The organism is Nocardioides sp. SR21, from assembly GCF_022761125.1.
Taxonomy (GTDB): Bacteria; Actinomycetota; Actinomycetes; order Propionibacteriales; family Nocardioidaceae; genus Nocardioides.
In genome coordinates, this window is sequence record NZ_JAKWJR010000017.1 from 1 (window position 1) to 49,856 (window position 49,856).

Below are 49,856 nucleotides of genomic sequence, written 5' to 3' on the forward strand. Positions count from 1 at the left end.
GCTCCTCGACCTCCGCGATCGTGACCCGGCCGCACATCGCGGCCAGCGGGTTGAAGTTCCGCGATGAACCCCGAAACACGAGGTTGCCGTGCCGGTCACCCTTCCAGGCCCGCACCAGCCCGAAGTCGCAGACCAGGGCCGATTCCAGCAGATACTCACGACCGTCGAACTCGCGCACCTCCTTCGGAGGCGAGGCGAGAGCGACGCCGCCGTGGGCGTCGAACTTCCACGGCAGCCCACCCTCGGCCACCTGGGTGCCGACACCGGTCGCGGTGAAGAACGCCGGGATGCCCGAGCCACCCGCGCGCATCCGCTCAGCGAGCGTGCCCTGCGGCGTCAGCTCCACCTCCAGCTCACCGGAGAGGTACTGCCGGGCGAACTCCTTGTTCTCACCCACGTAGCTGGCGACCATCCGCCGAATCCGGCCGGCGCTCAACAGTCGGCCGAGGCCCCAGTCGTCGACGCCGCAGTTGTTCGACACGACCTCGAGATCGGCCGCGCCGAGCTCGAGGAGCGCCTCGATCAGCACCGACGGGATGCCGCCGAGGCCGAAGCCTCCGGCTGCGATCGACGATCCGTGGGCGATGTCGGCGACGGCTTCGTGGGCACTGCCAAGCACCTTGTCCATCAGCTATTTCTCCTTGTCTGCCAGGGGCACCGCGCCCGGGGAAGCACAGGTTGCCGCGCTAGAATCGAATCCCTCGCCACCGGTTCGATCTCATCCCCGAGAGAGCAATGCAGGTCTCCAACTCCACGATCCAGCTGCGCCACCTCGCGTCGTTCGTGGTGACGGCGGAGGAGCTTCACTTCACCCGCGCAGCGGCGAGGCTGCACGTCGCGCAGCAGACCCTGAGCCAGCAGATCCGCCAGCTCGAGGACGCCCTGGGCGTGATCCTGTTCGACCGCAGCACCCGCAAGGTCGAGCTCACTGCTGCCGGCTCGGCGTTCTACAAGCGCTGCACCGAGATCCTCGACACCGTCGAGGCCGCGTACGTCGAAGCACACCGCGCGGCCACCGGAGATGCCGGCAGCATCCGTCTGGCCTTCACCCCGTCGTTCGCCGACCAGGCCGCACAGCTGCGCCAGCAGGTCCTGGCCAACCGCCCCGGAATCCGCTTCTCGCTCGTCGAGTGCTGGGCCGAGCAGGCGCTCTCCGGCACCCTCAACGGCACCTACCAGGCGGCGATGATCCACAGCGAGCACGAGCACGACGGCCTCGACTCCCAGCCGATCGGCGCGACCGAGGTGGGCGTCGTGCTCGGCGCCACCGACCCGCTGGCCGCGGCCGAGGTGGTCGACCACGAGAAGCTCCTCGACCGGACTCTGACTCTGTGGCCCCGAGAGCTGTCTCCGCACATGTTCGCCAGCATGGAGGCGCTCTTCGCCGAGCACTTCGCCCGCGACGACTTCTACGAGTTCGAGACCTTCGCGCGCGGTCTCTTCCTCGACGACGATCGGGCGACCCAGCTGATCCTCTCGAACAAGGGGTTCACGCCCGCGGTGCGCCATCAGCTCCGGCTCACCGACCCGCAGTTCGTCTGGCGTCCGATGTCGCCGCGCGGGGAGATGCCCGCCCAGCTCGTCTATCGGCCCGACGCGGTCCGGGACGCCTCCGGGACCGGCATCCTGCTCGACTCCGCGGCCGAGGTCTGGAACCGCGCCGCCCGGTAGGCGGATACCGCGAGACCCCATCACCGCGCTGGTTCGGCGACCAGGTCAGTGATCGCCAGGGATGCCCGGAGCGCGCGCTTGTTGAGCTTGCCAACACCCGTGCGCGGGATGTCGCTCACGAACACGAACTGGTCCGGCACCCACCACTTCGCGACCCTGTCGAGCAGGTGCTCACGAAGGTCCTCGGGGGTGACAACGGCGCCATCTCGCAGCACGACGCACGCGACCGGACGCTCCTCCCACTTGGCGTCGGGCACCGCGATCACGGCGACGGCCTGGACGGCCGGGTGCGCCGTCAGCTGGTTCTCGAGCTCGACCGACGAGATCCACTCGCCCCCGGACTTGATGACGTCCTTGGCCCGGTCCACGATCCGCAGGAAGCCGTCGGGCGACAGCGTGGCGATGTCACCGGTGCGCAGCCAGCCGTCGTGGAACCGGTCGTCGCCGGACTCGTCGGCGTAGTAGGCCGCCGCGATCCATGGCCCCCGGGCCTCGAGCTCGCCGCTCGACCGGCCGTCGTGCGGGACCGGTTCGTCGTCGTCGCCGACCAGGCGGAGGTCCACCCATGGGACGGCGCGGCCCTGCGTGGTCCGGTACTGCCAGACGTCCTCGCCGGTGACACCGGCAGGGGCCCGCGAGACCGTGCAGACCGGGCTGGTCTCCGTCATCCCCCAGGCTTGGATGATCGACACGCCGTGGCGTTCCTCGTAGGCGCGCATGAGGGTCTCGGACACGGCGGATCCCCCGCAGAAGCACTCGCGCAGGCTGGAGAGGTCGGTACCGGCGCGGTCGACGTAGGCGAGCAGGTCCGAGTACACAGTCGGCACGCCACCCATCACGGTGGCGCGGTACCGCTCGATGATGCCGGCGATCGCCGGCGGGCGCAGGTCGCGACCGGGAAGCACGATGTCAGCGTCGATCAGCACCGAGGCGTACGGCAGGCCCCAGGCGTTGACGTGGAACATCGGAACGACGGCGAGCACGCGATCCCCACGCCGCAGCGCGAACGAGTCGACCCCGAGGAGCGACGACGCGTGCAGCGCGATGGACCGGTGCGAGTAGAGCACTCCCTTGGGGTTGCCGGTCGTCCCCGACGTGAAGCAGAGCGCGGCAGCCTGAGACTCGGCGAGCTCGGGGAACGCGAAGTCGTCGTCCGGCGCCGTCGACAGGAGCTCGTCGTAACCGATGACACCTGGGAGGGCTCCGGTGTCCACGCCGTCGAGTCCCCCGCACACCACGACGTGCCGGAGGTGGGGCAGCTGGTCCGCGATCGGCACCAGCGTCGCGACCAGGTCGGACGCCACGAAGATCACCCGGTCCTCAGCATGGTTGATCACGTAGACCAGCTGGTCCTCGAACAGGCGCACGTTCACGGTGTGCAGGACGGCGCCGTACGTCGGGACACCGATGAACAGCTCCAGGTGCTCGAGGGTGTTCCAGGTGAAGGTCCCGACCCGGTCACCCTCGTCGACGCCGAGCGCGCGCAGCCCGTGAGCGAGCCGGTGGAGACGCCGGTCGACCTCGGCGTAGCTGAAGCGGACCGGATCCCCGGACTCGTCGACGTGCTCGACCGAGACCACCCCGCCCGTGTTGGTCGCCAGGTGCTTGCGGATGTGGTCGACGGTGAGCCGGTAGTCGTCCTGCATCAACCCTCGGAGGGCGCTCACTTCGCTGTCCACCCGCCGTCGACGACGACCGCCGCGCCCGTCATGAAGCTGGAGGCGTCGCTGGCCAGGAACAGGCCGACGCTGACGACCTCTTCGGGCCGGCCGAAGCGGCCGGTGAGGTGGCCGCGTGCCAGCTCGTCCCAGACCGCCTTCCCCATCTCCTCGGGCATCGTCGCCACGAAGTTGCGCGGCATCTGCGTGTCGATCGCCCCTGGGCAGATCGCGTTGACACGGATGCCGGGCGCCAGGTCGATGGCCGCCGTCTTCGTCAGCAGCACGACCGAGGCCTTCGCGGAGCAGTACGCCGCCATCCCGTCCATGCCCGCCAGGCCACCGGCCGAGGCGACGTTGACGACGGAGCCGCCCTCGCCCATCAGTGGGACCAGCTCGCGCATCATCAGGAAGGTGCCCTTGGAGACGACATCGTGGACCCGGTCCCATTCCTCCTCGGTGGTGTCCAGCACGTGCTTGCCGAGGACGACCCCCGCGTTGTTGTAGAGCACGTCGAGGCGGCCGTGGTTGTCACGAACGTGGTCGGCGAGGGCCAGGATGTCGGCCCGTCGGGTGACGTCGACCCGCACGAAGGTGAACGCGTGCCCGTCACCCTGCAGCTCCGCCTCGAGCTTGGCGCCGAGCTCGGGATCGAGGTCGACGCCGATGACGGTGGCGCCGTTCTCGCAGAAGGTACGTGCGGCCAGGGCGCCCATGCCGCCGGTCGTGCCGCTGACGACGGCGATCTTGTCCTTGAGCTTCATCGGATTGCTCTCCTCGTGAGGTCGTTGCGGTGGGTGGCGACCGGGTTGGTGGGCCGCCCGGCGCGCAGGCTCAGACGCCGCGCGCCGGGCGACGGGTCGGGTCGACGGGGTCAGTCGGCTACTGGGCCGTCCAGCCCCCGTCGACAGTCATGGTCAGGCCGGTGACGAACGAGGCGGCGTCCGAGACCAGCCACGCCGCGGCCTCGCCGATCTCCTGCGGTCGGCCCATGCGTCCCATGGGCGCGGCAGCGCCCAGCGCGTCGAAGATCGGCTGTCGCGCGCCCGGCGAGATCTCGTCGGCCATCTCGTCCACCATCGGCGTCGCGATCGCGCCCGGGCAGACGGCGTTGACGCGGATGCCGGCCGCCGAGTTCTCGATCGCGGCCGCCCGGGTGAGCCCGGCGACCGCGTGCTTGGTGGCGACGTACGCCGCACAGCCGGGGTACCCGACGAGGCCGAACGTCGAGGAGGTGTTGAGGATCGCCCCCCTGCCGAGCGGCAACATGTGGGCGAGCTCCGCCTGCATGGCCAGGAAGACGCCACGCAGGTTGACGGCGACGACCTTGTCGAACTCGTCGAGCGGGTAGTCGGCGACACCCTTGGTCGGGCCTGCGATGCCCGCGTTGTTGTAGGCGAAGTCGAGCCGGCCGTACTGGCCGAGCGTGCCCTCGATGAGCCCGTGGATCTCGGACTCCCGGGAGACGTCGGCGGCGATGAAGAACGCCTCGCCACCCTCCCCGCGGATCATCTCGACGGTCTCCTTGCCGCCCTCCACGTTGATGTCGGAGACCACGACAGCGGCACCCTCGCGGGCCATCACGCGTGCCGACTCCCGGCCGATACCGGAGCCGGAGCCGGTCACGAAACCGACCTTGTTCGTCAGGAGGCTCATCGCGCGGTCCACCCTCCGTCGACGGCGATCGCCGTCCCGTTCACGAACGTCGAGTCGTCCCCGGCCAGGAAGAGTGCCACCGCGGCGATCTCCTCGGGCTGGCCGACACGTCCCAGGAGATGCTCGGCCTCGAGGCCCTTCCACACCGCGTCCCGATCCTCCGCCGGAAGTGCCGCGACCACGTTGCGGGGCATTGCGGTGTCGATGCCGCCCGGGCAGATCGCGTTGACCCGGATCGCCGGAGCGAGGTCGCACGCGACCGCCTTGGTGAAGTTCACGATGGCCCCCTTCGCCGCGCAGTACGCGGCCTCGTTCGCGCCGCCGACCAGGCCGAGCGACGACCCCATGTTGATGATCGAGCCGCCCTCCCCCATCAGCGGCGAGAGGGCGCGGATCATCAGGAACGTGCCGCGCACCGACACGTTCATGACCAGGTCCCACTCCTCCTCGGTGGTGTCCTGGACCCCCTTCGCGACCAGGACCCCCGCGTTGTTGTGCAGGACGTCGAGCCGCCCGTGGCGCTCGCGGACCAGGTCGGCCAGGGCCTGAGCGGTCTCGGCCCGGGTGACGTCGCCCGCCACGAACGTGAAGTCGTGTCCGTCCCCCGTGAGCTCGGCAGCCAGCTTCTCGCCGAGCTCCTCGTTGATGTCGCTGCCGATCACGACAGCGCCGTGCTCGAGGTAGGTGCGGGCGGTCACCTGCCCGATCCCCCCGGTGACTCCCGTGAGGACGATGATCTTGCCGGTCAGGTCGGCGGTCATGAGATGGTCTCCTTCGGTTCGTGGGCGACGCTGAACTGCGCCATCGCAGTCAGGCCGTCCATGGGGTCGGGGAAGGTCGGCTCGTCGCCGAGCTGCTGGTAGACGGAGGCGAAGTTGACGATCAGCCGCTCCGACTCGCCCCAGGTCGGCCACATCCCGCGCGACGTCACGTGCTCAGCCGCCTCCCAGGGGGTGAGACCCTTCTGCCGCAGCTCGCCGCCGAGCTCGATCAGCGTCAGGAAGTACTCCTTGAGGCGGCGTACGTCGTCGTTGGTCGCCATCGGGCCGTGCCCGGGCACGATCGTCTCGGCGTCCCAGCCGAGGATGAGGTCGCAGGCATCCACCCAGCGCGACGGCGGGCCGGCCCAGATGACCGGGTGCGATCCGTTGAAGAGGATGTCGCCGGCGAAGACCGTGTTGTCCTCGGGCACGTAGGCGATGACATCGCCCGGCGTGTGCGCAGGGCCCACCTGGATCAGCTCGACGCTCTTGGTGCCGACGGTGACCGTCAGCTTGTCGACGAAGGTCTCAGTCGGCAGCACCAGGTCGATGTCGTCGAACGTGAACGCGCCGAAGTTGCGGTGGAGGAAGGTGCCCAGGTCACCGAGCTCGGCCGCGTTGTCGAGCAGCTGGGTGAAGGTGCCGGGCTGGACGCCGGCCGCCATCGCCTCTGCCGCAGCCGACGACGCGATGATCCGCGCACCCGGCACGAGCTGGTTGCCATGCGTGTGGTCCCCGTCGTTATGGGTGTTGATCAACGTCTCGATCCGGGCCGCGGCCGGGGTGGCCGCGCCGAAAGCCCCGAGCATCTGCCGGGTGAGGTCGAGGTCGAAGAGCGTGTCGACCAGCAGGGAGACCCCTTCGGAGGTCACCAGGCCGGCGTTGCTCCAGCCCCAGGAGCCTCCCTCCTGCAGGTACGCGAAGTTGCCGGAGCCGAGGTCGACGAGCTTGCCGACCGTGTCGTTGCCAGTCATCAGGTCACCTTGTTCCTGAGCGTTCCAACACGCTCGATCTCGAGCTCGATGACGTCCCCGTCCTCGAGGAACCGTCCTTGTTCCAGTCCGCACCCGGTGCCGACCGTGCCGGAGCCGAGGACCTCGCCGGGGTGCAAGGTCTCGGACTGGGAGATGAAGGCGATGACCTCGGACCAGCTGAACTGCATCTCTCCGCTGGATCCGGAGCCCCACTCCTCACCGTTGACCCGTGCGGACATCCGGAGGTCATAGGGGTCTCCGACCTCGTCGCGGGTGACGATCCAGGGTCCGAGCACGTTGCTGGTGTCGAAGTCCTTCCCCTTGCAGGGCCCCATCCCGACCGGCGACATCCGCATCTGCATGTCGCGCGCGGAGACGTCGTTGAAGATCGTGAAGCCGAAGACATGGTCGAGCGCGTCGTCGGTCGAGATGTCCTTCCCGGTACGGCCGATGATGCAGCCCATCTCGAGCTCGAAGTCGAGCATCCCTGTGTACGCCGGCCGTTGGATGTCGGTCTCGTGCCCGATGACGGTCGACGGGTTGCCGCGGTAGTACGTCGGGAAGTCGTACCAGGCCGGCGGGACCGGTCGCTCGTTGCCGGTGAGGCGCGCCTCCTCCGCCAGGCAGTTGAGCACGTGCTTCTCGAAGAGCAGGAAGTCCCGGATCTGGCGCGGTCGCGGCAGCGGGGCGGCGAGCCTCGTCGTGGCCAGCGGCCGCCGGTCGGCGTCGCCGGCACCGCCAGCCACGTCGGCGAGCAGTGCGAGCGCATCCGGCCCGGCGTCGATCAACGCCTGCATGCTCGCCAGTGCGGGGAGCTCCCTCCCCTCGGCACGGTGGTACGCGGACCGGGCGTCGAGGACCTGGTCGTGGTCGGTGTCGACCACGCCGAGGCGCTCCTCCCCGTCGGCGATGAACGTGGCGAGTTTCATTGGTTGTGCTCCCTTGCTAGTGGCGAGTCATGACCGTGGCGGTCAGGCAGCTGCTTCGGAGACCTGCGGCCGGGTGTTCACCCACCGGCGCGCTCGGGCGCCGCGCAGGAGGTGTGGTGCGGCGAGAATCGCGATCGCGGTCAGCAGCGCACCGCTGATCAGGTCGGAGGCGTACGACGGGGCCGCGACCACAGCGAGCGTCTCGCGCAGCAGGGCCAGCGACAGCACCCCGGCTGCGGCGCCGAGCGCCGTGCCCTGTCCACCGGAGAGGGCGACCCCGCCGATGAGCACCGCGGTGATCGCGAAGACCAGGCTCGGGAAGCCGCCGTACGCGGGGCTGGCGCTGGAGAGGCTGTAGCCGAGCAGGGCGCCCGGAACGGCCGCCAGCACCGCCGCGACGACGAACGTCGCGATCAGCATCCGGCGGACCCGCACGCCGGCCACCCTGCTGGCCCGGCGGTCCCCGCCGATCGCACGCAGGTCGCGTCCCCATCGGGTGAAGCGGAGTACGGCACCGACGACGACGAAGAGCGCGATCGCGATCAGGCTGCGTCGCGACAGGACCGTCATCAGGACGGAGTCGAGGTTCAGGCCGACCTCGTAGTTGAGGTAGGGGACGCTCGCGTTGTCCGAGATGATCAGCAACAGGCCCGAGACCGCGATGTACGACCCGAGCGTCACCGAGACCGAGTTGAGTCCGCCGATCGTGACGAGCAGCCCGTTGACCAGCCCGACCGCCGCGGCGACCGCGACCGCGACGAGCACGCCCGTCAGGGGCGAGTCGGCGCCGGTCTTGACGGCCAGCATCGCCCCGAGGCCGTACAGCGCGGCCAGGGAGAGGTCGAACTCGCCGGCGATCATCAGCAGCGCGAGCCCGAGCGCGAGCGGGGCGTAGGTCGCGAAGCTCTGCCCCACGTTGAAGAGGTTGATGCTGGAGACCTCGTAGCCCATCACGGGAGGGACGACCGCGAAGCAGAGCGCGAAGACGACGAGGAGCACATACGGGAAGGCGGCCGTGAGCTGGACGCCGCGCAGACGATCGATCATCGGGCCTGCTCCTTGCTGCTGGTCGCGAAGACGAAGACGATGACGAGGAGGCCCGTGGCCAGCAGCCGTACGCCGGCCGAGTAGTCGCGGAGCAGGAGCAGGTCGCCGAGCGTCGCGATGACCAGCACGCCGAGGAGGGTGCGCGGGATGGAGCCGCGCCCACCGGCGATGGCGTTGCCACCGACGACGGCCGCCGCCACCGCGTCGAACGTGAGGGTTCCGAGGTCGTTGATGGTGGCCGACTGGGTCGAAGCAGCCTGGACGACGCCGGCGAATCCGGTGCAGGCCCCGGCGATCGCGAACGCGATCACGGTGGTCAGCACGACCGGGAGTCCCGCGGCGTACGCGGCCGGCGGGCTCTTGCCGAGGAAGTAGAGGTTGCGGCCCCACACGGTCCGCGTCAGCAGCAGGTGCAGCAACGCGGCGACGACGAGGAGCAGGTAGACGCCGACCGGGATCCCCAGGACGGTATCGGCGAGGAACTTGTAGCTGGTCACCTCCGGGGCGACCCGCACGCTGCTGCCGTCGGTGATCATGATCGCGACGGCAGCCTGCAAGGAGCCGGCTCCGATCGTGACGACGATCGGGTTGGCTCCCCAGGCACCGATGGCGAAGCCCTGGAGGGCGTAGGCGCCCGCTCCGGCCAGCAAGGCGGCGACCAGGGCCACCACGACGCCGTACTGGAGAGCGGCGAGGAAGACCATGGCGGCGCCGGCCGCGGTCACGCTGGCCGACATCGAGAAGAGGTTGCCACCCAGCATCACGAGAGTCGCACCGAGCGCGCCGAAGCCGGTGATCGCGATGGCGGCCAGGATGGCGCGGCCGTTGTCGACGGTCGCGAAGCCGTCGGTGGTGACCATCCCGTAGACGAGGAGCACGGCGAGGACGGTCGTCACCACCAGCATCCGCTTGTTGGCGACCACCCTCTGCACCCGGCTCGGGGGCGCGTCCGCCGGCGGGGCGGCGGGCGGACGTTCGAGCACGCTAGACATGGCTTGCCTCCTGGGCGCCTGCATTCGCCATCTCGGCCAGCACGTGGTCGGCGGTGACGCTGGACTTGTCGTGGATCCCGACCAGGCCGCCGGCCGCCATCGTGACGATGGTGTCGGCGAGGTCGAACAGCTCGTCGATCTCGGTCGAGGCGAAGACGACGACGCAGCCGGCGGCCGCCGCGTCCTTGAGCAACCGGTGGATCTCGGCACGCCCGGCGACGTCGACCCCGCGCGTCGGCTCGTCGAGGAGCAGGACTCGCGGAGTCGTCTCGTCGAGCGAGCGACCGAGGAGCACCTTCTGCTGGTTGCCCCCGGAGAGGTCGCCGACGGCGGCGGCGATCTTCGACGCCGCGACCCCGACCACCCGAGTGCGCTCCTCGGCCAGCCGGCGCTGCCCCCGACGACTGATCACGCCGAGGCGGGAGAACCGGGACATGCTCGTGGCCGTGATGTTGCTGCGCACGGTGTCGGCGAGGAAGAGTCCCTCGCCACGTCGGTCACCGGGAACGAAGCGCACGCCCGCGCTGCGGGCCCGGCTCGGCGAACCGAGCGGGCTGGCGTCGCCGACGGTGGCTGACCCGCGCGCCTCCGGCACGAGACCGCCCAGGGCCCGCACGAGGTCGTCCGCGCCGGACCCGACCTGCCCCGCGAGTCCGATGATCTCGCCGGACCGCACGGTGAGGCTGACCGGCTGGAGCCGACCGGGGATCTCCAGTCCGTCGAGGATCAGCTCCAGCGGGCCGGTCGCCGTACCGTCGCGCGGTACGCCGTGGCCGGAGTCGACGACGCCGGCCTCGCCGAGGATCAGCTGGACCAGGCGTCCGCGATCGAGCTGGTCGACCCGATGGGTGCCGCGCAGCAGCCCGTCGCCGAACACCAGGACCCGGTCGCACAGGTCGAGGACCTCGCCGAGGCGGTGGGAGACGTAGAGGACACTGCGGCCCTGGGCGCTGACCTCGCGCACCGCGGCGAAGACCCGCTCGATCTCCGCGTTCGAGAGCGTCGCGGTCGGCTCGTCGAGGATGAGCAGCTGCGCGTCACGGGCCAGAACCCGGCCGATCTCGACCAGCTGCCGCTCCCCGATCCGCAGGTAGCGCAGCGGCGTGGTCGGGTCGAGGTGGCCGAGGCCGAGCTGGTCCAGGATCTCCTGGCAGCGCGCCCGACGCGCCCTCTTCCCGCCGACGAGCGGCACCTCGCGGTGCCCGAGGTACATGTTCTCCTCGATCGACAGCTGCGGCACCAGCGCGAGCTCCTGGTCGACGATCGAGATCCCGGCCTTCTGGCCGTCCAAGGTGCTGCCGAAGCCGACGACCTCGCCGCGGACGCGGAGCTCACCGGTGTCGGGGCGCTCCAGCCCGGTGAGCAGCTTGACGAAGGTGCTCTTGCCGGCGCCGTTCTGGCCGCAGATGCCGACCACCTCGCCGGGTGCGATGCTCACCGACACCCCGCGCAGCGCCCGGACGGCGCCATAGGTCTTGGCCAGGTCGGTCGCCTGGACCAGAGGGACTCGCGTGGAGTCCCCCTGGCCGGCGGCACCGGTCCGGACCGGGCTGAGGTGAGACATGTCAGTACTCACACCGCGAGGCTTCGTCGATGTTCTCGGCCGTCACCGTGTACTGCTCGGTGTACTGGTCCTTCTCCTGGTCCTCGCCCTTGAGCAGCTTGAGGACCGCATCGGCGGCGGCATTGGCCTCGTCGACCGGGCCCTCGGTACCCGTGCCGTAGAGCTCGTCGGCCTTGATGGCGACGGGACCGGCCGGCGAGCAGTTCGCCGAGGTGATGATGATGCCCTTGTTCTTCACGCCCAGCTCGAGCCCGGCCTGCTTGACCGCCTGGATCGCGCCGGGGGCCATGTAGTCGGCCTGCGCGTAGATGCCGACGATGCCGCCCTTCGAGGCGTACTGGGCGAGCAGCTGCTGGGTCAGCGTCTGGGTCTTCGCCGCGTCCCAGCTGCCGTCCTCGACCGCGACCAGGTCGTACTCCGGGCTCTCGGCAAGGGTGTCCTCGAACGCCGCCAGCGTGTCGACGACGACACCGTTCGAGGCCGGGCCGGTGATCGCGATGACGTTGCCCGAGTCGTGTCCGGCCTTCTTCATACCCTCGACCAGCAGGCTGGCGGCGTTGGTGCCCATCTCGGTGAAGCCGGCGATGACGTTGACGTCGATGGCGGGCTGGGCCGCGTCGACCTGCTTCGAGACGACGTTGACGACCTTGATGCCGGCCTGGTCCGCGCGGAGGATCGCGGGCACGGCGCCGTTCGGGTCGGCGGGGCCGATCATCAGGACGTCAGGCTTCTGGGCGATGAGCTGGTCGATGTGCTGGTTGTCCTCGACCTGGTCGAAGTTCGAGGTGAGCACGGTGACCTCCACCCCCTCGGCGCCGAGCCGCTCCTTGATGGTGTCGATGTACTTCGCGCACCAGGCGTTCGACTCGGTGCAGAACTGGAAGCCGACCTTCTTGCCCTCCAGCGAGCCACTTCCACTGGCGGTCGACCCGCTGGAGTCGCTGCTGTTGCCGCAGGCGGCGGTGAACAGGAGCGCGGAGGCGGCGAGCGCCATCGCGAACTTGCTGCGTACATTCATGGACTTACTCCCATTTGTTTCGGATAGGCCGAGACCGCCGCAGGACGAGGGCGTGCTGCGGTAGAGCCGCACCCGGCGGGTGCGGCGTGGAGCGTCGGCGCTGGTGCGCGGGAGTCCGACGGGGTCCCCGCCGGCTACCCGATCAGCGCTGTACGTCGAAGTCGGAGACGACCCGCTTGCTCATGGATTCGCGGAAGGTCCGTGCCGACCACGGGTAGAGGGACGGCGTTCCGGACACGTCCTGGTACCAGCTGACGCAGTCCGCGCCCCAGGTCGTCTCCTTGATCTTCACCCGCTGTTGCGCGGTGAAGCGATCGACGGCGGCGGTACTGGGCGCCGCGTTCTCGTACTCGCCTCGCGCCCAGGCCTCGATCCATCGGACCGCGTACCGGCTCTGGTGCTCCCCGGAGAGGACGAAGCTGAAGTGTCCGAACGGGCTGTGCGGACCGCCCAGCATGAAGAAGTTCGGGAAGCCGTCGAGGGCGACCGACTCGTAGGTGCGGTAGCCGTCCTTCCAGAGCTCCTCGACCGTGGCGCCGTCGCGCCCGACCAGGCCGAGGCGGCGGATGAACGCATTGGCGTCGTACCCGGTCGCGACGATCAGGAGGTCGAGCTCGTGCAGGGTGCCGTCGGCGGTGACGACGCCTTCCGGTACCACCTCGACGATGCCGTCACGGACCAAGTGGGCGTTGGGCCGCTGGATCATCTGGTAGTACTCCGACGACACGATGAGTCGGCGGCAGCCCGGCGGGTAGTCGGGGGTGAGCTTCGCCCGTAGGTCCGGGTCCGGAACGGCTGCCTCGAGGAAGTCCCGCGGCATCTGCACGAACGCGTCCTGGCCGGGGCCGGGCTCGGTGAACCCTTCACCGAAGGCGTCCTGGGCCTCCTCGTAGAACTTGAAGGTCCGCTTGGACAGGCCGGGCACGAACCGCTGGGCGAGCTTCCACGACCTCCGGTAGGGCTTCTTGTCCATCGGGACCATCCACTGCGGCGTCCGCATGAAGTGGACGAGCTCCTCGACCTCCGGCGTGATGGCGGCGACCACCTGGGTGCCGGTCGAGCCGTTGCCGATCACACCCACGCGCTTGCCGACCCAGGTGGCGGTGGAGTCCCACTCGGCCGTGTGCACGACCTTGCCGGCGAACGTGTCCAGCCCCTTGATGTCGGGGTGGTTCGGGTAGTGGAGGAAGCCGACCGCGCTGATGACGAAGTCGAAGCGGCCGAGGCTTCGGTCGTTCGACCAGACCTCCCACTCCGTCTCGTCCCACCGCGCGGCGGTCACCGGGGTGTGGTACTCGACGAAGTCGCTCAGCCGCTCCTTGGCGGCGACCTTCTCGATGTAGCCCTGGATCTCGCTGCCGGGCGAGAACGTCATCGACCAGTCAGGGTTCGGCGCGAAGCTCCACGCGTAGTAGCGCGAGGGGATGTCGCAGGACAGCCCCGGGTAGCGGTTGTCGCGCCAGGTGCCGCCGACGTTGTCGGCCTTCTCGAAGATCGTGAAGTCGGTCAGGCCTGCGCGCTTGAGGCGGATGCCCAGGCCGAGTCCGGAGAAGCCCGCACCGATGATGGCGATGCGGGGCTGACGGGTGATCCCGGTGCCTCGCGCGGTGGCGCGGCGGGAGCCGGCGCTCTCTCGGACCTGTGAAATCGACATCGACATCTCCTCGGTGACTGGCGCCCGATCTGTTCATCGTGACGGTGCTCACATGACGTTAGGCGCGCCCGTACGACCGGGTCCAACAGGAGTTGTCGGTCGATTAACCGCATATCGTTGTAGATCCGGTTAGGTGGTCTGACCTGCGGAAACTCGGCTGCTCAGGCCTGGAATGCGACGCGGCCGACCGTGACGCCGTCAGCCAGTCGCTGCACCCCGTCGGCGACCTCGCCGAGGCCGAGCCGCTCGCTCACGAGCGGGTCGATGAGTCCCTGGCGCGCGAGGTCGCACAGCGCTTCGTGGCACTCCCGGACCAGCGCCGGGTCCTTCTGGGCGTAGAGACCCCAGTGCAGGCCGACGATCGAGTAGTTCTTGATCAACGCGTGGTTGAGGGCGGCCGACTGGATGGTTCCGCCGGCGAATCCGATCACGAGGATGTTGCCCTCGAAGGCGATGCACTTGGCCGAACGCGCAAAGGTCTCGCCGCCGACGGGGTCGTAGATCGTGTCGGCTCCGCGGCCGCCGGTCTCCTGCTTGACCACGTCGACGAAGTCCTGGGTGTGGCGGTCGACGACGACGTCAGCGCCCAGAGCCCGCGCGACCTCGGCCTTGGCTGCACCGCCGGTCACCGCGATCACGCGGGCGCCCGCCGCCTTCCCCAGCTGGATCGCGGCGCTCCCCACTCCCCCTGCTGCCGCGTGCACGAGCAGGGTCTGCCCGGCACGCAGGGACGTCCGCCGATGAAGGGCGAACCAGCCCGTCTGGTACCCGATGAACAGAGATCCGGCCTGGGCGTCGTCGAGCTCCGGAGGCGCAGGGAACGCCGCCTCCTCCTCGAGCACGGCCAGCTCGGCGAAGGCACCGTACGGAAGCGTCGTCATACCGATCACCCGATCGCCCACGGTGTGCCGGGCGACCTCGGCGCCGACCGCCACGACCTCACCGCAGAGCTCGACCCCCGGGGTGAACGGCGGGGTCGGCTTGACCTGGTACTCCCCGCGACACATCAAGACGTCCGGGAAGTTGGCCGGCGCGCCCAGGACCCGGACGACCACCTGCCCGGGGCCTGGCTCGAGGTCGGCGACCTCCTCGAGGCGCATCACCCGCGCCGGCTCTCCGAGTGAGTTCACACGCCAAGCCTTCATGCCTTGCTCCAGTCCGTTCGGGGATGTCGGTTCAGGCGCCGCATCGGCGAACGACGGCAAACGTGGGCACCAGCGAACCTCGAGTTGTGCGACGGGACGCTACTGCGCACTAAGCGATTGCTTACCGCGGTGAGAGAAACGTCATGCGATCGAGTCCGGGGTCGGTGCGGGCTGATCGTGCGTGGAGACCGCCATCAGCCGTTTGACGTTGCAAACGCCGAGAGGCCCCTCGCAGCCGGACTGCGAGGGGCCTTCCTTCTCAGCGACGCACGAGCTCTTCCATGTGGGCCGGCGTCAGCGCTTCGTCCGGGGCCACCTCCGGCGTCTCGACGGTCAGTTGCGGCAGGATCCGATCGAGCCACGACGGTAGCCACCAGTTCGCCTTGCCGAGCAGCGCCATCGCCGCGGGGACGAGCATCATCCGGACGACGGTGGCGTCGAGGAGGATGGCGACGGCGAGGCCGAGGCCGAGCATCTTGAGCGACGGAACCGGGCTGAAGACGAAGCTCGAGAAGACCGCGACCATGATGAGGGCGGCCGACGTCACCACACGGCCGGTGCCGGCGAGGCCACGGGCGACCGACTCGGTGTTGTCGCCCGTGCGGTCGTACTCCTCGCGGATGCGCGAGAGCAGGAACACCTCGTAGTCCATCGAGAGCCCGAACAGGATCGGGAACATGATGACGACGATGATGCACGTGATGGGCGTCGGCCCGTCGAGGCCGAGGAGCTCTGCGCCCCAGCCCCACTGGAACACCGCGACCATGACGCCGTAGGCGGCGCCGATGGACAGCAGGTTCATCACAGCTGCCTTGAGCGGGACCGCAATGGAGCGGAACACCAGCATCAGGAGCAGGAACGACACGGCGATGACGGCGCCGATGAACAGTGGCAGCTTCTGCGAGAGCTGGGCGTTGAGGTCGTCGGTGACTGCGGTGATGCCGGAGATGTAGACGTTGCCGGGGATAGTGGCGCGGACCTGGTCGATGGTGGTCGAAGTGTCCGGGTCGGCCGGCCCGGTGGTCGGGATCGCGGTGAGCACGACCGTGTCGCCGTCCTCGGAGGTCTGCGGGTCGCCGACCGAGATGATGCCGGGTACCGAGGCGATCTCGGCGGCCATGGCTTCCACGTCGGCCGCGTCGACGCCATCGGTCGTGAGGTCCACGACGACGAGCAGGGGTGCGTTGACGCCTTCCCCGAAGCCGTCGGTGAGGAGGTCGTAGGCCTGTCGGTGGGTGGTCTCTTTGGGGGCGTCGCCGGCGGCGGGGAAGGCGGTCTGCATGGACAGCGCCGGGGCTGCGATGACAAGAAGGACGGCGACGGAGCCGAGGAGGTAGGGCCAGGGGCGGGCGGACACGCGGTGCCCGAAGCGCCACCAGGCGGTGTCCTCGGCGGCTTTCGGGGTGTGGCGGCGGCCGATGCGGCCCTTGTCGATGCGATCGCCGAGCAGGCTCAGCAGGGCGGGGAGCAGGGTGGTGGCGGCGACGACGGAGGAGAAGACCATGAGGGCGGTCGCGAGGCCGATGGAGGTCAGGACGCCGACGCCGGTGATGGCGAGCGCGGAGGTGGCGATGACCACGGTGCCGCCGGCGAACACGACGGCCGCACCGGAGGTACCCATCGCGGCGGTGAGCGCGGTCTGGTTGTCGCGTCCGGTCGTGCGGTTCTCGCGGTAGCGGGCGACGACGAACAGGGCGTAGTCGACGCCGACGCCGAGGCCGACGAGGCCGGCGACGGGGATGGCGGAGACGGAGACGTTCATGACACTGGCCATGAGGGCGATGCCGCCGATGCCGGCACCGACTGCGACCAGGGACAGCCCGATGGGCAAGACGGCGGCGACGAACGTGCCGAACGCGACCAGGAGGACCAGGAGGGCGACGAGGAGACCGATGCCGACGTGGCCGGAGCTCGAGTCCTCGGAGTTGAGGAACACCGCGTCGCCTCCGAGCTCGACTCGCAGGTCGGGGCTGTCGAGCGAGCTGACTCCGTTGGACAGGCTGGTGAACGCGGGCTTGCCCATCTGCCGCTCGGGCACGTCGAGGGTGACTTGTGCGTAGCCGATGGTGCCGTCCTCCGCGACAGTGCCGGTCTGGAACGGGTCGGACACGGACGCGACGTGGTCGAGGTTGTTGACCTGGTCGAGGACGGTGGTGACGGCGGCCTTGTCGTCGGCGAGGGTGGTGCCTTCGGGGGCCTGGAACACGACGAGGGCGGTGCCCTTGGCGGCGTCGGGGAAGTTCTCGTTGAGCAGGGTCATCGCCCGGTCGCTCTGGCTGCCCTTGGCGGAGAAGTCGTCGACGAAGGTGCCGCCGCCGGCGGCAGCGAGCGCAAAGATGGCGACCACGGCGAGGACCCAGCCGGTGATGGTGCGCCAGGGGTGTCGCGCGCTGGCCATCGCCACGGCGCGGGTGAATCGGTTCATGGTCGTGCCTTTCAGTGCGGTGCGGACGGTGGTGCTCTGTTGGGCTGTGAACGTAGGAACCGATGTGGTGAGTCGTCCTCACCACCTGTGGTGACCCGGGTGGTGATCTGTCACTGGCCCGCGTCGGCCGTGGCTGGGTCGGGGTTGTTGCGGACACGGACGCCCCCGGTCCCGAGAATGAGAACCAGGGGCGTCGTGATGCCGTGACCGGTGGGTCGCGGCGACGTCGGGGCGGACGCGCACGGGGGACGGCGGCTCGCCCCGACGGGACTGGGAAGCGTTGGTCAGGCGCTGACGCGGCGTGAGAGGAGCCGGCCGCGAGCCTTGTGGAGGCGCGGCATGAGTCCATAGATGACGATGGGGACCGCAATGGTCGCCAGGACGAAGGTCCTCAGCACGGGGTTCGTGTCCTTCAGCGACGGGCCGACGGTCAGGTTGAGCACGGTCAGCGTCGGGAAGACAGCGATCCAGATCATCAGGGCGAGCTGGTGCTTCGAGGGCGGCCCGACGACCGCAATCGGTCGAGCCGGGCCAGCGGGGTTCGTGGCCTGGTTGGAGGCGTGGTTGGACATGGAGATGCTCCTTCGGAGTCGTGATTGGACGCCGGCCAGCAGGGATGCTGGTCGTGTGCGGCAGGTGGCCGCGGCCTTGGCGTAGTGCGGGTGGTTTCGGTTCGCGCTAGCTGACGGGGAGGCCGTGTCGGAAGTTGGTGACCGCGATGGGCAGGTCCTCGTCGACGAGGTCGCCGTTGATGGCGATCGCAGCGGCGGACCCTTCGCCGGCGGCGGTGATGACCTGAGCTCGCGGGTTCACGGCGTTGCCGGCTGCCCACACGCCCGGGACGCTGGTGCGCCCCGTGCCATCGACGGTGACCCAGCCGGTGGCGTTGGTGGCGCAGCCGAGCTCGGCGAGCAGCGTGTCGTTGGGGACGAAACTGGGGCGGACGAACACCGCGGAACGCGGCACGAAGCCTCCACCAGCAAGCTCGACCCCGACGACGCGGTCGTCGTCGACGACGAGACGAGTGACCTTCTCCGGCACGAACCCGATGGCCCGGGCGACGAGCTGTTCGCGGGCCGCGACGCTTACGGTCTGCCCGTTGGCGAAGAAGACGACGTCGTCGGACCACTGCCGCACCAGGTGCGCATGGGCGAGGGCCTGGCCGAGCGTCTGGCCGTCGCCGTCGGCGTCGGCGAGGACACCGAGGGGCTGGTCGCGGACCTCGTAGCCGTGGCAGTACGGGCAGTGGAGCAGGTCGCGGCCCCAACGCTCGCGCACTCCGGGTACGTCCGGGACCTCGTCGTGAAGCCCGGTGGTGACGAGGACACGACGGGCGCGCAGGTGGTGGCCGTCCTCGAGGGTGACGATGAACGCGCGCCGCTCATGGACGCCGGTCTGTTCGCACGCGGTGATGGTTGCGGCGACTCCCGAGATCAGGTGGCCGCCGTACCCAGCGACCTCTTCACGGCCGGCGGCGAGCAGGTCGGTGGGCGGGAGCCCGTCGGAACCGAGGAAGCCCTGCATGTGCGCGGCGGGAGCGTTGCGGGGCTGGCCGGAGTCGACGACGGCGACGCGGCGCCGAGCACGAGTGAGGACCAGGGCCGCGGACAGTCCGGCAGCGCCGCCTCCGACGATGACGACGTCGTACCCAGCATCGGCACTGGCGTCGCTGGCGGTGGAGGTGCCGGGGTTGGACTCGTGCGCGTTCATGTCTCCAGAGTGCGCGTCGGGTTCCCGGTTCAACAATGGTTGTTGCCGATTCTGGGAAACGGGCGTTCCATGGGGCAATGCCAACCTCCAAGACGAGCTCCCGCACGGAGTCCGACGGACAGCGGGACCCGGCCAACGCAGGGGTCGTCATCGCGGCCGCGCTGGATCGAGTGGGTCCGCGGTTGCGTCGAGTGCGCGAGGAACGGGGGCTCACGCTCACCGAGGCATCGGAGCGGACGGGCATCTCGAAGAGCACACTGTCGCGGCTCGAGAACGGACAGCGACGACCGAGCCTGGAGCTGCTGCTCCCGCTCGCGCAGACCTACCGGGTGCCCATCGACGACCTCGTTGGCGCCCCAGAGGTCGGCGACCCGCGCATCCGGCTCAAGCCTCGTCGCGTCAACGGCCGCACCGTGCTCCCGCTGACGCGACCCGGCGGAATCCAGGCGTGGAAGATCGTCATTCCGCGCACCCAGTCCGAACCGAACCCACGCACCCACGACGGGTTCGAGTGGCTGTACGTGCTGTCCGGACAGATGAGGCTCGTGCTCGGCGGCCAGGACCTCGTCCTCGGCATCGGCGAAGCAGCTGAGTTCGACACCCAGGTGCCTCACTGGTTCGGGTCAACCGGCGACGGGCCGGCCGAGGTGCTGAGCATCTTCGGCCGCCCCGGCGAACGGATACACCTCCACGAGCAACCCGAATGAAGCCTCGGCTGAGGACCGGCACGAGACGGTCGGACTGCCCTAGTCTCGAGGAGTCGAGTCGTGTTCGACGCCCGGGGAGGAGGCGCCGATGGCCGACACACTGGTAGAGACGAAGCTGCTTCTGCCCAGGGTGCGCCGCGATACCGTCGCGCGCCCACGCCTCGACGACCTCCTCGACCGCACCATGGACGCTCCGGTCACGGTCGTCTCAGCGCCGGCCGGATTCGGCAAGACCACCCTGCTGAGCACACGACTCACTGCCTGGCTCGCAGAGCCCGTCGACCCCGGCGCCGGCGGTGCTCGGGCGGCGGCTTGGGTATCGCTCACCGATCGCGACCGTCAACCGGGGTCGTTCTGGACCTACGTCCTGCACGCCCTCGACCGTGCCGTCCCCGGTTCAGCTTCTGCGGCGCTGGCGCTGCAGCAGACGGGGCAGGCTCCCATCGAGTCAGCCCTCGCGAGCGTCGTGAACGAGCTCAGCGTCCACCCGGGCGAAGTCTCGCTCGTTCTCGACGACTACCACCTAGCAGACGGACCCGACATCGCCGAAGGGATGACGTTCCTGGTCGAGCACCTTCCGGCACAACTGCGGCTGACCATCAGCACCCGAGCCGACCCCGCCCTCCCGCTGGCGCGGCTGCGCGCGCGAGGCGAGCTCGTCGAAGTCAGGGCGGCCGACCTCCGGTTCACCGGCGAGGAGGCCGCGGCCTACCTCAACGACCTCCACGGACTCGACCTGACCGCAGACGACGTCGCCGCCCTCGAGGCGCGCACCGAGGGCTGGGCAGCAGCGCTCCAGCTGGCTGTGCTGTCGTTGCGCGACCGGGCTGACGCGTCCGCGTTCATCGCGGGCTTCGCCGGCGACGACCGCTTCGTGGTCGACTACCTCGCCGAGGAGGTTCTGGGCCGTCAACCCGAGGATGTACGCCGCTTCCTGCTCAACACCTCCGTCCTCGAGCGACTCACCGGCGCCTTGTGCGACGCCGTCAGCCCCACCCCCGACGACCAGAGCCGGCCGGGTGGCCGGGCGATGCTCGACCTGCTGGAGCGGCAGAACCTGTTCGTCGTCCCGCTCGACGACCACCGCCGTTGGTACCGCTACCACCACCTGTTCGCCGATGTCCTGGCCGCGCATCTGTTCCAGGAACGACCTGAGGACGTTCCCGCCCTCCACGCGCGGGCCAGCCGCTGGTACGCCGGCAACGGGCACACCGAGGACGCCATCCGCCACGCCCTCGCTGCCGGCGACACCGCGACCGCCTCCGACCTCGTCGAGCTGGCCCTGCCTGCCTTGCGGCGTGCCCGGCGCGAGCACGACATCGTCACCTGGATCACTCAGCTACCCGTCGAGGTGCTCGACCGGCGCCCCGTGCTTGCCGTCGGGCTCATCGGCGGCCTGATGGCGAGCAACGACTTTGCCACCATCGAGGCACGCGTCCACGACGTTGAGCAGCTTCTCACGAGACCTGCATCAGACCTGGTGGTCGTCGACCACGGCGAGCTCGAGCGCCTTCCCGCTGCTCTCGAGGTGTACCGGGCCGGCCTCGCGTTGGTCGGGGGCGACCCTTCAGGCACCATCGTGCACGCCAAGAACGCGCTCGGCCTCGCGGCACCCGGTGACGACCTCACCGCCGCGTCTGCGTCGGGCCTGATGGGGCTCGCGCTCTGGACCACCGGTGACATCGGCGCCGCCCATCGCGCCTACATCGCTACCGCGGACCGGCTCACTCACGCTGGGCACATCGCCGACGTTCTCGGATGCTCCTTGGCCATCGCCGACATGGAGCTCACCCTCGGCCGCCTCCGAGACGCCGAGAACACTCTGCGCCGAGCACTCGACCTCGCCGAGAAGCACGACGCTGCCGGGGTTGCTGGCCCTGAGGTCATGCGTGGGACCGCAGACATGCTGGTCGCCTTGAGCCGTATCGCCTGGCACCGTGACGACCTTCCCGAGGTCGCCGACCTTCTCCGGCGCGCGGACGACCTCGGCGAGCCGTCCGGGCTCCCGCAGAACCCGTACCGGTGGCGAGTAGCGATGGCCCGCCTTCGGGCCGCCGAGCGCAACTGGCCGACCGCACTCGAGCTCCTCGATGACGCCCAACGCGTCTACGTCGGCGACTTCTCCCCACCCGTCCACCCCATCCACGCAACCCGTGCCCGACTCCTCCTCGCCTCCGGAGACCTCGACGGCGCCCGGGTCTGGGCACGCGAGCACAAGGTCGGGGCCGACGACGAACTGAGCTACCTGCGCGAGTACGAGCACCTCACCCTGGCCCGGCTCCTGCTCGCCGAACACCGAGCCACCGGCGACATCGCGACGCTGCAGCAGGCGACCGCGCTGCTGGAGCGGCTTCTGGACGCGGCCACGGCTGGCGAGCGCGACGGAACCGTCCTCGAAGTCGAGGTCCTGCGCGCCGCGGCCTACCGGTCTGCCGGCGACCAGGAGGCGGCCGAGACCGCGCTCGAGCACGCCGTCGAGCTCGCTGAACCCGAAGAGTGGCCCCGGTTCCTCCTCGACACCCCCGGCCTGACCGAGCTTCTCCGCGCCTTGGCCGAGCAACGACCGGCCTCGACGTTCCTCCGAGATCTGCTTGCGGGACGCGCCGACCAGCCCGCAACCGCACCGCAGTCCGACATCCGGCCCGGAGCGCAGGAGCCGCTGCTTGACCCGCTCAGCGACCGGGAGCTCGACGTCCTACGCCTCCTCGGCTCAGAGCTCGACGGTCCGGCCATCGCCCGCGAGCTCGTGGTCTCCTTGAACACGGTGCGGACCCACACGAAGCACATCTACACCAAGCTCGGCGTGAACAACCGTCGCGCTGCCATCAGCAAGGCTCACCAGCTGGGGCTGCTGAGCCGCTCGGCGCGGGCCTGAGGCCCGAGAATCACCACCGCGGTCACCACATGATGTGACGACCGCTCACCAGACTCGTTCCTAGCGTGCTCGCCATGAGCACGCACGAACCCTGCCGCTACGAGATCCGAGTCCAAGGCCGCATCGACGAACGGTGGACGGCCTGGCTGGACGACATGGCCCTCGCAAGTGAGCCCGAGGGAGTCACCGTCCTGCGCGGACCGGTCGCCGACCAAGCCGCACTGCACGGCCTGCTCGCACGCCTGCGCGACATCGGGGTACCGCTCATCTCCGTGACGCCCGGCGCCAGCTGCGGTCAGGATGACGAGCGATGAGCCGCCTGGTTCCGGTGGGGCTCGTCGCGCTCAGCGTCGTACCACTCACCGCGGGGACGTTGCGTCTGGTCCAGCTCGCCGGCGGCCCCGACCTGATGCCCGCCGACGAACGGTTCGCCGGCTTCCCCGTCGCCCTCGTCGCGCACATCGTCGGAGCAGCCGTCTACGCCCTGGTCGGGGTGCTGCAGTTCGTGCCCCGGCTCCGCCGACACCACATCACGTGGCACCGGCGCGCTGGGCGCATCCAGGCTGCCACCGGGCTGCTGGTCGCCGGGTCCGCGCTGTGGCTCACGCTGTTCTACCCGCCCCAGCCCGGCACCGGAGACCTTCTGTTCGTGTTCCGACTCCTGGTCGGCACAGCGATGGCCGCCGCGCTCGTCCTCGGCTTCCGAGCCGCCCGCAACCGCGACATCCCGGCACACCGTGCCTGGATGGTTCGCGCCTACGCCCTCGGACTGGGCGCCGGCACTCAAGTCTTCACCGAAGGCTTCGGCGGTGCCGCGTTCGGCACGGGCGAGGTCGCCGGAGACCTCGCCAAGGCAGCCGGCTGGGCTATCAACATCACCGTCGCCGAATGGGTCATCCGTCGCCCCACCCTCCGAACGAGAAGAGCATTCGCATGATCACCGACACCCTCACCGAAGCCGCGACACCATCGCCCGTTCTCGAACGCGTCGTGCATACCGAGCGACTCACGCTGCGACCGGCGTCCCTCAGCGACACTGAAGCCACCTGGGGGTTTCGGCAGCTGGAGTCCGTCAACGAATGGCTCACCGGCTGTCCGCCCGACCTCGACGGGTACCGCGACCTGTTCGGCGACCCCGAGCGTCTCGCCACCACCGTCGTCATCCAGCTCGGCCACGACCCAGACGCACCCGTCATCGGCGACTTCATGCTCCGGCGCGAAGACGCCTGGGCACAGCTCGAGATGACCGAACACGCCAAGGGCACCCAAGCAGAGCTCGGCTGGGTCCTCGACCCCGGCTACGCCGGCCACGGATACGCCACCGAAGCCGTCCGTGCCCTCCTGAGCCACTGCTTCGACGACCTAGGCGTACGCCGCGTCGTCGCGAACTGCTTCCTCGCCAACCACACCTCCTGGCGACTCATGGAACGAGTCGGGATGCGCCGCGAGACCCACGCCATCGCCGAGTCCCTCCACCGCTCAGGCGCCTGGCTCGACACCGTCGGCTACGCACTCCTCGCCGGCGAATGGACGCCGTGACTAGCCCCGCCCACAGACCCAGGAGACGTCCATGACGACAACGACCGGTTCAACCACACACACGCCAACGGCAGCGTCCGCGACCGGCCTGTCCGTGCGCCGACTCAACGTGATGCGCGCCGGCTACCTCTTCATGGGCCTGGGGCTCGTCGCAGTGAAGTGGCCGCTGCTCCCCGACGCGCACACACTCCCGCTGTACGAAGGCGTCACCGTATGCGTCCTCGTCGCGATGTCACTGTTCGCGCTCCTCGGCGTGCGCTACCCGACCAAGCTGCTCCCACTGCTGTTGCTGGAGATGACCTGGAAGTTCATCTGGCTCGCCGTGGTCGCACTCCCAACGGCCATCGCAGGCGATCTCGACGCTGCGACAACCGACGTTCTCGTCAACTGCACGTTCGTGGTCGTCATCGTGGCCGCCATCCCCTGGCGCTACGCCTGGCGTCGCTACCTGCTCGAGAAGGGTGAACCCTGGCGAGCGACCGGCACACGAGCAGGATGGAACGCGTGACGACCACCTGCGTGCTGCTCGACGACTACCAGGGCGTGGCGACGACGTTCGCCGACTGGTCCGCGCTCGACGACGTCGAGCTGACCTCCGTTCGAACGCATCTGCTCGACGAGGACGCCGTCGTCACCGCCGCCGCCGACGCCGAGGTCGTCGTGCTCATGCGGGAGCGCACCCCATTCCCGGCCAGCCTGCTGGCCCGGCTTCCCCACCTGCGGCTGCTGATCACCACCGGCATGCGCAACGCCTCGGTCGACGTGGCCGCCGCAACCCGCCTCGGTGTGACGGTGTGCGGCACACCGAGCAGCTCGACCCCGCCGGCGGAGCTGACCTGGGCACTCATCCTCGGCCTGGTCCGCAACCTCGTCCCCGAGAGCAATGCCCTCCGCTCCGGCGGCCCGTGGCAGTCCACCGTCGGCCGCGACCTCGCCGGCGCGACACTCGGCGTGGTGGGCCTGGGCAAGATCGGCAGCCGGGTGGCGACCATCGGCCAGGCGTTCGGCATGGACGTTGTCGCATGGAGCACGAACCTCACCGCCGAACGCGCCGCCGACGCAGGAGTCCGCCGTGCCGACCGCCTGCCCGATCTGCTCGCCCAGAGCGACATCGTCACGCTCCACCTCGTCCTGTCCGATCGCACCCACGGCCTGCTGGGCGCCGACGAGATCGCACTGATGCGCCGAACGGCGTACCTGGTCAACACCTCCCGTGCCGGCATCGTCGACACCCCCGCCCTAGCGGCCGCACTCACGCAGAACCGGATCGCGGGCGCTGGCCTCGACGTGTACGACGAGGAGCCACTGCGCGCCGACGATCAGCTGCGAACGCTGCCCAACGTGCTCTGCACACCCCACCTCGGCTACGTCACCGAGAACAACTACCGGGCCTACTTCACCGGCGTCGTCGAGGACATCACGGCCTGGCAGTCCGGCCAGCCGATCCGCAGACTGAGTTGACCTCGCGTCAGCGCCGACCGCGCACAGCTACCCGGTCGCCGTCGCGCCGGCATCCGGCATCCGCGAGCGGACTCAGTCGGCCTTGACCGCGAGCACCGGGCAGTGGGCGTCGAGCAGCACCCGCTGGGCGTTGCTGCCGAGGATGAGCTTGCCGACCGGCGAGCGGCGGCGCAGGCCGATCACGACCAGCTCGGCGTTGCTCGCCTCGGCGATGCTGAGCAGGTCCTCGGCGGGCTCGAAGCCGCGCACCAGCTGCCGGACGTCGTAGTCGACGCCGGAGCCCTCGAGGGTCTTGCGCACGCCGTTCATCTCGCGCTCGGCCTTGGTCGAGGCGTCGGCGTCGAAGTCGGTGCCCCCGCGATGCGAGTTCACGACCACGAGCTTGGCCCGACGCAGCTTGGCCTCATCGATGGCCTTCTGCAAGGCGGCTTCGCCCTCGGGCTTGGGCACGTATCCGACGACGACTGTTCCCATGACGGGCACGTTACCTGTGGAGGACGTACTCATGCACGGGCCTGGATGGGGAAGGCTCGCGTTCGTGGAAGGGATCTCCGAACCGGTCGCCCCGGCGCTGGCCGCGGTGCTGCGCCGCGCGGTGGTCGATCACGCTCGCGCCGAACGGCGCCGCACCTTCCCCGCCCTCGTCCACGTCGGCGTGCCGGGCGGGTCCGAGGAGGTCTTCGCGGTGGTGCCCGACGAGCCGCTCGACCACGGGCTGCGCGCCGACGTGGTGGCCGCGCTGCTGCAGCGCTCGAGGCGCGGCCGAACGGTGCCGATGGTCTGGCTGACCCGACCGGGACCGCTGGTCCTCGAGGACGTCGACGCGCAGTGGTTGAGCGCGGCCCGGTCGGCGACCGCGGAGGCCGGGGTGGCGTTGACGCTGGTCGTCGTCACCCGGACCGGCTGGTTCGACCCGCGCAGCGGCACCCGTCGCGTGTGGAAGCGGATCCGCGAGAGATAGCGCCGGCGTCAGACCCAGGTGTGCACGGGCTCGTTGCTGTGCATGCCGCTGGTGTACTCGAGCAGCGTGGCGCGCAAGGCGTCGTACCGGTCGCCGTCGCCGTAGGCGTGCATCTTGTCCACGAACCACTCGGCGCCGTTGGTGCCGATCAGGCAGCGCTGCTCGATGATGCCGAGCAGCCGGTCGATCTCCGCCGACGACGCGCCCCAGGCCTCCAGCCCCTGGTGCGCCAGCGGCAGCAGCCGGCGCAGCACCAGCTCGGTGGCGCGGATCTGCCCGATCCCCGGCCAGTAGATCTGCGCGTCGATCCCCTGCCGCGCGGCGACGTGGAAGTTCTCCTCGGCGGCACTGAACGACATCTGCGACCACAGCGGTCGCTCGCTCTCCGCCAGGGCGCGGACCAGCCCGAAGTAGAACGCGGCGTTCGCGACGGTGTCGGCGACCGTCGGCCCCGCGGCGAGCAGCCGGTTCTCCACCCGCAGGTGAGGGACGCCGTCGGCGACGTCGTAGATCGGGCGGTTCCAGCGGTAGATCGTGCCGTTGTGCAGGCGCAGCTCGCCGAGCCTGGGCGCCTCGCCGTTCTCGAGGGTCTCGAGCGGGTCCTCGTCGTCGGTGATCGGGAGCAGTGCCGGGAAGAACCGGACGTTCTCCTCGAAGAGGTCGAACACCGAGGTGATCCAGCGCTCGCCGAACCACACCCGCGGCCGCACGCCCTGCGCCTTGAGCTCCTCGCTGCGGGTGTCGGTGGCCTGCTCGAACAGCGGGATCCGGGTCTCGCGCCACAGCTCCTTGCCGAGGAGGTACGGCGAGTTCGCGGCGACCGCGACCTGGACGGCCGCGATCGCCTGGGAGGCGTTCCAGTACGCCGCGAACTGGTCCGGCGAGGTCTGCACGTGGAACTGGGTGCTGGTGCAGGCCGCCTCCGGGACGATGGAGTCCGCGGTGGTGCGCAGCCGCTCGCGGCCGTCGATCGCGATCGTGATGTCCTCGCCGCGCGCGTTCAGGATCTGCTCGCTCAGCAGCTTGTAGCGGGGGTTGGCGCTGAGGCTGTCCAGTCGGAGGTGGCCGTCGGCGAGGGTCGGGAGGATCCCGATCATCACCATGTGGGCGCCGACCTCCGAGGACTTCTGCTCGGCGGAGTTGAGGCTGCGGCGCAGGCTGTCCTCAAACGTCGTCAGCCCGCCCTCGCGGAGCTTGGCCGGCGGCACGTTGATCTCGATGTTGAACTGGCCCAGCTCGGTCTGGAAGTCCGGGTCGGCGATCGCCTCGAGGACGGTGGCGTTCTTCAGCGCGGGGTCACCGTTCTCGTCGACCAGGTTGAGCTCCACCTCCATCCCGGTCATCGGGTCGTCGGTGTCGAAGCGTGCCTCGCGCAGCATCCTGGCGAAGACGTCGAGGTTGCGGCGCACCTTCTCCCGGTGCCGCGTGCGGTCGGCCCGGGAGAACTCCTGAGCCTCGACTTCCTCACCCATGGACCGACCCTAGGCCCTCGCCGGGTGCCGTGTCGTGGACCAGCCAGGACGTCTCCGTCCGGAGGATGACGTCGTCGACCACCGCCTCGATGCTGCCGGACCGTTCGAAGGCCGACCGCTGTCGCGCCGCTCCGTTGTCGCCGATGGCGTACTCCAGCAGCCCTGCGGTCCGGTCGAGGTCTCCTGCCTCGCGCAGGGCGGGCTCGACGGCGCGGATCAGCGCCTCCAGCACCTCGCGGGCCGGACGCAGCTCGCGCTCGGTGGGGTGGACGAGCCGCTCGGAGGTGCCGAAGCGCGATGCGCGCCACTGGCAGGCGCGCAACGCCTCGGCACGCCACCGCGGCACCGGCCGGTCGTCGGCCCAGTCCCGCGCCGCGGTCTCGACCAGGGCGCGGATCAACGCCGCCAGCGCGATCGCCTCGAGCGGGTCGGTGCAGACGTCGCACAACCGGATCTCGACGGTGGGCTGTGCGACCGAGAGCCGGGCGTCGAAGTAGAGCATCCCGACGTCGCGCGCAGCGCCGTAGTCGAGCAGCGCCTGCGTCACGGAGCGGTAGCCGTCGGCCGAGCCGAACGCCTCGGTGGGGCCGGCGCTCGGCCAGCGGGCCCAGACCTGGGCACGCCAGGAGGAGTAGCCGGAGTCGCGCCCGTCGACGAACGGTGAGTTGGAGCTGACGGCCAGCAGGGTCGGCAGCCACGGGGAGATCCGGTCGATGATCCCGACGCCCTCCTCGTCGGAGTCGATGTCGATGTGGACGTGCATGCCGCAGGTACCCCCGGTGCGCGCGACCTCGCCGTACCGCTCGACCATGTCGCGGTAGCGGTCGTTCGACGTGACCACCGACTGCTCGCCGGCGAGTGGCACGGTGGCGCAGGCTCCTGCGGCGAGACCGGCGGCGCGGGCGGCTTCGCCGGCGGTGCGGCGGGCCGCGACCAGCTGGGCGAGCGCGTCGGCCGCGTCGGTGGTCGGGTCGGTGCGCGTCTCGAGCTGGTGGCGGAACAGCTCGTGATCGAGCTCGTCGGTCGCGGCGCGGGCCCGCAGGCGGCCGTGGCCGTGCTCGCGGAACTCCTTGAGCACCCTCGGCGCGGCCGGCACGACGGCGCGGGTCTCGGGGTCGAAGAGCAGCAGCTCCTCCTCGATGCCGAGCTTGCGGGTCATGACTGGTGCGTACCCGGCGCGGGGAGGGGCCACGCCCACCCAGGCTCACTCCTGCTCCCAGGCGTCGGGCGGCACCGCGCGTCGGAGGGCCTCTTCGACCAGCCCGGCCAGCGGGTAGTCCTCGTCGGCCTCGGCGCACCGGTCGAGCGCGCACCAGGCGAGCGCGCCGTGCCCCGCCTGCCAGGCCGCGAACGCCAGCAGCGCCGCCGGTGCCGCGAGCATCGGCGTCGGCCCGCGCCGCACGACGTCGGACCAGAACCGGACCTGTTCGCGCGCCGAGTCCCGCGTGATCGTGCCCCAGGCGACGTCGCGGACGCCGGTCTCGAGCATCCCGCGCAGCAGCCGGGCGACCTCGCGGTCCGCCGGCGAGGTGCCGTCGCGGACGTGGCGCTGGACGAGCTCGCACACCCAGAGCTCCTCGTCGGGCCCTGGGGCGGTGAGGTCGGCGAGGGCGCCGACCACCCGGGCGATCGCAGCCCGGTCGCGGGCCAGGGTCGCCCGCAGCTCCTCGCGGGAGTCGTAGGTGACCCGGCCCTCGACGACGGCGCGGGCGAGGAACGGGTGCGCGGAGAGGTCGTACGGCACCCCCCACGGTGGGACGCCGGGGCGGGTGCCGACGGCGGGGTACCACCGCGCACCGTCGGCGCGCAGCACGTCGACGACGTCGATGCCGCAGCCGGTGAAGGCGCGGAGGAGCGCCCGCGCGGTCGTGGCGGACAGCCGGGCGTCATCGCTGTAGACGACGAACAGCACCCGGCGCACCCGGTGGCCGCGCGCCGGCCCGAGCAGCGAGTCGACGACCTCGGGGATCTCGCCGCGAACCTCGGGCAGGTCGACGCGGGCGTGGAACGGCCGGGCGGCGCCGAACGTGAGCATCGCGACCGACGCGGTCGGCACGAAGCCGAGGACGACGGGAACCATCGCCAGCACGTCCTCGGGGGTGCGGGCGGTCAGGGTGGCCACGGGTGTGGGATCGGTAGCGGTCATGCCTCGACGGTCCCCGCCGGCGCGGACGGTTCGGGCCCGCCCGGGGGAGCCCTGTGGAGAGGCGCGCCGAGCGGCCTGCTGTGGAGGGGAGGTGGGCTGTCGGCGGCGCTGGGTAGGGTGCGCGTGTGCGAGGGGAAGCGTCGGTTCTTCACCTCGATCTCGACGCGTTCTTCGCCGCCGTCGAGCAGCGCGACAAGCCGTCGCTGCGCGGCAAGCCGGTGGTCGTCGGCGGGGTCGGCGGCCGGGGCGTGGTGTCGACGGCGTCGTACGAAGCCCGGGTGTTCGGCGTGCGCTCGGCGATGTCGACGCGCGAGGCCCGCGCCCGCTGCCCGCACGCGGCCTTCCTCAGCGGCCGCTTCCACGCCTACCGCGACACCAGCGACCGGGTGATGCGGCTGCTGCGCGAGGTCTCCCCGCTGGTCGAGCCCCTGTCGCTGGACGAGGCGTTCGTCGACCTCGCCCGCTCCGACCTCGAGGACCTGTCGGTGCCGAGCGTGACGGCGTTCGCCGAGCGGCTCCGCGAGCGCGTGGTCCACGCGACCGGCGGGCTGACCGCGTCGGTCGGGGTCGGCACCTCGAAGTTCATCGCCAAGGTCGCCAGCGACCTCGACAAGCCGGACGGTCTCGTCGTGGTGGCGCCGGGGACCGAGCAGGAGCTGCTGCGCCCGATGGACGTGCGGGTGATCCCCGGCGTCGGGCCCGCGACCGCCGAGCGGCTGCGCCGGGTCGGGGTCCACACTGTCGCCGACCTGGAGCGGGTCAGCGAGGATGAGATGGTCCGGTTGCTCGGCAAGGCCAGCGGGCACTGGCTCTACAGCCTGGCTCGCGCCGAGGACGACCGGCCGGTGGTCGCCGAGCGGGAGGCGAAGTCGGTCAGCGTCGAGGGCACGTACGACACCGACCTCACCGACCGGAAGCTGATGGAGAGCCTGCTGACCCGCCAGGCGAGCGACGTGTCCGGCCGGCTGCGCAAGCACGGACTGTCGGGCCGCACGGTCACGATCAAGGTCCGGCTCCACGACTTCACCACCCTGAGCCGCTCGACCACGCTCGGCTCCCCCACCGACAGCCCCGGCACGATCGGGCGGCTGGCTCGCTCGCTGCTCGCCGACCTCGACACCTCCGGCGGCGTGCGGCTGCTGGGCGTCGGCGTCTCCGGGCTCGCGGACTGGGTCCAGGAGGACCTGTTCGGGGAGACCGCCGAGGACGAGGAGGAGGAGCTCCCCGAGGTCGAGGTCCCGCACCACTCCCGGCGTACCTGGGCACCCGGCATGGACGTCGTGCACGCCGAGATGGGCCGCGGCTGGGTGTGGGGCTCGGGCCGCGGCGTCGTGACCGTCCGGTTCGAGACCGCGGACACGCCGGCCGGGCCGGTGCGCAGCTACTCCATGGAGGACCCGGAGCTCAGCCCGTGGCGGCCCGACGAAAGCGAACCTGCTCCCCCGGCCTGAGCTGCGCGCACTGCCACAGGTCGTCGGGGTGCACCACCCCGATCACCGGGTAGCCGCCGGTCGGCGGGTGGTCGGCGAGGAACACCACGGGCCGCCCGGTCGGCGGCACCTGCACGGCACCCAGCACCATCCCCTCGCTGGGGAGCTCGCCGTCGCGGGCCCGGGTCAGCGCCGGCCCGTCGAGCCTCAGGCCGACGCGGTTCGAGTCGGCCTCGACGACGTACGGCGCCCCGCACAGCACGTCGAGCGCGTCGGCGGCGAACCAGTCGTCGCGCGGTCCGGGTACGACGCGCAGGGGGCCGGGTCGCGGTGGCCGGGGCGCGTCGAACGCGGGCGGCTCGCGACGCGGCTCCCCCACCGGCAGCCGGGCACCGGCCGCGACCCGGGGCGGCCCGACCCAGGCGAGCGTGTCGGTCGAGCGGGAGCCGAGCACCGGCTCGACCGCGATGCCGCCCGCGACCGCGACGTACGACCGCAGACCGGTCGCCGGGGGCTCGATCCGCAGCTCCTTGCCGGGAGGCAGCCAGACGGCCCGGCCGTCCACGGCGAGCCACCGCGCGACCGTGCTGCGCAGCACCAGCCCGCCCAGCAGCACCTCGAGGACGGCGTCGTCCGGGTCGTTGCCGACGACGCGGTTGGCCAGCGCCGCGGCCGGCGCGTCGAGGGCGCCCGCGCGCGGGACGCCGAGGTGCGCGAAGCCGACACGTCCGCGGTCCTGGACCGTCACCAGCGGCCCCGTCTCCAGCACCTCGATCATCGGGCCACGAACCTGACCCGGGTGCCCGGCGGCAGCAGCGCCGGCTCGGGGCGCGCCTGGTCCCACAGCACGGCGTCGGTGCGGCCGAGCAGCCGCCACCCGCCCGGCGACGCGCTCGGGTAGACCCCGCACCAGGCCCCGGCGAGCCCCACCGATCCGGGAGGTACGGCGGCCCGCGGCGACTCCAGTCGGGGTACGGCGAGGGCGTCCGGCAGCCCGGCCAGGTAGCTGAAGCCAGGCGCGAACCCGCAGAACTCGGCGACGTACTCGACCTCGGTGTGGCGGCGGACGACGCCGGCGGTGTCGGTGCCCCACAGGTCGGCGAGGAACGCCAGGTCGGGCCCGTCGTACACGACCGGGACCTCCACCAGCGCGCCCGCCGGCACCTCCGACGTCGGCGACCAGTCCGCCAGCTGCCCCGAGAGGACCGACAGGTCGGAGACGCCGTCGAACAGGACGGTCGCGGCGGCTGGGACGATCTCCTCGGCGTCGACCCGCGGACGCGCCCAGGTCGCCAGGGCGAGCGCGGTGGCCGCGTCGCCGACCTCGACGAGCACCGCTCGCGGACCGACGGGGCACAGCTGCATGCGCGTAGTCTGGCGGAAATAGGTGAAGGGCCCCCGGTGGTATGAGCACCAGGGGCCCTTCGGCTCGACCGGTTGCGTGACGCCCGGTCGATCGAACCGGATCTCCGACCCCGCCGCCCCCGTCACCGGGCCGACGCCTCGAGTTGCCTCGCGGTGTGGATCCTTGCTCCTGTCCGATCCTCAGCCCTCCGCAAGCGGTGGGCTGGTAGGGAGAGTTCTACGTGGCCCGGATCACACGGCGCAAGACGTCCGCAGGAACTCACAGGGCCGTCCACAGGATCGGAACCGTCATCCACAACACGAGTGCACAGTCCACAGGCGCCGGTCCAGACCTGTGGATCACCCGAAGGGACGAAGCTCGAAGCCGGCCTCACCCAGCGCGCGACGCACCGCCAGCGCGTGCTCGACCGCTCCCGGGCTGTCGCCGTGCAGGCAGACCGAGTCGACCCGCGGGGCGAGGTCGAGTGCCTGCGCGACGATCGCGCCCTCGTCCTCCACCAGCGCGCCCGGCTCGGTGCGCGGCAGCAGCCGGCCGTCCGCGCCGTACCCGCGGTCGGGGAAGCCCTCGTGGAAGACACCGCGCCCCGCGGCCCGGGCCAGGTCGAGGAACGCCCCCGCCATCCCCAGCACCGGCAGGTCGCCGGAGCCCGCCAGCACCGCCCCCGCCTGCTCCTCGTCGACGATCACCCGGTGGTAGAGCGCGCCGTGCGGCTTGAGGTACCGCACGGAGGTGCCGACCCCGCGAGCGATCGTCGACAGCACCCCGACCTGGTCGGCGACCTGCTCGCGCAGCAGCTCGGGTGCGACGTCGCGGGCGACCCGGCCGAAGTGCTCCCGGTCGTCGTACGACACCTGGGCGCCGATCGCGACGCCGCGGCGTACCGCCTCCTCGCAGACCGCACGCATGATCGCCTCGGACCCCGCGTGGTAGCCGCACGCCACGTTGGCGCTGGTGACCACCGCCAGCAGGGCGTCGTCGTCGGTGACCTCCTCACCGAGGTCCGCGTTCAGGTCGATGATCACCACGGCGCTATCGTCGCGCGCATGCAGCCCCCCGTCGCCGACCGCCGCGCCACGACCCGCGAGATCCACGGCACCACCCGCACCGACGACTACGAGTGGCTGCGGGCCAAGGAGGCGCCCGAGGTGACGGCGTACCTCGAGGCCGAGAACGCCTACACCCAGGAGCGCACCGCCCACCTCGCGGACCTGCGGCAGACGATCTTCGACGAGATCAAGGCGCGCACCCGCGAGACCGACCTGTCAGTGCCGACACGCAACCGCGGCCACTGGTACTACGGGCGCTCCTTCGAGGGCAAGGAGTACGGCGCCAGCTGCCGCGTCCCGGTCGCGGACCCTGATGACTGGACCCCGCCGAAGCCGGCCGAGGACACCGCGCCCGACCAGCCGGCGCTGCCCGGCGAGCAGGTGCTGCTCGACCTCGACGCGTTGGCCGAGGGCCATGAGTTCTTCTCGCTCGGCGGCTCCGCCATCTCCCCCACCGGAAACCTGCTGGCGTACTCCACCGACGTCGTGGGCGACGAGCGCTACACGATCCGCGTGAAGGACCTCGACACCGACGCCCTGCTCGCCGACGAGATCACCGGCGCGCTCGGCGGCGCGACCTGGGACCGCGACGGCCAGGCGTTCTACTACACGACCGTCGACGAGAGCTGGCGCGCCGACAAGGTCTGGCGGCACCGGCTCGGCACCGGCCAGGACGACGACGAGCTGGTCCACCACGAGGCGGACGGCCGCTTCTGGGTCGGCGTCGGCCGCACCCGCAGCGACCGGTTCATCGTGGTCGCGAGCGGCTCCAAGATCACCTCGGAGTACCGCTTCCTCGACGCCGACGCCCCCGACGAGGGCTTCCGCACGTTCGCCGAGCGCCGCGAGGGGCTGGAGTACTCCCTCGACCACGCCGTGATCGCCGGGGAGGACCGCTTCCTGGTCATGCACAACCACACCGGCGCGGACTTCGAGCTCGCGACCGCCCCGATCGCGCCCACCCCGGCCGAGGGCTGGGAGCCACTGGTGGCGCACGACCCCGCCGTACGCCTCGAGGACGTCGACGCGTTCGCGGGCCACCTGGTCCTGCACCAGCGCAGCGACGGGCTCACCCAGCTGCGGATCCTGGAGCTGGGCGACTCCGGCGTGACCGACGACTACCTCGTGGAGTTCGACCACGAGGTCTACACGGTCGGGTCGGCGGGCAACCCGGGCTTCCACCAGCCGGTGGTCCGGCTCGGCTACACGACGATGGCGGTCCCGTCGTCGGTCTACGACTACGACGTCCGCACCCGCGAGCTGACGTTGCTGCGGCGCGCCCCCGTGCTCGGCGGCTACGACCCCGACGACTACGAGGAGCACCGGCTCTGGGCGACCGCCGAGGACGGCGAGCGGGTGCCGATCTCGATCGTCGCCAGGCGCGGCGCCCGCGAGGGCGTCGGCGGCGGCTCGGGACCGGTGCCGACGCTGCTCTACGGGTACGGCGCGTACGAGGCGTCGATGGACCCGTACTTCTCCATCGCCCGCCTCTCCCTGCTCGACCGGGGCGCCGCGTTCGCGATCGCGCACGTGCGCGGCGGCGGCGAGATGGGCCGCCGGTGGTACGACGGCGGCAAGCTGTTCCACAAGCAGAACTCCTTCTCCGACTTCATCGCCTGCGCGCGCCACCTCGTCGACACCGGCTGGACGACGCCGGACGTGCTGGTCGCCGAGGGCGCCAGCGCCGGCGGGCTGCTGATGGGCGCGGTGGTCAACCAGGCGCCCGAGCTGTTCGCGGGCGTGGTCGCGGGCGTGCCGTTCGTCGATGCGCTCACCACGATGCTCGACGCGACGCTGCCGCTGACCGTCACGGAGTACGACGAGTGGGGCAACCCGGAGGCGGACCGGGAGGTGTACGAGTACATGGCGGCGTACGCGCCGTACGACAACGTCGCGGCCGTCGACTACCCGCCGATCCTGGCCGAGACCTCGCTGAACGACACCCGGGTGCTGTACGTCGAGCCCGCGAAGTGGATCGCCCGGCTGCGGGCCACCGCGACCGGTCGGCAGGACTTCCTGCTGCGCACCGAGATGGCGGCCGGGCACGGCGGCGTCTCGGGGCGGTACAAGTCGTGGCACGACCGCGCGTTCGCGCTCGCCTGGATGCTCGACCGCTTCGGTCTGTCCTAGACCAAACCCTGAGAAGTCCCTGAGAGTCCGTCTCAGACGCAACTCCGGGAACCCCTCGCACGTCCTTCCAGACAAGAAGTTCAACGTTTGACAAGGGAATCCACCGGACACCTTGGACGTTGAACAGCACGTGTGGGGGGCGCAAGGGCGCCAGCCACCGACGAGAAGGAGGGGCGTCCCATGGCAACACGTACTGCAACCGGCACGCGCGAGATCGAGGGCCGCGACAGCGTCGGCCTGTACCTCGACGAGATCGCCCGGAATCCCCTCCTCGACGCCGCCTCCGAGGTGGAGCTCTCCAAGACGATCGAGGCCGGCCTGATGGCCGAGCACCTCCTCGCCGAGGGCCGCGTCGGCCGCAAGAAGGGCGGCGCCCCGATGTCGGCCACCCAGGAGGAGCTGGAGTGGCTGGCCGAGGAGGGTCGCAAGGCGACCACCACGTTCATCAACGCCAACCTGCGCCTGGTCGTCTCGATCGCGCGCAAGTACGGCCGCGCCCAGATGCCGATGCTCGACCTGATCCAGGAGGGCAACACCGGCCTGATCCGGGCGGTCGAGAAGTTCGACTACACCAAGGGCTACAAGTTCTCGACGTACGCCACGTGGTGGGTCCGCCAGGCCATCACCCGCGGCATCGCGCAGCAGGCCCGCGTGGTGCGGCTGCCCGTGCACGTCGTCGAGGAGCTCAACCAGGTCGGCGGCGCGCGTCGTACGCTCGAGCGCCAGCTCGGCCGTGAGCCCGACGCCGCCGAGATCGCCACCGAGCTCGGGATGGAGCTCGACCGGGTCCTCGACCTGATGGCGTGGGGCCGCGAGCACGTCTCGCTGGACTCCCCCGTCGACGAGGACGGCGGCACCTCGCTGGGCGACCTGATGGCCCAGGAGACCGCACCCGGCCCGGACCTCACCGTCCTCGACGTGGAGTCGCGCGACCGGCTGAACGCGCTGGTCGGCAAGCTCGACGAGCGGGCCGCGGACATCATCCGCTCCCGCTACGGGCTGGTCGACGGCCGGCAGCACAAGCTCGCCGACATCGGCGCCAAGCACGGCATCTCCGCCGAGCGGGTGCGTCAGCTCGAGCGGGAGGCGCTGCAGAAGCTCCGCCGCCTCGGCGACCCGGACCTGGCCGCCTAGGAAACCAGCTGCTCGAAGACCTCCGTCACATGCTGACGGAGGTCTTCGTGCGTTCCGGTGTTATCGATGACGTACGTCGCGATCGCGCGGCGCTGCTCGCGCGTGGCCTGAGCCGCGATCCGCGCCTCGGCGTCCTCGCGCGACATGTCCCGGTCTCGCGCCAGCCGCTCCACCTGCACCTCGGCGGGCACGTCGACGACCAGCACCGCGTCGAACGTGTCCGCGCGGCCGGACTCCGCCAGCAGCGGGATGTCGTGGATGACCACGCCGTCCTCCGGGGCGCTCGCCTCGAGCTCGGCGTACCGCTCGAAGACCAGCGGGTGCACGATCCCCTCGAGCACCTTGCGCCGGGCCTCGTCGTTGAAGACGATCTCGCCGACCTTGGCGCGGTCCATGTCGCCCTCGGCCGTCAGGATCTCCGGCCCGAACGCCTCGACCACCTGCTCCAGCCCCGGCGTCCCCTTCGCGACCACCTCGCGCGCCAGCCGGTCGGCGTCGATCACGACCGCCCCCAGCTCGGCCAGGATCGCCGACACCGTGCTCTTGCCGGACCCGATGCCGCCCGTCAGCCCCACTCGCATGGCGGACATCCTGCCCGATGCGGTATCAAACGCACCGTGACGACCTACGCACTCGGCTCGGACGACGCCGAGCTCACCCGCCTCGAGCAGCAGTCGGCGCGGATCGCCGATCCCACGCGCATCCTGCTCCGAGCCGCCGGCATCGCGCCCGGGATGCGGGTGCTCGACCTCGGCACCGGCATCGGGGACTCGGCGGTCATCCTCGCCGAGCTCGTCGGTCCGTCCGGTTCGGTGGTCGGCCTGGACAACGACCCCCGGATGGTGGCGACGGCGCGGGCCCGGTGCGCCGGCCACACCAACGTCTCCTTCGTCGACGGCGACGTGACCGGGGCGGTCGGCGACGGCGAGTACGACGCGGTCGTCAGCCGGCTGCTCGTGCTCCACCTGGCCGACCCGACCAGCGTGCTGCGCCGCTACCTGGCCTCGGTGCGTCCCGGCGGCCTGTTGGTCACGCTCGACTACGACACGCGGGCGGCCGGCGCCGAGCCCGCCGTACCTCTCGTGTCGGAGCTGTTCGGGCTGGTGGCGGCGGCCCTGCGCTCCGCCGGCGCGGACCCGACCATCGGCTCGCGGCTCCAGGCGATCCACGCGGATGTCGGGCTCGACGACATCGGCGCCCTGGCGATCACGCAGTACCTCCCGCCCGACTCCCCCGTCGGCCCCGGCCTGCTCAGCGGCGTCGTCCGCTCGCTGGCACCGCGGATGGTCGCGCTCGGGCTGGCGACCGAGGCGGAGCTGGACCTGGGCACGCTGCCCGACCGGATCTCCGCGGCGCTGCAGCGCAGCGGGTCCTTCTTCGTGCCGCCGACGCTGGCCGCGTCCTGGGGCCGGCGGCCCTGACGACCGGCGGGAGTTGGCCGACCAGGCACTGCGCCCGGATTGGCAGGTCGAAGACGCTGCCGAGCGCCTCAGAAGGACTCACGGCGATCATGCCGCATCGCCCACAGGTCAATATCTCAGCAGGGAGGCCAGCCGGCCGATTGAACTCGGGACGTCCCTAGGAGAGGCTCATGCTCACAGACGGCTGCGGCGCGAGCGACGATGATGAACACCTGAGGCTCGGCGATCGCCCGATCGGCTCCTTCTCGCCCGATAGCTCCCGATATGTCGGGGCGCTGGGACGCGTTCTCCTCATCTGGGAACGTGCGCACGGCGTAGTCCTCACCCCCGCAGCGCTGAAGTCGTTCCGGGATCGGCCAGAAGTTTCGGTCTTGAAGGGCGTACCGGTGGTGCCGCTGGAAGGGGCGGCATACTCCGCCGTTGCGCTCAGCCGCACCAAGACCCTGCGCCTGCGCGAATGGGTTTCGTTGATACCGGTTGAGTTGCATTCGGTCGCTCCCGTGCCTCCTCTCCCCATCGTCCAGAAGCCAGTCGCGCGGCGATCCCCGCTTACTCCAGGACCGGGAAACGTGAGCCGTGCGGAGTTCGAGCGATGGCGGAAGGATCGTTGAGCGCCCCAACCGCCGTGACAGCATGCGGGAGAGGGCCGACGCAGACGTCCAACTCCGTTATGGGTGACCGCAGCCAGGCGTGGATACTCGATCGGACGATCGAAGGACGAGACGTACATCCCTGGGAGTTCTCGCTCCGCGGTTCTTAAGGCACGCCACGGGGCAGATCCCGGAATCTCTCGCCGGGTCAAGGGACCTTGGTCTTGGAGGCAGGGTCTTCGGACCTCGCGATGCAAGCGATGTGGGCCACGGAAGTCAGACTCGTGAGCCTCCAGGTATCGCCCAATCGCCGCCGTTCTCCGACCTCGACGGGCGCTACTCAGAGCATCGAGCAGGAACGCTGGACGGTCTTGCCGCCATAACAGAGTCAATGCAGCTGATCAGCCATCGCCCCGCAAGGAAGCACATGAACCGTATCGCCCGCATCCCGAGTCAGTTCAAATACCGCCAGGCGGACGCCAGCGTCGGTGATCGTTGGTGACAGAACCCTCCGCCATCGCCCGATCAAGCGTCGCCGTACCACTCGCGTAAGGACTGCTGTGGACTCCAAGAGCTCGCGCAGCAGCGCGCCGGCGGTAGCAACACTGCTGGGAGCGTCGTGATGCCGCGCCAGGATGAGGTATGCACCGTCAAGCACCGCACCATCGAGACTGAGGATCGCTGCCCCCGCAGGCACCCTGACGGCATCCGGGAACAGCACCGAAGGGCGCAGGAGGCCGTGGCCGCGCCGCAGCCGCGACCCGACCGCCCCACGCCGCAGGAAAACTACGACCGTAACCTGCTCAAGTTCGCCCGCGAGCAGGCCGCGATGACCGGCTTCGACCTGTCCACCTTGGATCGGCCCGAGTTCGACTGGTGGGCCAAAGCGGTCGGGCTGAGCCGTCGAGATGCCCAGTTCGTGTGGGATCACCAGCCTCGACGGAGCCGTGGGCGCGACACCCTGCCCCGACGCGATCAGGTCGGCGGAAACCGCGCGAGGGAGGCTGCCCGGCCCAACGACGCGTGGTTAGACCGTCAGGAAGAACAGCGTCGAGCGTTCGAGGCACAGCGGGACCACCATGCCGCCGACTGGCAGGCTTACGTCATCGCGTTCCATGCGTGGGCCGACCAGCGGGGCATGACTCGCAGTGAGCGAGTGGAGGCCCTAAGCACGCAGGGTCTACCTCGCCATCTGCGCCAGGTGGTCCTACAACAACAGGCCACGGGCACCTCCGAGCCTCAGCCGCCGAAGCGACCCACCGAGCAGCCCACCCCGGCGGACATCGAATGGGCCGACCGCTGGCGGCCACGCATCAGACGCACTGCCGGGGTAGTCGTTGCCCTGGTCTTGGCCGCCTTCCTGTTCACCGCAGTCTTGGGTGACGCCCAGGACGACCCCTCGACCTCCGAGGCCGACGGGTCCTCCGACAGTTCCACGGCGCTGAGCCCGGCGGAGAGGCGCGAGCAGCGACGAGTGCGTGCGCAGGAAGCGAAGGCTGACTGCCTTAAGGAGCGCGGGGCAGGCGCAACGATGCGCACTTGTGGCGGAGACCGGTACGTGACGTGTGACAACGCGGCACACGTGAAGTACGAGGGCTCCGGCGAGTACAAGGGAACGACCATCGTGTGCGACGAGAACAACTTTGTGGCAGTGGCTTGGGATTCCGACGACGACCACGCATTCAAGCGAATCTGGTACGCGGGCCGCTGGATCGGTCGGGCGGTATCGCCCGGACACGGCACCCGTCAGGCGAAGCCGGCACCGAAGCCGGCACCTGAGCCGTACGTTCCCCCGGCCCCAACACCGGACTACTCCGACGACTCGGACAGCTCGTCCGGAGACGACCTGTCCGGATACACCGGCCCTCGTTGCTACGCGCCCGGAGGAAAGACCTGGACGCCCTGCTGACCCGGCTTCGACTCGACCGAGCTGCGAGGTTGGCACCCGACCACGCCGCGACGTGACGCGTCCGGCTCTTCCCCGATGATCACGCCTCCTGGCCGCGTCCTATCGCTGCGTCCAGCCCCGAACAACCTGTCTGCCGGCGGTCGCAACGCAGTGTCGGCGGCGGAAGGCATCGTTGCGCTCATGATCGAGGACCGTGACTGCGCGATGTACATCGACGGCGATGGCGTCCCGTTCTGGCTCATGGAGCTCGCCATCCGCGACGCGCGCTCAAGGTGCGCTGACGTGTCCGTCCGCGCTTACAAGACTGGACGAACCCAGGCAACAACCGACTCATGGTCTCCTTGTGGGAGCTTGGGGTCGACCTCGTTCAAGTCAACCCACACGCCGGGCTCAGCAACGGCACTGGCATCGCGATCGCTGTTGACGCCGTCGACACGCATCATTTCGCCGCGAGTTCGCTCGGACTGTGAGGCGAATGCGGCGTCGTCCTGACCTCGCGGGGTACGGACAACCCATGACCACGAATCCAAACGAGCAGCCGATCGAGGACCCCGACGTCAGCCCCGGTGTCACTCCGGAGCCAGTCGATCCGACCGACCCGGGGACGGGCGACGACCCCGCTGTGAAACCTTCATCCGACCCACTCTGACCCGTGAGGCCGCCTTGGTGGGGGCCTCCAACCGCTGCTGGAACGGACTCTGCGGTCGCAGCACGCGACGCCGACGGGCGAGATCAGGGCATCCTTTGCTTTCGTCACGTATCCAGTGGTCGCGTCGCTGTCTCCTGACCTCTGACAGCAGCCCGAGACCCAGTCACTCGCAGAGGTGATGGTCGTGACCACCGCAAGCATTGACGATCGACAGTTCGGCCAGGATCGCGCATCAGGACTCTTCGGCCGCCTCGGCGCCGGCTTCAGGTCGTCGGTGATCTACCGCACCGCCGTCGCGCTGTGGATGAACGTGCTGATCGGGCTCGTGGCCGTCGCCACCGTCACCTTGGCGTACGTCCTCCCGCAGGACGGCTTCCCCGACCAGGAGGTGTGGGCCGTCGGAGCCCTGAAGCTGTTCGCCCTCTGGTGCCTCTCCTTCGTCCCCGGTTGGCTCTACGTCCGGTTCCTCGGACTGCGTGCCGGAGTGCTGTGGGCCGAGTACGTCCTCAACCTCCACCGGATGGGGTGGGACGCCAAGGAGAACCTGCCCGCGCCTCCTCCGGGATCGGTCTCTCGGAGCGACCTGAGCAGTGGGACCTCGTCCGAGTCCAACGTCTACCGGCAGAAGTTCGACGCCTACTACGGCCGACGGGTCTCGAGCTCGTCGACGAATCCGTCCGACACCCAGAACTTCACCGTGTCGGTCGAGACCCTCTTTCCGATCTTCTTGTGCACCACTGTCCTGGCTGTCGGCTGGGCGACGGTCCTGTGGGAGACCGACATCGTGTTGTCGCCCTCCGGTCCTTGGGACGCGCTGAAGTTCGGCTTCCTCGGTGCGTACGCCTTCGCGGTCACCATGCTGGTTCGTCGCTTCTACCAGAGCGACCTCCGGCCCAGCGCGTACGCCGGCGTCGTACTCCGCATCGTCCTGGTCCTGCTGATCGTCGCCGTTCTCCACCAGTTCTTCGCACTTGACTCGACCGGCGGGGCAACCTTGAGCAACACGGAGATGATCACGGCCTTCGTCGTCGGCTTCTTCCCGCTCGTCGGCCTCCAGGCTCTCCAGCGGGTGGCGTCCAAGGCCCTGCGGGTCGTCGTGCCACAGCTGTCGCCGGAGTATCCGCTGGACCAGCTGGACGGCCTGAACGTCTGGTACGAGGCCCGATTGACCGAGGAAGGCGTGGAGGACATGCAGAACCTGACCACCATGAACCTGGTCGACGTCATCCTCCACACCCGGGTGCCGGTGGGCCGCCTGGTCGACTGGGTCGACCAGGCGTTCCTGCTGATCCACCTGGAACCGGTCGACCGCAAGCAACTCGCTGCGGAGCGCCAGGCCGGGTCGCTGACCGGCGCTGACCCGCGTAGCGGCGTCCGCACCCGGATCGCGTTGCGTCGGGTCGGCATCCGAACCGCCACCGACCTGCTGAAGGCGATGCCTGAGCCGGACGACCCCCGACCCGCGATCAGGAACCTGGGGCTGGAGGTCGACCAGCTCCGTGTTCTCGCGACCGTGCTCAAGAACGAGGAGGGCCTGACGCCCGTCTGGAACTGGCGCTGCAACGGCGTGCCGCGGTCGACCGACCGCGGCGGCAGATGAGATTTGCCTGCTGCCCAACGGCGTCGGCCGCACCGAAGAGCCGCGGGTGGCGGCCCACCGGTCAGGTGCGAGTCAGGATTGTCCCGAGTCGCTCAAGGGAGCGTTCGGCGTATCCGCTCCACATGCGGCCGATCACGTTCAGAGTCAGTCGCGCCGGCGATCCCGTGGGATACATGGTCCAGGCCCACGTGACCCGTGAGCTCGTTCCCTCTGCGGCGACGGACCAAGCGCCTTCGACGCTGCGCAGGAAGGGTCGGAGCCGACCGTGGAAGTCATCGAGCTGGTAGGCGAAGCCGCGCGGTCGATCGACTGAGGTGAGCGTCTCCCGCAAGCTCCCACCGTCCGCGAGCATGATCACGCGGTTCTGGCCAACGCTTCCCCAGCCCGGCGGCTCGTCCACCACTTCCTGCACTGGCGGGAAGGCGGCGTACCGCCGACTGAAGAGGTCGGGCAACCGCGCACCCATCAGCCCGTCGAAGGCCCTGACCTGTTCAACGGGGAACAGCCGCGATGCCTCAACGCGATAGCCCGACATGATCGAACACTACGCCCCAGAATTCGATACTGCCGTCGGCAGAGTTCTGCAGGGACCCCGACCACGGACGGCGAACGGGGTTCGTTGCGCTCAGCTCGTCGCCGTCGTCGCGTCTTGTCGCCGCGAGATGGCGCCCGGAAGGACGCACCGACCACGGGGCAAGGCCGCGCGCATCACGACGAGCAATCGCCTCGAACGCGAAGGCGCACGTCCAGCCCGGTCCGATCAGAATCCTGCCGGGGACGGGTAGGCCGTGCAGGTCGCAGGCTCGCCCGAGACGATCAGCCCGTTGGTCTCGATGATGATGCTTCCGTTCGGAGGCACGAGGTCAGGGTAGGTGGACGTGCCGCCGATGATGTCGCCCGCGTTGTCCCGGCAGACCACGCCTACGCGCAGGTCCTGCAACGGCTCACCCGTCGGGTTGTCGAAGGGGAACGCGGCCTCCCAGGAGCCGTACTCCTGGGTGATGCTCGCGGCGTTGACCGGGTCTAGCTCGATATCGGACTCGTCGAAGGTTCCCTCGTCCTCTACGAGCAATGTCGGTTCGACTGAAGCAACCTTGCTCCGCTTTGGGAGGTCCGTAAAGACGTGCATCGCAAGGATCTGGCCGGCGTACGCGAAGGACTCCAGTTGGGTCTCAGTCGCGAGGATCTCGCCGGCCTCATCGAGGAAGTTCACCGACACCGTGACAGTCTGCCCGCCGTGGTCAGACGTGTTCTCCACGATTGCCATGGCGGCCGCATACTCGCCGGACTGCCCGAAGCCGTAGTCCACGAGTTCGCCACCGTCGTCCTCCTCAGTCGGTTCGCTAGTGTCCGTTGCGGAGGCGGAGGCGGAGGCGTTCGGGTCGACATCGCCGTTGCCTTCGCCAGTGAACGCCGCTGCGTACTGTTCAGCGTCGGACGGCTCAAGGTCTCCCCAGACCCGGAGGAGGAATGGGCCATCGAGGTAGTGATACTCGGTGCCAAGCATCGGGACATCCTCGAGGACGCCCTGGATGTACTCGGACCGCTCCTGCGCAGCGTCGGCGTCTTCCCACTGCTCGACGGAGGCGCCACACTCAATGCCGAGCTCGTCGCAGTCCACGCGCTCGTCGTAGATCACGGCAGCGGCGTCGTAGCCATTCGGGCGGCCGATCAGGTCGTTCGGGTCGTTGTCCTCAGTGATCTCGACGACTTCGGTGACCGAATCAACCTGATTCTCGATCTGCTCAGCGACGGACGTGGCGTCTTCGCCCGCTGCAGCGCCGTCCTTCCCGCCGTCGCCGCATCCTGAAACGAGAGCGAGCGGGAGGACGAGTGAAGCGATCCATGCGCGTGTCATGCCGGGAAACCTAGTGCGCCTGACCGACACAACGCAGGACCAGCACAGGATCCCGATCTCTTGCGACTGGTGCGCTGCATCGGGTGCGTCAAACCGCCGCAAGCGAGGCCGTGTCTACGGCGCGACTGCCCGCGACCACGGAGAGTCTCTAGTCACAGCCGCACTCCCCCGACACCGAAGGCACCAGGAAGCAGGCGGGGCACGGGGCGCTCAGCTCCTCGAACCGTTCCTTCGCGCCCGCACGCCTCCTGAACGTGGACAACGGGAACCACTTGTGCCCTTCGTCGTCGATTTTGAGCCCACCTGGAACCAGTTGCGGATCGAGGTCGACCGCCCACCCTCCTTTGGGCCAGTACAGGTATCCCGCAGCGATGTACACCGCCACACGGCCGCCGACCCGGGCTCCGATGTACTGCGCGGAAGTCGGCTTGTAGTAGTCCGCCTCGGGCAACAGATCTAGGGAAGACTCGATGAGCGCTCGATCCGAGGAGCTCCAGCCGTCCCGCCAGTTCATGACCTGCTGCCGCGTCATCTCCCTGCTCATCCAGCCAGTCTCCCGGACGCTCTAGAACGAACGCGCTGGGATCGCCGGGACCGGACGAATCGGAATAGGCCCGAGCTTCCGTCGCGACGAAAGCCACGGTCATTCCGCCGCCTGTCGGCGCCCGGCAGCGACCGGACCTGCCGCCTCCGGCGGCCACCTCCCTGCCGATCAGCAACGGGCGATGGCACGATCGCTGCGTGGAGGCGGTGTGGGCGCGCAGCAGCAACGGGGAGCTGGACGACCCTCGGGCTGGCGACGTGCTTGCTCACGACGGGATTCGCATCCTGGGGACGGTCGAACGCACGGCCGAGTCCGTGGACTCCGTGCGCCGGTTCGAGACCTCCGTCCCGCCGGAGGCAAGTTCCGAGTACGTGATGACCGGCGCGGTGATCAGCGCCGCCGACTTCCGGGTCGCTCGGCGATCGCGTCCCGGGCACGGTGGCACCGACGTCGTACTCTCCGTGGGCGGCGAGCTGGTCCAGGCTCAGGTTCCAGGACCGGCTTCAACGCTGATCGTCGGTGCTCGCGTCGCCGTAGCCGGCGAGGTCACGCTCATCCCGGACCACGAGTGGGGTTCGTTCCCACTGGTCGATACTCGCCGCCGCTGGTTGATCGCCGACGTGAGGACTCTCGGCGACGGCGAGTACTTCCTCCTACTCGACCCGGCCGCTGAGCCGGCCGAGTCATGAAGAACGTCGCGGGCAGGCGACCGGTCGAGCCCTTGCTGATCACGCTTCTGCTCGTTGTCCTCGCCGTCGTGTCACTGACTCTCGGTGTGACCTCCGAGGGACCGAGGGGACTCTTCCTCGGACTCGTGGTGCCTGCACTCTGTATCGGATGCATCTCAGCTACGGGTGGGATGCTTCGTGCGTTCATGGTCGCCGCCGTCGCCTGGCTTGTGGGCATCGAGCTGGCACCGCGTTTCAGCAGCGACGTCGACGACGATGTCATCAACCTCTGGCCGTTCCTCGTCGCCAGCGGACTGGTGCTCGCGAGCTGTCTGGGGATGCTGTGCCGCATCGGAATCGACGGTCTCCGAGATCGACGGACGAGCGCGGACGAGTAGGCGGGGGAAGTCGATGTCCGCGCGGGACTAGGGTCGCGGCATGCCCGTCTTCAGCTGGCGTCCCGCCAACCGAGCCTCGGCGGAGGACGTCGAGTCGGTCTTCGCCGCGGGGCCTGCCAGCAAGTGCCGTTGCCAGGCGATGAAGGTGCCGGGCTGGATCTGGCGCGACACCACCCAGGAGCAGAGGGAGGCCGCCCTGCTCGAGCAGACCGCCTGCGGCACGTCCGGGCCCACGTCCGGGTTGGTCGGGTACGTCGACGGCGAGCCGGCCGGGTGGGTCGCGATGGAGCCCCGGGCGAACTACCCCAGGCTGTGGAGCCGGAAGCAGCCGTGGATGCGGATGGACCCCGAGCTCGAGGGCGTCTGGGCAGTCACGTGCTTCCTCGTCGGCAAGACCTGGCGCCGGACCGGGCTGAGCTACGAGCTCGCCGCCGCCACCGTCGAGTACGGCCAGCAGCAGGGCGCCCTGGTACTGGAGGGGTACCCGATCGAGCCGGCGCCGGGCAAGTCCGCGATCTGGGAGGAGGCCTCGGTGGGCCTGCTGCAGGTCTTCCTCGAGGCGGGCTACGAGGTGGTGGCCTCGCCCACCCTGCGGCGGCGCGTCGTCCGGCGGCACCTGGGCGGCCCCTCCTGACGGACGGTGAGCTGGCGCCTCAGCCGGGGAGCTCTCCGGACCGGCGGGGGTAGCGGTGTCGTTCGATCGCGGTGCCGTCCAGGTCGCGCACGACGTGCTGGACGCCCCGCACGCGCGCCTCGTCGCGGCCGGCCTCGAGGGCCGCCTCCCTCGTGGGGAACTCCCCGGTCACCGGCCCGCGGGGGCCGACCGAGTTCCGCCACATTCCCTCTTCGCAATACGTCTCGATGGGCTCTCCCACCACGATCATCCCCTCCCAGGTGTGATCGGGCCGAGTTCCCGTGCCAGCTCCCTACCGACCTCGGCCCGTCACTACCTACCTGTGTCCGGGAGCCGGGTTTGTTACACGGCTGCGGCGGTCGCGCGGCAGACCTCGTCCCACGGGGTCGGCTTCAGGCCGAGCTCGCGCTCGATCGCGCTGGAGTCGAGGACGTACGGCCGCTCGAACTGGTAGACGGTCTCCCGCAGCTCGCGCAGCAGCGGCACCACGGCACCACCGACGCCCAGGAGCGCCTTCGGCCAGGCCTTGACCGCGACCGGCTGGCGACCGGCCGCCCGGCACACGTCGGCGACGGCCTGCTCCTGCGTGACCGCCGGGTTCGTCGGGGCGTTCCAGACGCGGCCCCACGCGTCCGGCGCCTGGGCGACCGCGACCAGGGCGCGACCCATGTCGCGCACGTCGGTGAACGAGTGCGGCTGGTCCGGCCGGCCGAACACCCGCACCGCCTTGCCCTCGAGCGCGCGCGGCGTGACCTGCGGGATGTGCGCGTTCGCGCTCAGCGGGCCCATGTAGTCCGAGCCCCGCACCTCGACGGCACGGATCCGGCCGGCGTCGTGCCGCTCCTTCGCCTCGGCCCACATCGCGGCCCGCAGCCGGCCCTTGGCGCCGGTCGCGGCGTCCGGCAGGTCCTCGGTCATCGGGCCGTCGACCGCGCCGTACGCGTAGAGCGGCGCGGCGGTCACCAGCACCGCGCCGGTCCGCTCGGCGGCCTCGAGGAAGGCGGCCGCGACCGGCGGCCAGTACGTCTGCCACACCGTGTACGACGGCGGGTTGATGCAGTTGTAGAGCGCGACCGCGCCCGTGGCGAGCGACGTGAGCCGGTCGGCGTCCGCGGCGTCGGCCGCCACGCGACGGGCGCCGGGCACGGCCGCTCCGGCTCCGGTGCGGCTGACCAGCAGCACCTCGTGGCCCTGGGCGGCGAGCTCGGTGGCGGTCGCGAGACCGACGGGTCCGGCTCCGACGACGACGTGCAGATCGGTCATGGCTTCCTCCTGGTTTCGTATCGAGAGCACTGCTCTCGTTCCGAGAACCCTGACACACGCCGACGTCGAAAACAAGAGCACTGCTCTCGCACTGTGCCAGGATGAGGCCATGTCCCGCGCCGAGACCCGTGCCGAGCACACCCGTGCGATCCAGGCGACCGGCCGCCGCCACCTCGCCGAGGTCGGCCCGGCCGCTCTCTCGCTGCGCGCGATCGCCCGCGAGGTCGGCATGGTGTCCTCCGCGGTCTACCGCTACTTCCCCAGCCGCGACGACCTGCTGACCGCGCTCATCGTCGAGGCGTACGACGAGCTCGGCGACCACGTCGAGGCCGCCGAGAGGCAGCACGAGCGCCTCGACGACCGGTTCCGCGCCGTGTGTCGCGCGATCCACGACTGGGCGCGGGCCAACCCGCACGAGTACGCGCTCGTCTACGGCTCCCCCGTTCCCGGGTACGCCGCTCCGGACACGACCGTGACGTCCGCCGGCCGGATCACCGGCGCCTTCCTCGCCCTGGCGCTGGCCTCCGAGCAGGCCGGCGTACCCCTGGCCACCACGGCTCCCCTGTCACCCGCCGAGAGCGCCGCCCTCGAGCCGGTGCGCGACGCGATCGGCGAACCGATCGGCGAGGAGCGGCTGCTGCGCTGGCTGATGGCGTGGAAGACGGTGTTCGGCCACGTCTCGCTGGAGCTGTTCGGCCACCTGCATCGCGGCGTGCTCGACTACGACGCGCACTTCGACCAGGTCATCGGCCAGCTCGCGACCGACCTCGGCCTGACCAGCGGCTAGCTGTACCCGGCCATCAGGTTGGTAGCCGGCTGATCGGCGGGAGCCCGTCGAGTGCGCTGTGGCG

49 protein-coding genes are annotated in these 49,856 nt (G+C 70.2%); 20 read left to right on the top strand and 29 right to left on the bottom strand.

What is annotated here, in order from left to right; translation table 11 throughout:
• Window positions 1–628 (bottom strand): CoA transferase subunit A (locus tag MJ604_RS22840; protein WP_243061026.1); only part of this gene is annotated, 628 nt, incomplete at its 3' end.
• Window positions 629–735: 107 nt separating this feature from the next.
• On the opposite strand from MJ604_RS22840, the gene MJ604_RS24085 reads away from it, so the two are divergent.
• The gene (locus tag MJ604_RS24085; RefSeq protein WP_279236548.1) at window positions 736–1,671 is read left to right on the top strand and encodes a LysR family transcriptional regulator; all 936 of its coding nucleotides are present in this window, start codon (window positions 736–738) and stop codon (window positions 1,669–1,671) included.
• A 20-nt stretch (window positions 1,672–1,691) separates the two neighbouring features.
• Here MJ604_RS24085 and MJ604_RS22855 read toward each other — a convergent pair whose 3' ends face one another.
• The 15 genes from MJ604_RS22855 to MJ604_RS22925 all read right to left on the bottom strand — a co-directional run bounded on the left by MJ604_RS22855 (window position 1,692) and on the right by MJ604_RS22925 (window position 19,204).
• The gene (locus tag MJ604_RS22855; RefSeq protein WP_243061027.1) at window positions 1,692–3,317 is read right to left on the bottom strand and encodes a long-chain fatty acid--CoA ligase; all 1,626 of its coding nucleotides are present in this window, start codon (window positions 3,315–3,317) and stop codon (window positions 1,692–1,694) included.
• A gap of 17 nt (window positions 3,318–3,334) precedes the next feature.
• A complete protein-coding gene (locus MJ604_RS22860) occupies window positions 3,335–4,093 on the bottom strand; it encodes an SDR family NAD(P)-dependent oxidoreductase (protein ID WP_243061028.1) in 759 nt (252 codons plus the stop codon).
• Window positions 4,094–4,211: 118 nt separating this feature from the next.
• Window positions 4,212–4,985: a glucose 1-dehydrogenase gene (locus MJ604_RS22865; RefSeq protein WP_243061029.1), complete on the bottom strand. Its 774-nt coding sequence runs from the start codon at window positions 4,983–4,985 to the stop codon at window positions 4,212–4,214.
• Window positions 4,982–5,746, bottom strand: coding sequence for an SDR family NAD(P)-dependent oxidoreductase (locus tag MJ604_RS22870; protein ID WP_243061030.1), 765 nt, complete (start codon window positions 5,744–5,746; stop codon window positions 4,982–4,984). The genes MJ604_RS22865 and MJ604_RS22870 overlap by 4 nt, the downstream gene beginning before the upstream one ends.
• The gene (locus MJ604_RS22875; RefSeq protein ID WP_243061031.1) at window positions 5,743–6,720 is read right to left on the bottom strand and encodes an MBL fold metallo-hydrolase; all 978 of its coding nucleotides are present in this window, start codon (window positions 6,718–6,720) and stop codon (window positions 5,743–5,745) included. Before MJ604_RS22875 ends, MJ604_RS22870 begins: the two co-directional genes overlap by 4 nt.
• A complete protein-coding gene (locus MJ604_RS22880) occupies window positions 6,720–7,649 on the bottom strand; it encodes a fumarylacetoacetate hydrolase family protein (RefSeq protein ID WP_243061032.1) in 930 nt (309 codons plus the stop codon). The genes MJ604_RS22875 and MJ604_RS22880 overlap by 1 nt, the downstream gene beginning before the upstream one ends.
• A 42-nt stretch (window positions 7,650–7,691) precedes the next feature.
• A complete protein-coding gene (locus MJ604_RS22885) occupies window positions 7,692–8,696 on the bottom strand; it encodes an ABC transporter permease (protein ID WP_243061033.1) in 1,005 nt (334 codons plus the stop codon).
• Entirely contained in the window at window positions 8,693–9,688 is a 996-nt protein-coding gene (locus MJ604_RS22890; protein WP_243061034.1) for an ABC transporter permease, read from the bottom strand. The genes MJ604_RS22885 and MJ604_RS22890 overlap by 4 nt, the downstream gene beginning before the upstream one ends.
• Window positions 9,681–11,252 (bottom strand): sugar ABC transporter ATP-binding protein, encoded by a 1,572-nt coding sequence (locus tag MJ604_RS22895; RefSeq protein WP_243061035.1) that lies wholly within the window; start codon window positions 11,250–11,252, stop codon window positions 9,681–9,683. The genes MJ604_RS22890 and MJ604_RS22895 overlap by 8 nt, the downstream gene beginning before the upstream one ends.
• Window position 11,253: 1 nt before the next feature.
• Entirely contained in the window at window positions 11,254–12,270 is a 1,017-nt protein-coding gene (locus tag MJ604_RS22900) for a sugar ABC transporter substrate-binding protein (RefSeq protein WP_243061037.1), read from the bottom strand.
• A 142-nt stretch (window positions 12,271–12,412) separates the two neighbouring features.
• Window positions 12,413–13,924: an NAD(P)/FAD-dependent oxidoreductase gene (locus MJ604_RS22905; RefSeq protein ID WP_243061039.1), complete on the bottom strand. Its 1,512-nt coding sequence runs from the start codon at window positions 13,922–13,924 to the stop codon at window positions 12,413–12,415.
• A gap of 161 nt (window positions 13,925–14,085) precedes the next feature.
• Complete coding sequence (locus MJ604_RS22910; protein WP_243061041.1) at window positions 14,086–15,054, bottom strand: NADPH:quinone oxidoreductase family protein; 969 nt, start codon at window positions 15,052–15,054, stop codon at window positions 14,086–14,088.
• A 274-nt stretch (window positions 15,055–15,328) separates the two neighbouring features.
• Window positions 15,329–17,494, bottom strand: a complete 2,166-nt coding sequence (locus MJ604_RS22915) for an MMPL family transporter (RefSeq protein ID WP_243061043.1) — start codon at window positions 17,492–17,494, stop codon at window positions 15,329–15,331.
• A 284-nt stretch (window positions 17,495–17,778) separates the two neighbouring features.
• The gene (locus MJ604_RS22920) at window positions 17,779–18,066 is read right to left on the bottom strand and encodes a hypothetical protein (RefSeq protein WP_243061045.1); all 288 of its coding nucleotides are present in this window, start codon (window positions 18,064–18,066) and stop codon (window positions 17,779–17,781) included.
• 106 nt (window positions 18,067–18,172) lie between these two features.
• Window positions 18,173–19,204 (bottom strand): NAD(P)/FAD-dependent oxidoreductase, encoded by a 1,032-nt coding sequence (locus tag MJ604_RS22925; protein ID WP_243061047.1) that lies wholly within the window; start codon window positions 19,202–19,204, stop codon window positions 18,173–18,175.
• Window positions 19,205–19,374: 170 nt separating this feature from the next.
• On the opposite strand from MJ604_RS22925, the gene MJ604_RS22930 reads away from it, so the two are divergent.
• From MJ604_RS22930 to MJ604_RS22960, 7 genes are all read left to right on the top strand, one after another.
• Window positions 19,375–19,911: an XRE family transcriptional regulator gene (locus MJ604_RS22930; protein WP_308194172.1), complete on the top strand. Its 537-nt coding sequence runs from the start codon at window positions 19,375–19,377 to the stop codon at window positions 19,909–19,911.
• Window positions 19,912–19,999: 88 nt separating this feature from the next.
• Window positions 20,000–22,786 carry a LuxR C-terminal-related transcriptional regulator gene (locus tag MJ604_RS22935; protein ID WP_243061050.1) on the top strand — a complete coding sequence of 929 codons (2,787 nt, stop codon included), beginning with the start codon at window positions 20,000–20,002 and terminating at the stop codon, window positions 22,784–22,786.
• A 74-nt stretch (window positions 22,787–22,860) separates the two neighbouring features.
• Window positions 22,861–23,100, top strand: a complete 240-nt coding sequence (locus MJ604_RS22940; protein ID WP_243061051.1) for a hypothetical protein — start codon at window positions 22,861–22,863, stop codon at window positions 23,098–23,100.
• Complete coding sequence (locus MJ604_RS22945) at window positions 23,097–23,723, top strand: DUF2306 domain-containing protein (RefSeq protein WP_243061053.1); 627 nt, start codon at window positions 23,097–23,099, stop codon at window positions 23,721–23,723. Before MJ604_RS22940 ends, MJ604_RS22945 begins: the two co-directional genes overlap by 4 nt.
• Complete coding sequence (locus MJ604_RS22950) at window positions 23,720–24,325, top strand: GNAT family N-acetyltransferase (protein WP_243061054.1); 606 nt, start codon at window positions 23,720–23,722, stop codon at window positions 24,323–24,325. Before MJ604_RS22945 ends, MJ604_RS22950 begins: the two co-directional genes overlap by 4 nt.
• Before the next feature lie 31 nt (window positions 24,326–24,356).
• On the top strand, window positions 24,357–24,833 hold the full coding sequence (locus MJ604_RS22955) for a hypothetical protein (protein WP_243061056.1): 477 nt from the start codon (window positions 24,357–24,359) through the stop codon (window positions 24,831–24,833).
• The gene (locus MJ604_RS22960; protein ID WP_243061059.1) at window positions 24,830–25,786 is read left to right on the top strand and encodes a D-2-hydroxyacid dehydrogenase family protein; all 957 of its coding nucleotides are present in this window, start codon (window positions 24,830–24,832) and stop codon (window positions 25,784–25,786) included. Before MJ604_RS22955 ends, MJ604_RS22960 begins: the two co-directional genes overlap by 4 nt.
• Window positions 25,787–25,858: 72 nt before the next feature.
• Here MJ604_RS22960 and MJ604_RS22965 read toward each other — a convergent pair whose 3' ends face one another.
• Window positions 25,859–26,260 carry a universal stress protein gene (locus tag MJ604_RS22965; protein ID WP_243061060.1) on the bottom strand — a complete coding sequence of 134 codons (402 nt, stop codon included), beginning with the start codon at window positions 26,258–26,260 and terminating at the stop codon, window positions 25,859–25,861.
• A gap of 64 nt (window positions 26,261–26,324) precedes the next feature.
• Between MJ604_RS22965 and MJ604_RS22970 the strand changes: the two genes are divergently transcribed.
• Complete coding sequence (locus tag MJ604_RS22970; RefSeq protein ID WP_243061062.1) at window positions 26,325–26,747, top strand: hypothetical protein; 423 nt, start codon at window positions 26,325–26,327, stop codon at window positions 26,745–26,747.
• An 8-nt stretch (window positions 26,748–26,755) separates the two neighbouring features.
• On the opposite strand, the gene MJ604_RS22975 is transcribed toward MJ604_RS22970, so the two are convergent.
• From MJ604_RS22975 to MJ604_RS22985, 3 genes are read right to left on the bottom strand one after another with little or no spacing between them, the layout of a single operon-like run.
• Window positions 26,756–28,219, bottom strand: a complete 1,464-nt coding sequence (locus MJ604_RS22975) for a glutamate-cysteine ligase family protein (RefSeq protein ID WP_243061064.1) — start codon at window positions 28,217–28,219, stop codon at window positions 26,756–26,758.
• Window positions 28,212–29,378: a glutamate--cysteine ligase gene (locus MJ604_RS22980; RefSeq protein ID WP_243061066.1), complete on the bottom strand. Its 1,167-nt coding sequence runs from the start codon at window positions 29,376–29,378 to the stop codon at window positions 28,212–28,214. The genes MJ604_RS22975 and MJ604_RS22980 overlap by 8 nt, the downstream gene beginning before the upstream one ends.
• A gap of 45 nt (window positions 29,379–29,423) precedes the next feature.
• Entirely contained in the window at window positions 29,424–30,365 is a 942-nt protein-coding gene (locus tag MJ604_RS22985; RefSeq protein ID WP_243061068.1) for a DUF4192 domain-containing protein, read from the bottom strand.
• Between the two features lie 125 nt (window positions 30,366–30,490).
• On the opposite strand from MJ604_RS22985, the gene MJ604_RS22990 reads away from it, so the two are divergent.
• On the top strand, window positions 30,491–31,816 hold the full coding sequence (locus MJ604_RS22990) for a DNA polymerase IV (protein ID WP_243061070.1): 1,326 nt from the start codon (window positions 30,491–30,493) through the stop codon (window positions 31,814–31,816).
• Here the strand turns inward: MJ604_RS22990 and MJ604_RS22995 are convergent.
• The 3 genes from MJ604_RS22995 to MJ604_RS23005 form a co-directional block, all read right to left on the bottom strand.
• Window positions 31,770–32,573 (bottom strand): biotin-dependent carboxyltransferase family protein, encoded by an 804-nt coding sequence (locus MJ604_RS22995; RefSeq protein WP_243061073.1) that lies wholly within the window; start codon window positions 32,571–32,573, stop codon window positions 31,770–31,772. The genes MJ604_RS22990 and MJ604_RS22995 overlap by 47 nt on opposite strands.
• On the bottom strand, window positions 32,570–33,160 hold the full coding sequence (locus MJ604_RS23000; protein ID WP_243061075.1) for an allophanate hydrolase subunit 1: 591 nt from the start codon (window positions 33,158–33,160) through the stop codon (window positions 32,570–32,572). The genes MJ604_RS22995 and MJ604_RS23000 overlap by 4 nt, the downstream gene beginning before the upstream one ends.
• Before the next feature lie 339 nt (window positions 33,161–33,499).
• Entirely contained in the window at window positions 33,500–34,183 is a 684-nt protein-coding gene (locus MJ604_RS23005) for a 5-oxoprolinase subunit PxpA (protein ID WP_243061105.1), read from the bottom strand.
• 21 nt (window positions 34,184–34,204) lie between these two features.
• Between MJ604_RS23005 and MJ604_RS23010 the strand changes: the two genes are divergently transcribed.
• Window positions 34,205–36,337 (top strand): S9 family peptidase, encoded by a 2,133-nt coding sequence (locus MJ604_RS23010; RefSeq protein ID WP_243061077.1) that lies wholly within the window; start codon window positions 34,205–34,207, stop codon window positions 36,335–36,337.
• 180 nt (window positions 36,338–36,517) lie between these two features.
• Window positions 36,518–37,471 carry an RNA polymerase sigma factor RpoD/SigA gene (locus MJ604_RS23015; protein WP_243061080.1) on the top strand — a complete coding sequence of 318 codons (954 nt, stop codon included), beginning with the start codon at window positions 36,518–36,520 and terminating at the stop codon, window positions 37,469–37,471.
• Here MJ604_RS23015 and coaE read toward each other — a convergent pair.
• Window positions 37,468–38,052: a dephospho-CoA kinase gene (gene coaE / locus MJ604_RS23020; RefSeq protein WP_243061082.1), complete on the bottom strand. Its 585-nt coding sequence runs from the start codon at window positions 38,050–38,052 to the stop codon at window positions 37,468–37,470. The two genes, MJ604_RS23015 and coaE, sit on opposite strands and share 4 nt — an antisense overlap.
• Before the next feature lie 36 nt (window positions 38,053–38,088).
• Here coaE and MJ604_RS23025 point away from each other — a divergent pair, with 36 nt between their 5' ends.
• The 4 genes from MJ604_RS23025 to MJ604_RS23040 all read left to right on the top strand — a co-directional run bounded on the left by MJ604_RS23025 (window position 38,089) and on the right by MJ604_RS23040 (window position 43,640).
• Window positions 38,089–38,892 (top strand): methyltransferase domain-containing protein, encoded by an 804-nt coding sequence (locus MJ604_RS23025; RefSeq protein ID WP_243061084.1) that lies wholly within the window; start codon window positions 38,089–38,091, stop codon window positions 38,890–38,892.
• A 170-nt stretch (window positions 38,893–39,062) separates the two neighbouring features.
• A complete protein-coding gene (locus tag MJ604_RS23030; RefSeq protein WP_243061086.1) occupies window positions 39,063–39,503 on the top strand; it encodes a hypothetical protein in 441 nt (146 codons plus the stop codon).
• A gap of 601 nt (window positions 39,504–40,104) precedes the next feature.
• The gene (locus tag MJ604_RS23035; protein WP_243061088.1) at window positions 40,105–41,391 is read left to right on the top strand and encodes a hypothetical protein; all 1,287 of its coding nucleotides are present in this window, start codon (window positions 40,105–40,107) and stop codon (window positions 41,389–41,391) included.
• 923 nt (window positions 41,392–42,314) lie between these two features.
• Entirely contained in the window at window positions 42,315–43,640 is a 1,326-nt protein-coding gene (locus MJ604_RS23040) for a hypothetical protein (protein WP_243061089.1), read from the top strand.
• A gap of 61 nt (window positions 43,641–43,701) precedes the next feature.
• Here MJ604_RS23040 and MJ604_RS23045 read toward each other — a convergent pair whose 3' ends face one another.
• From MJ604_RS23045 to MJ604_RS23055, 3 genes are all read right to left on the bottom strand, one after another.
• On the bottom strand, window positions 43,702–44,175 hold the full coding sequence (locus MJ604_RS23045) for an SRPBCC family protein (protein ID WP_243061090.1): 474 nt from the start codon (window positions 44,173–44,175) through the stop codon (window positions 43,702–43,704).
• 225 nt (window positions 44,176–44,400) lie between these two features.
• Window positions 44,401–45,498, bottom strand: coding sequence for a hypothetical protein (locus tag MJ604_RS23050; RefSeq protein WP_243061091.1), 1,098 nt, complete (start codon window positions 45,496–45,498; stop codon window positions 44,401–44,403).
• Window positions 45,499–45,646: 148 nt separating this feature from the next.
• Window positions 45,647–46,042, bottom strand: a complete 396-nt coding sequence (locus MJ604_RS23055; protein ID WP_243061092.1) for a hypothetical protein — start codon at window positions 46,040–46,042, stop codon at window positions 45,647–45,649.
• A 314-nt stretch (window positions 46,043–46,356) separates the two neighbouring features.
• Here MJ604_RS23055 and MJ604_RS23060 point away from each other — a divergent pair, with 314 nt between their 5' ends.
• From MJ604_RS23060 to MJ604_RS23070, 3 genes are read left to right on the top strand one after another with little or no spacing between them, the layout of a single operon-like run.
• A complete protein-coding gene (locus tag MJ604_RS23060; protein WP_243061093.1) occupies window positions 46,357–46,731 on the top strand; it encodes a hypothetical protein in 375 nt (124 codons plus the stop codon).
• Window positions 46,728–47,108, top strand: coding sequence for a hypothetical protein (locus MJ604_RS23065; protein WP_243061094.1), 381 nt, complete (start codon window positions 46,728–46,730; stop codon window positions 47,106–47,108). The genes MJ604_RS23060 and MJ604_RS23065 overlap by 4 nt, the downstream gene beginning before the upstream one ends.
• Before the next feature lie 40 nt (window positions 47,109–47,148).
• Window positions 47,149–47,742 carry a GNAT family N-acetyltransferase gene (locus MJ604_RS23070; RefSeq protein WP_243061096.1) on the top strand — a complete coding sequence of 198 codons (594 nt, stop codon included), beginning with the start codon at window positions 47,149–47,151 and terminating at the stop codon, window positions 47,740–47,742.
• A gap of 19 nt (window positions 47,743–47,761) precedes the next feature.
• Here MJ604_RS23070 and MJ604_RS23075 read toward each other — a convergent pair whose 3' ends face one another.
• Both MJ604_RS23075 and MJ604_RS23080 read right to left on the bottom strand, forming a co-directional pair.
• On the bottom strand, window positions 47,762–47,947 hold the full coding sequence (locus MJ604_RS23075; protein ID WP_243061098.1) for a DUF2188 domain-containing protein: 186 nt from the start codon (window positions 47,945–47,947) through the stop codon (window positions 47,762–47,764).
• A 137-nt stretch (window positions 47,948–48,084) separates the two neighbouring features.
• Window positions 48,085–49,005, bottom strand: coding sequence for an NAD-dependent epimerase/dehydratase family protein (locus MJ604_RS23080; RefSeq protein ID WP_243061101.1), 921 nt, complete (start codon window positions 49,003–49,005; stop codon window positions 48,085–48,087).
• 109 nt (window positions 49,006–49,114) lie between these two features.
• Between MJ604_RS23080 and MJ604_RS23085 the strand changes: the two genes are divergently transcribed.
• Entirely contained in the window at window positions 49,115–49,792 is a 678-nt protein-coding gene (locus MJ604_RS23085; RefSeq protein WP_243061103.1) for a TetR/AcrR family transcriptional regulator, read from the top strand.
• The last annotated feature ends 64 nt before the right edge of the window (window positions 49,793–49,856 follow it).

Bases quoted from the DNA above. Each gene is read 5' to 3' on its own strand.
- MJ604_RS24085 (WP_279236548.1), top strand. From the start codon at position 736: ATGCAGGTCTCCAACTCCACGATCCAGCTGCGCCACCTCGCGTCGTTC.
- MJ604_RS22855 (WP_243061027.1), bottom strand. From the start codon at position 3,317: ATGCAGGACGACTACCGGCTCACCGTCGACCACATCCGCAAGCACCTG.
- MJ604_RS22860 (WP_243061028.1), bottom strand. From the start codon at position 4,093: ATGAAGCTCAAGGACAAGATCGCCGTCGTCAGCGGCACGACCGGCGGC.
- MJ604_RS22865 (WP_243061029.1), bottom strand. From the start codon at position 4,985: ATGAGCCTCCTGACGAACAAGGTCGGTTTCGTGACCGGCTCCGGCTCC.
- MJ604_RS22870 (WP_243061030.1), bottom strand. From the start codon at position 5,746: ATGACCGCCGACCTGACCGGCAAGATCATCGTCCTCACGGGAGTCACC.
- MJ604_RS22875 (WP_243061031.1), bottom strand. From the start codon at position 6,720: ATGACTGGCAACGACACGGTCGGCAAGCTCGTCGACCTCGGCTCCGGC.
- MJ604_RS22880 (WP_243061032.1), bottom strand. From the start codon at position 7,649: ATGAAACTCGCCACGTTCATCGCCGACGGGGAGGAGCGCCTCGGCGTG.
- MJ604_RS22885 (WP_243061033.1), bottom strand. From the start codon at position 8,696: ATGATCGATCGTCTGCGCGGCGTCCAGCTCACGGCCGCCTTCCCGTAT.
- MJ604_RS22890 (WP_243061034.1), bottom strand. From the start codon at position 9,688: ATGTCTAGCGTGCTCGAACGTCCGCCCGCCGCCCCGCCGGCGGACGCG.
- MJ604_RS22895 (WP_243061035.1), bottom strand. From the start codon at position 11,252: ATGTCTCACCTCAGCCCGGTCCGGACCGGTGCCGCCGGCCAGGGGGAC.
- MJ604_RS22900 (WP_243061037.1), bottom strand. From the start codon at position 12,270: ATGAATGTACGCAGCAAGTTCGCGATGGCGCTCGCCGCCTCCGCGCTC.
- MJ604_RS22905 (WP_243061039.1), bottom strand. From the start codon at position 13,924: ATGTCGATTTCACAGGTCCGAGAGAGCGCCGGCTCCCGCCGCGCCACC.
- MJ604_RS22915 (WP_243061043.1), bottom strand. From the start codon at position 17,494: ATGAACCGATTCACCCGCGCCGTGGCGATGGCCAGCGCGCGACACCCC.
- MJ604_RS22920 (WP_243061045.1), bottom strand. From the start codon at position 18,066: ATGTCCAACCACGCCTCCAACCAGGCCACGAACCCCGCTGGCCCGGCT.
- MJ604_RS22925 (WP_243061047.1), bottom strand. From the start codon at position 19,204: ATGAACGCGCACGAGTCCAACCCCGGCACCTCCACCGCCAGCGACGCC.
- MJ604_RS22935 (WP_243061050.1), top strand. From the start codon at position 20,000: ATGGCCGACACACTGGTAGAGACGAAGCTGCTTCTGCCCAGGGTGCGC.
- MJ604_RS22940 (WP_243061051.1), top strand. From the start codon at position 22,861: ATGAGCACGCACGAACCCTGCCGCTACGAGATCCGAGTCCAAGGCCGC.
- MJ604_RS22945 (WP_243061053.1), top strand. From the start codon at position 23,097: ATGAGCCGCCTGGTTCCGGTGGGGCTCGTCGCGCTCAGCGTCGTACCA.
- MJ604_RS22950 (WP_243061054.1), top strand. From the start codon at position 23,720: ATGATCACCGACACCCTCACCGAAGCCGCGACACCATCGCCCGTTCTC.
- MJ604_RS22955 (WP_243061056.1), top strand. From the start codon at position 24,357: ATGACGACAACGACCGGTTCAACCACACACACGCCAACGGCAGCGTCC.
- MJ604_RS22965 (WP_243061060.1), bottom strand. From the start codon at position 26,260: ATGGGAACAGTCGTCGTCGGATACGTGCCCAAGCCCGAGGGCGAAGCC.
- MJ604_RS22975 (WP_243061064.1), bottom strand. From the start codon at position 28,219: ATGGGTGAGGAAGTCGAGGCTCAGGAGTTCTCCCGGGCCGACCGCACG.
- MJ604_RS22980 (WP_243061066.1), bottom strand. From the start codon at position 29,378: ATGACCCGCAAGCTCGGCATCGAGGAGGAGCTGCTGCTCTTCGACCCC.
- MJ604_RS22985 (WP_243061068.1), bottom strand. From the start codon at position 30,365: ATGACCGCTACCGATCCCACACCCGTGGCCACCCTGACCGCCCGCACC.
- MJ604_RS22995 (WP_243061073.1), bottom strand. From the start codon at position 32,573: ATGATCGAGGTGCTGGAGACGGGGCCGCTGGTGACGGTCCAGGACCGC.
- MJ604_RS23000 (WP_243061075.1), bottom strand. From the start codon at position 33,160: ATGCAGCTGTGCCCCGTCGGTCCGCGAGCGGTGCTCGTCGAGGTCGGC.
- MJ604_RS23010 (WP_243061077.1), top strand. From the start codon at position 34,205: ATGCAGCCCCCCGTCGCCGACCGCCGCGCCACGACCCGCGAGATCCAC.
- MJ604_RS23015 (WP_243061080.1), top strand. From the start codon at position 36,518: ATGGCAACACGTACTGCAACCGGCACGCGCGAGATCGAGGGCCGCGAC.
- coaE (WP_243061082.1), bottom strand. From the start codon at position 38,052: ATGCGAGTGGGGCTGACGGGCGGCATCGGGTCCGGCAAGAGCACGGTG.
- MJ604_RS23030 (WP_243061086.1), top strand. From the start codon at position 39,063: ATGCTCACAGACGGCTGCGGCGCGAGCGACGATGATGAACACCTGAGG.
- MJ604_RS23035 (WP_243061088.1), top strand. From the start codon at position 40,105: ATGCCGCGCCAGGATGAGGTATGCACCGTCAAGCACCGCACCATCGAG.
- MJ604_RS23045 (WP_243061090.1), bottom strand. From the start codon at position 44,175: ATGTCGGGCTATCGCGTTGAGGCATCGCGGCTGTTCCCCGTTGAACAG.
- MJ604_RS23050 (WP_243061091.1), bottom strand. From the start codon at position 45,498: ATGACACGCGCATGGATCGCTTCACTCGTCCTCCCGCTCGCTCTCGTT.
- MJ604_RS23055 (WP_243061092.1), bottom strand. From the start codon at position 46,042: ATGAGCAGGGAGATGACGCGGCAGCAGGTCATGAACTGGCGGGACGGC.
- MJ604_RS23065 (WP_243061094.1), top strand. From the start codon at position 46,728: ATGAAGAACGTCGCGGGCAGGCGACCGGTCGAGCCCTTGCTGATCACG.
- MJ604_RS23070 (WP_243061096.1), top strand. From the start codon at position 47,149: ATGCCCGTCTTCAGCTGGCGTCCCGCCAACCGAGCCTCGGCGGAGGAC.
- MJ604_RS23075 (WP_243061098.1), bottom strand. From the start codon at position 47,947: ATGTGGCGGAACTCGGTCGGCCCCCGCGGGCCGGTGACCGGGGAGTTC.
- MJ604_RS23080 (WP_243061101.1), bottom strand. From the start codon at position 49,005: ATGACCGATCTGCACGTCGTCGTCGGAGCCGGACCCGTCGGTCTCGCG.
- MJ604_RS23085 (WP_243061103.1), top strand. From the start codon at position 49,115: ATGTCCCGCGCCGAGACCCGTGCCGAGCACACCCGTGCGATCCAGGCG.